The organism is Streptomyces virginiae, assembly GCF_040638905.1.
GTDB classification, from domain to species: Bacteria; Actinomycetota; Actinomycetes; order Streptomycetales; family Streptomycetaceae; genus Streptomyces; species Streptomyces virginiae_B.
Genome location: NZ_JBEZYV010000006.1, coordinates 224627 through 281838, shown reverse-complemented (window position 1 = coordinate 281838; position 57212 = coordinate 224627). Strand labels below are relative to the sequence as shown.

Here is a 57212-nt window from a genome sequence, read left to right as displayed (position 1 = left end):
GATGGATCACCCTTCCGCCCCCCGATATCGCCCCCATCAGCCCCAGCTGAGGGCGAGACGCCGTCGTCGGGGAGCGCGTAGCGATCGATGGCGGCCTATGCCCAGCCCAAGGGGCTCGCAGGCGCCGTCTGTCAGGAGCGCGTAGCAATTGGTGGCGGCTTATGCCCAGCCCACGGGCTCGCAGGCGCCGTCGTCGAGGAGCGCGTAGCGATTTGACGCGCACCGGGCTCCGCCCGCGCATCGCTGGCCGCCCCGTCTCTTGCTCGATCCCCCGGCCCATTCCTTTGGGGGCTTCCCGGCAGTCTTTCGGATTTCCGTGGCGGGACGGTCGGTCAAGGGTGGCCGAAGGCCATCACGAAGTGACGCGACCGCAGGGAGCGCCCTTGACGGGCCGGCCCGACACGGAGAGACGATTGGGACTGCCGGGAAACCCCCAGCACAACCCTGACACCGCCCAAGCGACTCCCGACCTCCCGAAGCCCCCGCCGCGCCCTTCCAGTCCCGGCCCCGGCCCACCCGGCCCCACCCCGCCCCGCCCCGCTAGCCGCGGGCATCAGCATGACCAGCAATCCCAGCCATCCCCCACGTCGTCACCCCGGCGGCATCGGCTGCTGCGAAGCGCCATTGAACAGATGGGCATACATGGCGCGAAGGTAGACCTTCAGGCTTTCCCTGTCAGGGAATTCGATATCAGTCAGTCGTTCATATTCGGCCGGACCGAAGGAATCATCGGCAATAATCTGCTCGAATCCCGCACGGGCCAGCTCCACATAGGAGTCGCTGAAGCTCAGCAAAGTGGGCCGCAGGCAGCCACCCACGTAGTAGCCCTGCTCAAGGTTCAAATGGCTCTGAAGAAGTTCCTGTACGAGGGTCCACTGCAATCTTTCGCTATGGACGGAAGCCGGGGCATGCCCGCACCGGCCTCCGTCGTCGGTCAGGCGGGCGGCGCGCCGCGCAGGTGGCGCAGGAGGCGCTCCAGGGCGGCCCAACTCTCGGCGGTCTCGGCGTCGCCGAGTGCGTAGTAGAAGCCCGGCCGGGTCTTCGGGCCCAGTTGCACCGGGCGTTGCTTGAGCGGCGTCCTGCTCGCGGTGTCGCGCCCCGCCTCCTGGACCTCCGCCGGACCGAGTACGAACGCGTACGGCAGCGGCGGGTGCTCGTAGTGGGGTGGGGCGCTCAGGTCCCGGCGGGCTTCGCGCAGCTGGCACAGCATGGTCTTGAGCCCGTACCGGGTCACCAGCTCCTCGGCCAGCTCCGGCAGCGCGCCCAGCGGTATCTCCTCGCCCGGCCCGAAGCCGACGGTGAGGGTGACGTCCTCCTCCACCCCCTCCGGGGTGCGGATGACGCGCAGGGTGGCGACGGCGGGCCGGTCCGGCGTGCCGACGACAACGGTCCAGGTGGAGCGCGGGGCCCGCTCGTACGCCAGCTCGGTCAGCTGGCGCCGCGACCAGCTCAGGCCGGCCGGCTCCGAGGTCCCCCAGCCGGCCGGCAGCCCGCCGGTGAGCGCCTGCCAGGCGGCCTCGAGCGCGCCGCCGAGAACGAGGTCCGCCGTGGGGCGGTGCAGGGTGCGGAAGGAGACGGTGAGCTGACGCTCACCGGTGGGCCCGGCCTCCGTGAAGGCGTCGGCCACCGGCGTCTCGCCGTTCTCGTCGCGGGCCGGAGCGAAGGTGTCGTCCTGCCATGTGAGGACGGCGCCCGTGAGGCCGTCGTAGTAGCCGCAGCGCTCGTCCTGCACCACCCACCGGGAGGGCATGGACTGCAGCAGCAGGCGGGTGGGCGTGGAGAGGCGGCAGTGCGGCGGGGTGACGATCTGCAGGGACCGGTCGCTCTCCACGGTGGCCCGCAGCGCCTCCGAGAGCCAGCTCGTCATGGGGATGACCGGGCGGTCCTGGAGCACCACGGCGGCCTTGTCGGTGAGCATGTCGACGGCCGGCTGGGCGGCGGCGGGGGCCGGTACGGCGGTGATTCCCGAGACGTCGACGGGGCGGGCCGCGCCGACGGTGCCCGGGGCGTCCGGCGGCCACACCTTGCCGCCCAGGAGCATCGTCAGACGGGCCGCGAAGGCTCCGGCGAGCTGCTCGGCCTGCGGTACGCCCGCGGCGGCGCGGGCCTCGACCCACCACGCCGGGCCGTCGCCCGACAGCTCAGCGCCGGACCCCAGCAGCCGGGCCGCCTCGCCCGGCACCTGGAGCATCAGCGGGACCTCGATCGAGACGAGCGGCCGGCCGTCGGCGTCGCACAGCTGGACCACGGCGCCCTCTCCGGCGGACTCGACCACCAGGTCCGGGCCGCCCGCGAGCAGGCCCGCCAGGACGCTGAGCGCGTCCGGCATGCGCTCGGTGAGCGCGATCACGTCCTTGGTCATGCCGTGTTCCTTGTCGTCATGTCTTTCAGTGCGTTTCTGTCGGTGCTTCGCGGACCTCCGCACGCACGCGTTCGTTTCCGAAGGCCGACAGGTACTCGCCGAACCGTCGACCCTCCGGTCCCTGCTCGTGGAAGACGATGGGGACGCCATCGATCAGCGCACGCGGGGAACAGCTGATGTCGAGCACGCTCATGGCCGACTCCACGTCGCACGAACTCTTCTCACCCGTCGCCAGTGACCGCACGCCCCGGCCGACGGCGTCCCTGACGTCGTTCAGCAGCACCGGGAGCGTGTCCGTGTCGAACAGCTCGCCCAGCTCGCCCTCGAAGTACTCGCTGTCGGCGGGCCGCACCCTGCAATTGACGACGGACCTACAGGGACCGGCCCCTGATCCACCCCTTGTCCAACTGAGTTCGTCGCCTCGCCCATCAGCCGAACGTCGCATTGGTGAGGTCCGGTCCCAGCCCGTCGATGATGTCGGGAGCCGCGAGTCCGTAGCCCTCGGCCCGGCCGTAGTACGTCGCCTCGCCGGGTTCCGCCTCGGCGCCGAGCACCTGCTCGAGCTCCTGCAGGGCGGCGGCGAGCCGCGGTGCGTTGTTGGCGTGGATGAGCGGCTGCGGCACACCCCGGAAATCACATTGAGCCCAGACATCGTGGTGCACGGACAGTTCGACCCAGATATCCGTCTCGTCGAGCGCCACATAGAGATCCACCAGCCGGTGCTCTCGATGCCGTTCACCGGCCGCGTCGAACCAGGCGCCGTCTCCCAGCAGCGTGATCGAGCTGATTCGCGCCTGCGGATGGCGGGCGCGCAGCCATCCGGGACATGCCGGACTGGCGAGCGACTTCGCGCTGACGCTCAGGCGGCTGGAGCCCGCGAGGCCGCCTCTGCCGGCGTGAGACCAATCCCACTCGACTGAATGCAGCTCCAACAGATCGTGCTTCGTGAGGACGGCGCTCATACGTGCTGCGGTCGCAAGCCCGAACCCCGGACCGGAACCCGTCGGGTCGTCCAGGATCCAGGTCCACGAGCCGCTCTCCTTGGGCGCGCGCATCAGCATGGTGGGCAAACTCTCCTGCGCAGGTGCAGCATCGCTGCGGAAATGTGGCGACGGGTTCACCGCGGGTGTCGTGCGGCCGGTTCAAGCGGCGAGCAGCGCCTTGGCGCGACGGAGGCGCCACGCTCGGCCAGCAGCGAGACGTGCCTCTACTCCGGGGGCAGCGGCTGCTTGGGCGCACCCTTGAAAAGGTAGTCGTACACGCCCTGAAGATAGGTCCGGAGGGTCTCCCTGTCGGGGAACTCAATATCCGTCAGCCGCTCATATTCAACCGGCCCGAATGAATCATCTGCCAGCGCCTGCTCAAATCCTTCACGGACCGCCTTGACAAACGACTCGTTGAATCCCAGCAACGTGGGCCTGAGGTAGCCAGTGGTGTCATAGCCTTCCACGTGGTTCAAGTACCCCGTGACAAACCGCTCGAATCGCTCGTCCATTTAGTCCTTCTTTTACGGGTGCCGGCCGGGTGCCGGGTTGGCGAACATAGTATGCAGGGTCAGTTTGCCATCGTGGATTCGGTAGCCGGGAACGATGGTTCCGCCCTCGAAGTCGACCGGCTTGAAGTCGGTCAGGTTGCTCGGGTCGCGATAGTAACCAGTGAATCTCTCATGAGCCTTCGCACCCAATACGTCCGCGATGGATGTGTCCTTCGGCATCTCTCCGGTTCGCGCATACTCGGCACGGAAATACTCGTCCGCCCGTACCATATCTTCCGCATTGCCGAAGCGGGTGGCGTAGGGGCCGACACGGTGCACCCCGCCGTGGACGCCGTCCACCCTGCTACCGGTCAACGGGTCGATGTTGTTCTCTGACTTCACGAGACCCGGATAGTGCGAGTTCGGCCCGTACAACTTCGGCGCGCCGTTGGCGTCGCGGAGTACCGTGCCGAGCCGGTCGATGAGCGCCTGGTCGGCAGGGTAGAGGTGACGGCCTGGTGCATGGCCCTCGCCGCCCTGCCGGTCGTCCAGTTCCTTGATGCGCTCGTCGACCACCTTGGGGTCCAGCGGCGGGTCGCCGGCCCCGCCGGGCGAAGCGTCGGGGGCATCGCCCTGGCCGCCTCCGTCACCGGAGTTGCCCGAGGCGTCGTGGCCGCTGCCGTCACCCTGGTGGGGAACGCCGGAGCCATCGCCGTGGTGCGTACCGCCCGAGCTGCCGCCGGAACCGTCGCCACCGGTCGTGGCCGTGTCGCCATGCGCGGCCGTGCCGCCGCCCGTTGTGTGGGGGGCGGTGCCGCCGTGTGTTCCCGCTCCCCCGCCGCCAGACGTGGTGTGGCTGTTGTGGGCCGTGTTGTGGCCGGGGCCTCCCGAGGTGTGGGAGGCCGCGCCGCCGACGGAGTGGTTGGTCGCACCGCCCGGGGCGTGGGATCCGCCCGCGGGGTGCGCCGGGCCCGTCGGGTGGCCCGTGGAGTTCTCCGCGTGGCTGGGGCCGCCCGCGCCTTCGAGGACGCGTTCCCTGACCGGGGCCGGCTCGTGGGTGTTGGGCAGGTCGTCCTTGTGCGGCTCCCGGACCGGCTCGGTGTCGGGGACGACGTTGCCGTGCTCGTCGCGGATGATGCCGTCGTGGCCGATGACGCGCTTCTTGCCGTTCGGGTCGGTGTACTCGTGGCCGGCCGGGGGCGGGGTCGCTTCCACCGGGTGCGGGGAGGTTCCGCCGGGCATGCTGTGGGCCATGTCGTCCACGCCCGCACGGCTGGCCTTGAAGCCCTCCATGAAGTCGCCGACCTTGATCTTCGTGACGTTGGCCGCCTTGCCCAGGTAGCTCATCGGGTCGACGAGCACGCCCGCCTTGCCCACGGCGGTCGCGATCTCCGAGCCCACGCCCAGCTTTCCGGCCCTGCCGAGCTTGAGGAACGAACCAGCGCCGATGGTCAGGATGTTGAACACCACCGTCCCGCCGGCCCGCGCCGGGTCCTTGCCCCACTCGTCCCACGCGACCAGCGACTTGCCGAAGTTGCGCAGGGCGGCCTTGCTCTTCTCCCGGTCGCTGTGGTCGACCGGGCCGAACATCTTGTCCATCGCCCAGTCGTAGGGCGTGATGATGTAGCCGCTGACACCGGCGAAGACGTCGCCGATGCCCGACCAGGTCTTCTTGAAGGTGTCCATGTCGAACACGTTGACCATGTTGCCGAGGCCCTTGAGGGTGCCCCAGACGCCGTCGACGAAGAAGCCCTTGAGGCCGCCGCCGACGTTGTCCTTCGTCCACTCCCACGCGGCCCGAAGGCCCGTGTACTCGCGCTCGTCGGCCGTCCCCCAAGGCGTCTCCTTGGCGTCCTTGACGTCGCTCTCCTTGAAGCCGTACATGCCGGCCTTGTGCGAGCCGTCGTCGACGACGAAGTGCGTGCCGCCCACCAGGGTGGTGATCTTGTTGGCCGCGTCGCGCTCGACGCCCTGGAACGCCACCCACGTCACGCCGACCTCGCGGACGAGGCGCGCGTTCTCGTCGATCTTGCCCTGGTCCTGCTGCCAGTCCTCGTCGTCCTTGTTGTCCGCGACGAACTTCTCCGCATCACTGCGGAGTTGCTTCATCTTCGCCACCAGCGGCCGGGCGGTCGACGCGAAAGTCGTCAGCGCACCGCTGACCGACTCCAGCTTCGTCGCGAACGCGTCCGCCTTGTCCCGGACGGGAATCGTCGAGTTGAGCAACTCCTCCTGTTCGGGAGCGTCATAGACCGGGTCCAGTGCCTGGAAGGCGTTGTGCACGTCTCTGCCGGTGCCGCGGATGCTGGAGGCGGTCGTCTTGAGCGCGGCCGCGTGCGTCTCCAGGGTCTCCAGGTTGCCGGTGAAGGTCGGTATCTTCCCGACGTCGATCACTTCTTGGGACCCTTCAGCTCTTCCGCGGTCGGAGCCTTGGAGTACTCCTCCTGCTTGTTCTTCGCCATCTGCAGGTCGCCCTTGACGTACTCCTCAGTGGCCAGGCGTGCCCCGGTGATGGACTTTCCCGTCCGGACGGGAAGGAACTTCAGGTCGTTTTCCGTTCGCTGCTGAAACTCGAGCAAGGCCTGGGCCACAGGGCCGAACGCGCCCTCCTTGGGCAGCTCGGTCCCGCCCAGCACCATCGTGCCCGCCCACGTCGCGGCGCCGACCAGGCCGTCGCTGTACGACGTGAACTCTTCCTCGAACTTACTGCCCGCTTCGGCGGTTTTGTTCAGGACGCCTTGGACGCCGGCCGGCTTGATGTCCCACGTAGACACGTTGTCCCCCGTTCCTCACAACGCTTCTCTCCAGTGCCCCGACGCCGGCCGACGGCACCGCCGCCCACCCGCACAGGTGATCCATTTCTATCAACCTTGCGTTGCTGTCTGCAAAGTGAATGCGGGTCATTCCGGCCCGGCGGCCGTCCCTGTCACGGAGTTGTGACACAGCGCGGAACTACCCCTCGCCGGTTCACGACCCTCCGGTTCAGGAGTCGGCCGGCAGGAGCTGGACCAGGCCGGGCCAGTTCTCCTCGTCCGCCTCGACGTGGACGGCGCGGACCCTCCAGCGGCCGGCGGGCAGTGGGACCGGAGCCTGGGAAGGTATCCCGCCACCGGGATACTCGACGTTGAGGTCGGATCCCGCTTCGGCGGAATCCATGAGTACGGCCGGGCCGTCCGAGACCCATGTCCCGCACTCCTCCCACGCCGTGGCGGGGTCCGCGAGCACAGCCTCGGCGGCGGCCCTCAGCCCGGCCTCGGAGTCGGCGGCCAGCCACCGCAGGAAGGCCCGGTGCTCGGGCAGATAGCAGGTGGTGGCCGGCTCGTCCGCCAGTACGAGCGCCTCGGCGCCGACCCCGCCGACGGCGATCACGCCGGCCAGACCCGCCACCGCACAGGCCCGGTCGTAGTCGTCGGCAGCGGTGGCGTCCCCCACCATGACCCCGGACTCCGTGCAGCCGTGCCACGCGGCCGACGCGGACACGGGGACGACGATCAGAGGGCCGCCCATCGAATCCACCCAGGCGGTGGGGGTGGGGGTGTGGGAAGCGTTGCCCGCGGCGGGCGCAGAGAGGTTCATGGCTTCAGTGTGCCGCCGACCACTGACAGGCCCGCCCGACCGCCGAAGTACTGCTTACGCCGTGCGGCGCAGGAGGGCCAGGTACATCGCGTCCGTGCCGTGCAGGTGGGGCCACAGCTGGACGTCCGGGCCGTCGCCCAGGGCCGGGACGCCCGCCATGAAGGGCCGGGCGTCGATGAGTTCGGCGGACACCGGCGCGTGGCCGGCGCCGCGGCCCTTGAGGACGTCGTCCACCACGACCCGGGTCTCCGCCAGGTGCGGTGAGCACGTCGCGTAGCCGACGACCCCGCCGACCCGCACCGCCGACAGGGCCTGCCGCAGCAGGCCGCGCTGCAGTGGCGCGAAGCCCTCCAGGTCCTCCGGGCGGCGGCGCCAGCGGGCCTCCGGGCGGCGGCGCAGCGCGCCCAGGCCGGAGCACGGCACGTCCATCAGGACGCGGTCGAAGGAGCCGGGCAGCCACGCCGGGCGGGTGCCGTCCGCCGCGATGACCTGGTACGGGCCCGGGTTGCCCGCGAGGGCCCGACCCACCAGCCGCGCCCGGTGCGGCTGCTTCTCCGACGCCAGCAGGAACGCCCCGCGCTCGGCAGCGAGCGCGGCGAGCAGCGCCGCCTTGCCGCCCGGGCCCGCACAGCCGTCGAGCCAGCGCTCGTCACGGCCCTCGACCGGCGCGGCCGCCAGGGCCATCGCCACCAGCTGGCTGCCCTCGTCCTGCACGCCGGCGCGGCCCTCGCGCACCGCCTCCAGCGCGCCCGGCTCGCCGCCCTCGGCCATCCGGACCGCGTAAGGCGACCAGCGCCCGGGGAGTGCCGACTCCTCGCCGACCGCTTCCAGCAGCTCCTGGGGCGTGGACCGGCCGGGCCGTGCGACCAGGGTCACCTCGGGCCGCTCGTTGTCGGCCTCCAGCAGGTCCTCGATCCCGGCGCGCCCGCCGCCCAGGGCGTCCCACAGGGCGCTGACGACCCACCGGGGGTGCGAGTGGTAGACGGCGAGGTGTTCCTCGGCGTCGTCCTCGTAGGGCGGCGCGACCCGCTCCAGCCAGCCGTCCAGGTCGTGCGCGGCGATCTTGCGCAGCACGGCGTTGACGAACTTGGCGCGTCCGTCGCCGAGCACCACCCGGGCCAGTTCCACGCTTGCCGAGACGGCGGCGTGGGTGGGGATCCGGGTGCCCAGCAGCTGGTGCGCGCCGAGGGAGAGGACGTCGAGAACCGGCGGGTCGACCTCGCGCAGCGGCCGGTCGATGCAGGCCTTGATGACCGCGTCGTACGTGCCCTGCCGGCGCAGCGTTCCGTAGACCAGTTCGGTGGCCAGCGCCGCGTCGCGCGCCTGGAAGCTCTCGTCCTGGCGCGCCTTCTTGAGCAGCGGCGGCAGAACGAGGTTGGCGTAGGCGTCACGTTCGTCCACTGCCCGCAGCACCTCGAAGGCCAGCATCCGGACGGGGTCCTTCTTGGGCCGACGGTGCGGCTTGGCCTGCTTGCCGCCCGCTCCCGCGGGGGCGGGCTTGCGACGGGGCTGACGGGGCTGTTCGCTCACGTGAAAGGTGCTCCGGATGTACGAGTGGTACGGCTGCTGGGAGTGCTACGCCTGCTACGAGTTGGTACGGGCCCTGCGCGTGCTGGAATCCGCCGGGTCCCGCCGGGACTGCGGGAAAGTCCGCACCGATCAGCCTACGTCGGCTGCGCCGAGCCGCTCGCCGGGGGCGATCCGTACCCCGCGCGCCCAGTCGGCGGCGCGCATCGGCTTCTTGCCCTGCGGCTGGACCCAGAGCAGCTCGACGGCGTGCGAGCCGGTGCCGACGTAGACGTTGTTCTTGGCCGCGGACAGCATGCCCGGCGCCAGGTCCGTACGGTCGGCGACCATGCCGAGCGAGATCAGCTTGAGGCGTTCCCCACGGAAGACGGTCCACGCGCCCGGCGCCGGCGTGCAGCCGCGCACGACGCGGTCGGCGCGCATCGCGGGCGCCGTCCAGTCGATCCGGGCGTCGTCCACCGTGATCTTGGGTGCGAGGGAGATCCCTTCGAGGGGCTGGGCGACGGCGCGCAGGGTGCCGTCCTCGATGCCGTCCATGGTGGCGGCGAGCAGTCCGGCGCCGGCGAAGGCGAGGCGCGTGAGCAGGTCGCCGCTGTTGTCGGTCGGACGGATCTCCTCGGTGAGGACGCCGTAGACCGGACCCGAGTCCAGGCCTTCCTCGATCTGGAAGGTGGAGGCGCCGGTGAGCTGGTCCCCCGCCATGATCGAGTGCTGGACGGGGGCGGCTCCGCGCCAGGAGGGCAGCAGCGAGAAGTGCAGGTTGACCCAGCCGTGGCGGGGAATGTCGAGGGCGCTCTTGGGGAGGATGGCGCCGTAGGCGACGACGGGGCAGCAGTCGGGGTCGATCTCGCGCAGCCGGGCCTGGAAGTCGGGGTCGCGCGGCCGGGTGGGCTTGAGGACCTCGATGCCGGCCTCTTCGGCGCGTTCGGCGACCGGGCTGGCGACGAGCCGGCGGCCGCGGCCGGCCGGGGCGTCGGGCCGGGTGACGACGGCCGCGACCTCGTGCCGCCCGGAGGCGATCAGGGCGTCCAGGGCGGGTACGGCGACCTCGGGGGTGCCTGCGAAGACGAGCTTCACTGGGGGTCCTACCTCGCTATGTCGGCTGTCAGCAGCGCACCAGTCTATGGGGCGTCCGCCGGGCGGCCCACCTGTGGTGCCACGGGTGGCGAGGGGGCGTGCGTACACGCGCGCGCCACTCGCATATGCCGACACGCCCCCCTAGCGTGACCTGCGCGACGGGTGGCGCGTTGGTCAAGAGAGATTGACCGAAACGGGCCGCGTGTGAACGATGTCTGCGGCCCGATCCGCCCTTCAGCACCGGTTCGAGAGGCTTCTTCATGGCCGACCACGCCACCCACGACGCCCAAGCCCGGGCCAGCCTGCACCTCCTGGTACGGGACATCGAGCGGGTTCGCCGGCAGGTGGATGCCCTGCGTACGCTCACGGCCCAGCTCGGCAACGTGTACCGCCCGCGTCGTTCGGGCCCCTCCACTGGCTTCGTCGTCTACGGCCGGGCGCCCGCGCCCACCGTCCGCCTCGCCCAGGAGCTGCGCGACAGCGTGGAGACGCTGGTGACCGCCGCGGTGGACTTCGACCGCTCGCTCGGCTTCTCGTGGGACGCGGTCGGCTCGGCGCTCGGCGTCACCAAGCAGGCGGTGCACCGCCGCTACGGTGCCCGGCGGGCACAGTCCGCGGAGGCGGCGGAGCCGCTGGCCGAGGGGACGACCACCCGGACCATGGGGCCGCTGCCCACCGTCCCGGCCGCCCGTTCGGTGCCGCCGCAGCCGGTGCGCGAGGAGGCCCAGGCAGCCGCCGGCGGTGCCCCCGCGCGCAGCCTCGTGGAGGCTCCGCGCTCCCCCGCCTTCCCCGGTCCGCGCAACGGCTGACCCTGTCCCGCCGCCGGGACGCCGACCCCCGACGGCCGGCCCAGGGCCGCCGCGCAGAAAACCGCCCCGGCGGGGAGGACCGTACGGTCCTCCCCGCCGGGGCTTCGGCGTTCGGCACGGTCTCGGTGGCGGCCGATGCCCATGCCGGCCGATGCCGGCCGATGCCATGCAGCCGGTGCCGGCCCGTGCCGGCCGATGTCAGCCGATGTCCAACGGGTCGATCCGGACCCGCACCGCCTCCGCCGCGGGAACACCGCGGGCCAGGCGCGCCGCCTGCGCGGACTTCAGCGCGGCAGCCAGGGCGGCTCCGCTGCCCGGCGGGACCCGGACCAGGGCCCGCTCCCCGGGGGACGGCTCCCCCCGACGTCCGGGCAGCGGCACCGGGCCGAGGATCTCGGCGTCGGGCGGCAGCCCGGCTCCGGCCAGGAAGGTCTCCACGGCTTCGCCCCGCCCGGCGACCGCGGCCATCCGGGAGACGGGCGGGAAGCCGAGCTGGGCCCGCTCCGCGAGCTCCCGCACGGCGTGGCCCACCGGGTCCCAGCGGACGAGGGCCTGGACGGGGCGCAGCGTCGGCTCGGCGACCACCACGACCTGGCCGTCGGCCCGTACGAGGGAGGCGGCGGCGATCCAGCGGCGCAGGGCGTCCTCGCCGGCGCGCAGGTCGGGGCGGGTCAGCATGGCCCAGCCGTCGAGGAGCAGCGCGGCGGCGTACCCGGTGCCCGCCGCCACCGGTTCGGCGCCGGGGGTGCTCACGACGAGTGCCGGCCGGTCGGGGACTTCGTCCAGGACGTGGTCGCGGCCGGAGGTGCGTACGGGCACGGCAGGGAAGGCCCGCCCGAGTTCCTCGGCGGTGCGCCGGGCGCCCACGACCTGGGCTCGCAGCCGGAAGGACCCGCATTCCTCGCAGTGCCAGGACGCCTCGTCGCGGCCGCACCAACCGCACGTGAGGTCCCGCTCGTCGGGGGCTTCCAGGGGTCCGGCGCAGACGGTGCAGCGGGCGGGGGTCCGGCACCGCTCGCACGACAGCCGGGGTACGTAGCCCCTTCGGGGCACCTGTACGAGGACGGGCCCGGTCTTGAGTCCCTCCCGTACGGTCTCCCACGCGAGGCTGGGCAGTCGGGCGGCCCGGGCCGCCTCGTCGCGGGCGAGCAGTTCGTCGCCGACGGTGCGGATCCGGGGCGCGTGGGCCCGTACCGTCTCGCGGGCCGCCACCAGCGGGCGGGCCCAGCCGGACTCGACGAGTTGGGCGGCCTCCACGGTGCAGCTGGTGCTGCCGGCGAGGAAGCCGCAGCCGTCGCTGACGGCGCGCAGTTCCAGCACCTCGCGGACGTGCGGGAAGGGGGCGCGGTCCTCGCTGTGGCTGGAGTCGCCGTCGTCCCAGATCGCGACGAGTCCGAGGTCGCGTACGGGGGCGAACATCGCGGCCCGGGTGCCGATGACGGCGCGGACGGAGCCGCGGTGGACGGCGAGCCACTGCCGGTAGCGCTTCTCGGGCCCGGACTCGGCGGTCAGCAGGGCGTGCCGTCCTTGGCCGAGGAGGGCGGTCAGGGCGGCGTCCACCCGTGCGGCGGTCCGGCCGTCGGGGAGCACGGCGAGGGCGCCGCGGCCGGAGGCCAGGGTGGCGGCCACGGCCCGGGCGAGTTCGTCGGCCCAGCCGGGGCCGGGCAGCGCGGTCCACACCGCGCGGGGGGTGGCTCCGGCGGCGAGGGCGCGCAGGAAGCCGGGGCCGGCTCCGTACCGTTCCCAGCCTGCGGGCTCGGGCGCGGGGGGCGCGGGCAGCGGCTCCGGGGAGGGCTTGGCCTCGGCGCGGGCGTTGCGCGGGGGCAGGGCGAGCTGGAGCACGTCGGCGAGGCTGCCGGCGTACCGGTCGGCGACGGCGCGGGCGAGCGCGAGCATGCGCGGGCTGAGCACGACCTCCGGCGAGACGACTTGGGCGAGGGCGGCGAGGGCTCCGTTGTAGTCGGATTCGGCGCGGCGCTCCACGATGAAGCCGTCGATGAGGCCGCCGCCCTCGCGGCGGCCTCCGTGGACCTGGTGGGAGCCTGCGCCGAAGCGGACGCGGACGCGGACGCCGGGCTGGGCGGCGTCGGAGAGCTCGGCCGGCACGGCGTAGTCGAAGGTCCGGTCGAGGTGGAGCACGCCCTTGTTCACGAGGACCCTGGCGACGGGCAGTTCTTCGGCCAGGGCGGCTCCCCGCCAGGTACGCGGCTTCGCCTTGGGCGCCTTGGCCTTCGCCTCGGCGACCATCTCCCGGAGCAGCGCGAGCTGCTCCGGCGGGGAATCGTTCGCGCTGCTCACATCAGCATTCTTACCAAACCGCTCTGACAGGCGGGCGTACGCGAAAGGCCCCGGACCGTGGGTCCGGGGCCTTTCGGCGGGTGGTCCTTACAGACCGGCGGCGGCGCGCAGGGCGTCCACGCGGTCGGTGCGCTCCCAGGTGAAGTCCGGCAGCTCGCGGCCGAAGTGGCCGTAGGCGGCGGTCTGGGCGTAGATCGGGCGCAGCAGGTCGAGGTCGCGGATGATCGCGGCCGGGCGCAGGTCGAAGACCTCTCCGATCGCGTCCTCGATCTTCTGCGTCTCGACCTTGGCGGTGCCGAAGGTCTCGACGAAGAGGCCGACGGGCTCGGCCTTGCCGATGGCGTACGCGACCTGGACCTCGCAGCGCGAGGCGAGGCCGGCGGCGACCACGTTCTTGGCGACCCAGCGCATGGCGTAGGCCGCGGAGCGGTCGACCTTGGACGGGTCCTTGCCGGAGAAGGCACCGCCGCCGTGGCGGGCCATGCCGCCGTAGGTGTCGATGATGATCTTGCGGCCGGTCAGGCCGGCATCGCCCATGGGGCCGCCGATCTCGAAGCGGCCGGTCGGGTTCACGAGCAGGCGGTAGCCCTCGGTGTCGAGCTTGATGCCGTCCTCGACGAGCTGGGCCAGGACGTGCTCGACGACGAACTCGCGGATGTCGGGCGCGAGCAGCGAGTCGAGGTCGATGTCGGAGGCGTGCTGCGAGGAGACCACGACGGTGTCGAGGCGGACGGCCTTGTCGCCGTCGTACTCGATGGTGACCTGGGTCTTGCCGTCGGGGCGCAGGTACGGGATGGTCCCGTTCTTGCGGACCTCGGACAGGCGGCGCGAGAGCCGGTGCGCGATGTGGATCGGCAGCGGCATGAGCTCGGGGGTCTCGTCGCAGGCGTAGCCGAACATCAGGCCCTGGTCGCCGGCGCCCTGCTTGTCCAGCTCGTCCTCGTCGCCCTCGACGCGCTTCTCGTAGGCGGTGTCGACGCCCTGCGCGATGTCCGGGGACTGGGCGCCGATGGACACCGACACGCCGCAGGAGGCGCCGTCGAAGCCCTTCTTCGAGGAGTCGTAGCCGATCTCCAGGATCTTCTCGCGCACGAGCTGCGCGATCGGCGCGTAGGCCTTCGTCGTCACCTCTCCCGCGATGTGCACGAGACCCGTGGTGATGAGGGTCTCCACGGCGACGCGCGAGGTCGGGTCCTCGGTGAGGAGCGCATCGAGGATCGTGTCGCTGATCTGGTCAGCGATCTTGTCGGGGTGGCCCTCGGTGACGGACTCCGAGGTGAAGAGACGACGGGACACAACGCTCCCTGGGGTTGCAGCGGCTGCTGGCTGATCATTTGGCGGAACCACATCGGGGGCTGCGCCCGATCACGTTCCGGGTGCAGTTTATCGGTCGCCACCGTTGCCCGGACCATCCGTCTCGCCTTGTGGGAGCCGTGTGACCTGCGGCACTCCATTCTTACGTACGGAAGTGACCGAGTGAAGGGGAATCCGCTCAGGCGCGTCGCGACGTATACCGCCGCGTAACCTCGTCCCAGATCGCTTCGGCGAGGACTTCCTTCGGACCGTAGGGCACCGGAATTTCCAACCCGTCAGAGACCAGGATGATCGCCTCGTTCTCCTCGGATCCGAAGGTGCGACTCTCTCCCACCTCGTTCACGACGAGAAGATCACATCCCTTGCGACGGAGCTTGGCCCGGCCGTTGTCCAGGACGTCGTCGGTCTCCGCGGCGAAGCCCACGATCACCTGGCCCTCGCGGGCCCGGTCGGCGGAGATCTCGGCGAGGACGTCGGGGTTGCGCACGAGCGCGACCGGAGCGGGGTCCTCCCCGTCCTTCTTCTTGATCTTGCCGCCGGCGTACTCGGCGGGCCGGAAGTCGGCCACGGCCGCGGCCATGACCACGACGTCGGCGTCCGCCGCCGCCTTGAGGACCGCTTCGCGCAGCTGCACCGCCGTGCCCACGCGTACGACGTCCACCCCGGCGGGATCGGCCAGCGCGGTGTTGGCCGCGATCAGGGTGACCCGCGCCCCGCGGGCGACGGCCGTACGGGCGAGCGCGTAGCCCTGCTTGCCGGAGGAGCGGTTGCCGAGGAAGCGCACCGGGTCCAGCGGTTCGCGGGTGCCGCCCGCGCTGATCACGACGTGGCGACCGGTGAGGTCCGCCTCGGCCACCCCGCGGCGCAGGACCTGTCGGCACACCTCGAAGATCTCCTCGGGGTCGGGCAGCCGCCCCTTGCCGGTGTCCTTGCCGGTGAGCCGGCCCACGGCGGGCTCGATGACGACGGCGCCGCGGCGGCGCAGCGTGGCCACGTTCTCCTGGGTGGCGGGGTGCTCCCACATCTCGGTGTGCATGGCCGGGGCGAAGACCACCGGGCAGCGGGCGGTGAGCAGGGTGTTCGTGAGCAGGTCGTCGGCGAGCCCGTGGGCGGCCTTGGCCAGCATGTCGGCGGTGGCCGGGGCGACGACGACGAGGTCCGCGCCCTGGCCGATGCGTACGTGGGGCACCTCGTGGACGGTCTCCCACACCTCGGTGGAGGCGGGGTTCCCGGACAGGGCGGCCCAGGTGGCCTCGCCGACGAAGTTCAGGGAGGCGGCCGTGGGAACCACCCGTACGTCGTGTCCGGACTCGGTCAGCCGGCGGAGCAGTTCGCACGCCTTGTAGGCGGCGATCCCGCCGCTGACGCCCAGCACGACCTTCGGCTTACCCATCCGAGCACACCCCTTTTGACACTCTCGACTCGTCCGACGCGTTCGGCTCTGACCGTCGTACCCACCCATGACACACCACAGGCCCGGCAGATGTTCTGCCGGGCCTGTGGTGAAGGAATTTCTCGGTGCCTTACTGGGCCGGGGCCTCGATGGCCTCGGAGGTCAGCAGACCCGCGTTGATCTCGCGCAGCGCGATCGAAAGCGGCTTCTCGTGGACGTGGGTGTCCACCAGCGGGCCGACGTACTCGAGCAGGCCCTCACCGAGCTGCGAGTAGTACGCGTTGATCTGACGCGCGCGCTTGGCCGCGTAGATCACGAGGCTGTACTTCGAGTCAGTGGCCTCGAGCAGCTCGTCGATCGGCGGGTTGATGATGCCCTCGGGCGCAGTGATGGAAGAGGACACGCTCTACCTTCCGAAGATGGATGAAAGATTGGGCCGTCTGGAGTCGGGCGAATCCGTGAAGACCGATCGACGATTCAGACAACTTCCATCAAGGCTAGCAGCTCACGGGCCACGTCCTCGACGGAGGTGTTGACCAGGGTGACGTCGAACTCCGACTCGGCAGCGAGTTCGATCTTGGCAGCGGCGAGCCGGCGCTCGATCACCTCGACCGATTCGGTGCCCCGGCCGGTCAGCCGGCGGACCAGCTCCTCCCAGCTCGGCGGGGCCAGGAAGACCAGCTGGGCTTCGGGCATCGACTCGCGGACGAGTCGTGCGCCCTGGAGGTCGATCTCCAGCAGTACGGGCTCGCCGTTTTCCAGGCGCTCCAGCACCGCGCCGCGCGGTGTGCCGTAGCGGTTGCCCGCGAACTCGGCCCACTCCAGCAGCTCGCCGTTGGCGATCAGCTTGTCGAACTCGTCGTCGTTGACGAAGAAGTACTGGACTCCGTGTCGCTCACCGGGCCGCGGCTTGCGGGTGGTGGCCGACACCGAGAGCCATACCTCGGGGTGAACCTTGCGCATATGCGCGACGACCGTGCTCTTGCCGACCCCTGAGGGGCCGGAGAGCACGGTCAGCCGCGGACGAACCTCTGCTGCCATAGAGCGATTATCCAGGTTCTCGGGACTGCCTGAGAACACCGGGAGAACGCCAGGCGACGCCTCAGGCGCCGGTGCTGCCGAACTCGCGCTCCAGAGAGGCGATCTGGTTGGAGCCGAGACCTCGGACACGCCGGGACTCGGAGATGCCGAGACGCTCCATGATCTGCTTGGCGCGCACCTTGCCCACGCCAGGCAGGGACTCCAGCAGGGCGGAGACCTTCATCTTGCCGATGACGTCGTTCTCCTGGCCCGTCTTGATGACCTCTTGGAGCGAGGCGCCGGAGTGCTTGAGTCGATTCTTCACCTCGGCCCGCTCCCGGCGAGCCGCGGCGGCCTTTTCGAGCGCGGCTGCGCGCTGTTCAGGGGTAAGGGGCGGAAGAGCCACGCCTACGTCACCTCGGATGTCGAACTGTCGGATACGGACCGGTGGGGAACCCAAGGGCACCACACCAGGCGAGCTCCCGAACAGCGATGGAACTCGTTCGCTGCGCGTTCACTCTGCTCGGAGACTAGCGGCCAACACCGCTCCAGTCAGCGAGAACGAACGAAAAGTCCTGGTCAGCCTCCACTGAACCGTACATCACGGACAAAATACCCGTGTTTTGTCCGGTGAAGAGCGTTCGAATTTCGTCAGAAAGTGCGAGACCCCGCTCCGCGCGGCTGCGGAGCGGGGTCTCGGGGAGGTCCCGGCGGGTGCCGGTTACCCGGAAACGGCCTCGCGGATCTCGTCGGCGAAGCGCCGCGCCGAGTCGCGCAGCGCGTTCACGTCCGGGCCGTGCTTCAGGACGCCGCGCGAGACGTTCGGGACGACGTTGCGCACGGCCTTGCCGAAGACCGCGGGCAGGTCCGCCGCGGTCGCACCCTGTGCGCCGATGCCGGGCGCCAGCAGCGGGCCGTTGATGTCCAGGTCGAAGGAGGACAGATCACCCAGGGTGGCGCCGACCACCGCGCCGAAGGATCCCATCGGGGAGGCGCCGGCGTTCTCCTCGGCCAAGTGCGCCAGCATGGTGGCTCCGATGGTCCGGCCGTCCTCGCGGACGGCCCGCTGGACCTCGGCGCCCTCCGGGTTCGACGTCAGGGCCAGGACGAACAGACCCGCGCCCGACTCGCGCGCCAGCTCCACCGCCGGCGCCAGCGAGCCGTAGCCCAGGTACGGGGACACCGTCAGCGCGTCGGAGAACAGCGGCGAGGCCGGGTCCAGGAAGGCCGAGGCGTACGCGGCCATGGTCGAGCCGATGTCACCGCGCTTGGCGTCCATGACGACCAGGGTCCCGGCCGCCCGGGCGTCCGCGACGGTCCGCTCAAGGACGGCGACGCCCTGGGAGCCGAACCGCTCGAAGAAGGCGGCCTGCGGCTTGAAGACCGCCACCGACTCCGCGAGGGCCTCGACGACCGTGCGGGAGAAGCGCTCCAGGCCCGCGATGTCGTCCTGCAGGCCCCACTGCGCCAGCAGGGCGGCGTGCGGGTCGATGCCCACGCACAACGGGCCACGGGAGTCCATCGCGGCGCGCAGTCGGGTGCCGAACGGGGTCAGGGTCACTGTGCGGCCTTTCGGGTCTCGGCGCCCACCGCGTCGGCGAGCGTCGCGTACGGGCTGGCGGCCAGGCGCGCGGCCAGGCCCTTGTGGATGGCGCGGGCGTAGCACGGGCCCTCGTAGATGAAGGCGCTGTAGCCCTGGATCAGCGTGGCGCCGGCCAGGATCCGCTGCCAGGCGTCCTCGGCGTTCTCGATGCCGCCGACCCCGATGAGGACCATGCGGTCGCCCACGCGGGCGTACAGGCGGCGCAGGACCTCCAGGGAGCGCTCCTTGACGGGCGCGCCGGAGAGCCCGCCGGTCTCCTTGACCAGGGCGGGGTCGGACTTCAGGCCCAGCCCCTCGCGGGCGATGGTGGTGTTGGTGGCGATGATGCCGTCGAGGCCCAGCTCCAGGGCCAGGTCGGCGACGGCGTCGACGTCCTCGTCCGCGAGGTCGGGTGCGATCTTGACGAGGAGCGGCACCCGGCGGTCGGTCACGGTGCGGTCCGCGGCCTCGCGCACGGCCGTCAGCAGCGGGCGCAGCGACTCGGTGGCCTGGAGGTTGCGCAGGCCGGGGGTGTTGGGAGAGGAGACGTTGACGACGAGGTAGTCGGCGTGGCGGGCGAGGCGCTCGGTGGAGGTGACGTAGTCCCCCACGGCCTCTTCCTCGGGTACGACCTTCGTCTTGCCGATGTTGACGCCGACGACCGTGCGGAAGACGGCCTCGCGGGCCGCCAGGCGGGCCGCCACGGCCGCCGAGCCCTCGTTGTTGAAGCCCATCCGGTTGATCAGGGCGCGGTCCGGCACGAGGCGGAACAGCCGCTTCTTCGGGTTGCCGGGCTGCGGCTCGGCCGTGACCGTGCCGATCTCGACGTGGTCGAAGCCGAGCATCGACATGCCGTCGATGGCGACGGCGTTCTTGTCGAAGCCGGCGGCCAGGCCGAAGGGGCCGTGGAAGCGCAGGCCCAGGGCCTCGGTGCGCAGCTCCTGGTGGCGGGGGGCGAGGTAGGCGGCGACGAAGGTGCGCAGCACCGGGGTGCGCGCTGCCGTGCGGATCCAGCGGAAGGCCGTGTAGTGGGCCCGCTCGGGGTCCATCCGCTTGAAGACCAGGTTGAAGAACAGCTTGTACATCGTCCGATTTTTCCCTTGAATCCCTTGTGCGCTCGGATGGACCTCATGAAAGGGGGGACACCGGTCGTTGTCGCCGGTGCCCCCCTTTCGAACGGGCTGCTAGTCGCGGGCCGCGGTCAGGTGCTCCGCGTGCTCCTGGAGGGAGCGGACGCCCACGTCGCCGCGGTTGAGCGCGTCGATGCCCTGGACGGCGGCGGCGAGCGCCTGGACCGTGGTCAGGCAGGGGACGCTGCGGGCCACGGCCGCCGTGCGGATCTCGTAGCCGTCGAGGCGGCCGCCGGTGCCGTACGGGGTGTTGACGATCAGGTCGACCTGGCCGTCGTGGATCAGCTGGACGATGGTCTTCTCGCCGTTCGGGCCCTCGCCCTCGCTGAGCTTGCGCACCACGGTGGCGTTGATGCCGTTGCGGCGCAGGACCTCGGCGGTGCCGGAAGTGGCCATCAGCTCGAAGCCGTGCGCGACGAGCTCGCGGGCAGGGAAGATCATCGAGCGCTTGTCGCGGTTGGCGACGGAGATGAAGGCGCGGCCCTTGGTCGGCAGCGGGCCGTAGGCGCCGGCCTGCGACTTGGCGTAGGCGGTGCCGAAGACGGCGTCGATGCCCATGACCTCGCCGGTGGAGCGCATCTCCGGGCCGAGGACGGTGTCCACGCCGCGGCCGTGGATGTCGCGGAAGCGCGACCACGGCATGACGGCCTCCTTGACGGAGATCGGCGCGTCGATCGGCAGGGTGCCGCCGTCGCCGGTCTTCGGCAGCAGGCCCTCTTCGCGCAGCTCGGCGATGGTGGCGCCGAGCGAGATGCGGGCGGCGGCCTTCGCGAGCGGGACGGCGGTGGCCTTCGAGGTGAAGGGCACCGTCCGGGAGGCGCGCGGGTTGGCCTCCAGGACGTAGAGGATGTCGCCGGCCATCGCGAACTGGATGTTGATCAGGCCGCGGACGCCGACGCCCTTGGCGATGGCTTCGGTGGAGGCGCGCAGGCGCTTGATGTCGTAGCCGCCGAGGGTGATCGGGGGCAGGGCGCAGGCCGAGTCGCCGGAGTGGATGCCGGCTTCCTCGATGTGCTCCATGACGCCGCCGAGGTAGAGCTCGTTGCCGTCGTAGAGGGCGTCGACGTCGATCTCGATGGCGTCGTCGAGGAAGCGGTCGACCAGCACCGGGCGGGTCGGGGAGATCTCGGTGGACTCCGCGATGTACGACTCCAGGCGGGCCTCGTCGTAGACGATCTCCATGCCGCGGCCGCCGAGCACGTACGAGGGGCGCACCAGGACCGGGTAGCCGATCTCGTCGGCGATGGCCTTCGCGCCGGTGAAGGTGGTGGCCGTGCCGTGCTTGGGGGCGGGCAGGCCGGCCTCGGCGAGGACGCGGCCGAAGGCGCCGCGGTCCTCGGCGGCGTGGATGGCCTCCGGGGAGGTGCCCACGACGGGGACGCCGTTGTCCTTGAGGGCCTGGGCGAGGCCCAGGGGGGTCTGGCCGCCGAGCTGGACGACGACGCCGGCGATGGGGCCGGCGAGGGACTCGGCGTGGACGATCTCCAGCACGTCCTCGAGCGTCAGCGGCTCGAAGTACAGGCGGTCGGAGGTGTCGTAGTCGGTGGAGACGGTCTCCGGGTTGCAGTTGACCATCACGGTCTCGTAGCCGGCGTCGCTGAGGGCGAAGGAGGCGTGGACGCAGGAGTAGTCGAACTCGATGCCCTGGCCGATGCGGTTCGGGCCGGAGCCCAGGATGATGACGGCGGGCTTGGTGCGGGGGGCGACCTCGGACTCCTCGTCGTACGAGGAGTAGAAGTACGGGGTCTTCGCGGCGAACTCGGCGGCGCAGGTGTCGACCGTCTTGTAGACCGGGCGGACGCCGAGGGCGTGGCGGACCTCGCGGACGACGTCCTCGCGCAGGCCCCGGATCTCGGCGATCTGGGAGTCGGAGAAGCCGTGGCGCTTGGCCTCGGCGAGCAGCTCCGGTTCGAGCTTCTCGGCGCCGGCGAGCTCGTCGGCGATCTCCTTGATCAGGAAGAGCTGGTCGACGAACCAGGGGTCGATCTTCGTGGACTCGAAGACCTCTTCCTGGGTGGCGCCGGCGCGGATGGCCTGCATGACGGTGTTGATGCGGCCGTCGGTGGGGCGGACGGCGGTGGCGAGGAGCTCGTCCTTGTCGCCGGGCTCGCCGACGAAGGTGAACTGCGAGCCCTTCTTCTCCAGGGAGCGCAGGGCCTTCTGGAGGGCCTCGGTGAAGTTGCGGCCGATGGCCATGGCCTCGCCGACCGACTTCATGGTGGTGGTGAGGGTGGCGTCGGCGGCCGGGAACTTCTCGAAGGCGAAGCGCGGGGCCTTGACGACGACGTAGTCGAGGGTCGGCTCGAAGGAGGCCGGCGTCTTCTCGGTGATGTCGTTGGGGACCTCGTCGAGCGTGTAGCCGATGGCCAGCTTGGCGGCGATCTTGGCGATCGGGAAGCCGGTGGCCTTCGACGCGAGCGCCGAGGAGCGCGAGACGCGAGGGTTCATCTCGATGACGATGACGCGGCCGTCGACCGGGTCGATCGCGAACTGGATGTTGCAGCCGCCGGTGTCGACGCCGACCTCGCGGATGATCGCGATGCCGATGTCGCGCAGCCGCTGGTACTCGCGGTCGGTGAGCGTCATGGCGGGGGCGACGGTGATGGAGTCGCCGGTGTGGACGCCCATCGGGTCGAAGTTCTCGATGGAGCAGACGACGACCACGTTGTCCTTGGTGTCGCGCATCAGCTCCAGCTCGTACTCCTTCCAGCCGAGGATGGACTCCTCCAGGAGCACCTCGGTGGTCGGGGAGAGCGTGAGGCCCTGGCCGGCGATGCGGCGCAGCTCGTCCTCGTCGTGGGCGAAGCCGGAGCCGGCGCCGCCCATCGTGAAGGAGGGACGGACGACGACGGGGTAGCCGCCGAGGGTCTCGACGCCCTTGAGGACGTCGTCCATCGAGTGGCAGATGACCGAGCGGGCGGACTCGCCGTAACCGATCTTGGCCTTGACGGCCTCGACGACGCCCTTGAAGAGGTCGCGGTCCTCCCCCTTGTTGATGGCCTCGACGTTGGCGCCGATGAGCTCGACGCCGTACTTCTCCAGCACGCCCTGCTCGTGCATGGAGATGGCGGTGTTCAGCGCGGTCTGGCCGCCGAGGGTCGGGAGCAGCGCGTCGGGGCGCTCCTTCGCGATGATCTTCTCGACGAACTCGGGGGTGATCGGCTCGACGTACGTGGCGTCGGCGATCTCCGGGTCGGTCATGATCGTCGCCGGGTTGGAGTTGACCAGGATGACGCGCAGGCCTTCGGCCTTGAGGACGCGGCAGGCCTGGGTGCCGGAGTAGTCGAACTCGGCGGCCTGTCCGATGACGATCGGGCCGGAGCCGATGACCAGGACGGACTGGATATCGGAGCGCTTAGGCACGATCGGCCTCCATCTGGGCGGTGCTCATCAAAGACGTGAAGCGGTCGAAGAGGTACGCGGCGTCGTGCGGGCCCGCGGCCGCTTCGGGGTGGTACTGGACGGAGAAGGCCGGCTGGTCGAGCAGCTGGAGGCCTTCGACCACGTTGTCGTTCAGGCAGACGTGCGAGACCTCGGCGCGGCCGTAGGGGGTCTCGGACACCTTGTCGAGGGGCGCGTCCACGGCGAAGCCGTGGTTGTGCGCGGTGACCTCGACCTTGCCGGTGGTGCGGTCCTGGACCGGCTGGTTGATGCCGCGGTGGCCGTACTTCAGCTTGTAGGTGCCGAAGCCGAGCGCGCGGCCGAGGATCTGGTTGCCGAAGCAGATGCCGAAGAGCGGGGTCTTGCGCTCCAGGACGCCCTGCATGACGGCGACGGGGCCGTCGGCGGTGGCCGGGTCGCCCGGGCCGTTGGAGAAGAACACGCCGTCCGGGTTGACCGCGTACACGTCCTCGACGGTGGCGGTGGCGGGCAGCACGTGGACCTCGATGCCGCGCTCGGCCATGCGGTGCGGGGTCATGCCCTTGATGCCGAGGTCGACGGCGGCGACGGTGAAGCGCTTCTCGCCGATCGCGGGGACGACGTACGCCTCCTTGGTGGCGACCTCGGCGGCGAGGTTCGCGCCCTTCATCTCGGGCTGGGAGCGGACCTTGGCCAGGAGGGCCTCGTCGCGGATGCCGACCCAGGACTCGCCGGAGAAGATGCCGACGCGCATGGCGCCGCGCTCGCGCAGGTGGCGGGTCAGGGCGCGGGTGTCGATGCCGGAGATGCCGACGACGCCCTGCGCGACGAGTTCCTCGTCCAGCGTGCGCCGGGAGCGCCAGTTGGAGGGGACGCGGGCGGGGTCGCGCACGACGTAGCCGGAGACCCAGATGCGGGAGGACTCGGGGTCCTCGTCGTTGACGCCGGTGTTGCCCACGTGGGGGGCGGTCATCACGACGACCTGCCGGTGGTACGACGGGTCGGTGAGGGTCTCCTGGTAGCCGGTCATGCCGGTGGAGAACACGGCCTCGCCGAAGGTCTCCCCCACTGCGCCGTAGGCGCGGCCGCGGAAGATGCGGCCGTCCTCCAGGACGAGTACGGCGGGAGCTTTGGCTGCTCCCCTGGTGGAGGTCGTCATCGTTCGGCGCCTTCCGTCGTGATGGATGGGTTCATGAGGTTGATGGCTTCGACCCATGCGGCGTGTTCGGCCGCGCGGTCGGAGCGGAATCCGGAGTCGATCAGCTTGCCGCCGTGCGCCCAGGTGACGACGAGCAGACCGCCCTCGGTGAGTACCTTGCCCGCGATCCCCTTGTCGAGGCGGGCGCCGCGCAGCTGCGCGGCCGGTACGAAGAAGTCGCCTGCACCCGGTCGGACCACGTCGAGGCCCGCGTCGGTGAGCGTGAGCTCGACCCGGCTGCGCAGGCCCAGGCCGTGGGCGACGATCCGGTCGAGCCACTGCCCGGCGGTGGTGGAGCCGTGGTACCGGCCGGTCAGGGCCAGCCGGTGCGCGGGGAGGCCGTCGGGGGCGGCGGGGAGCTCGGGCAGATCGTTCTGCAGAGCCCCTCGCCATTTCCAGCCCTGCCGCATCAGCCAGTACACGAACGCGATGAAGACGACCAGGCCGACCACCCACGCGATGCGGGCGCCGACTTCGGTCACCTCCGCCGACTGTCGTTCGGCGGCCTCGGCGGCCAGTTGGATTACTGCAGGTGTCACGCCAGTGTCCCGTCCACGACCGTTGCCCGGCCCCGCAGGAAGGTGTGAGTGACGCGTCCCGGGAGCTCACGGCCCTCGTAAGGCGTGTTGCGGCTCCGGGAGGCGAAGTGTGCGGGGTCCACGACACCACGGTACGAGGTATCGACCAAGGTCAGGTTCGCGGGTTCACCTGCCGAGACGGGACGGCCGTGGTTCTCCAGGCTGCCGATGCGCGCCGGGGCGAAGGACATCCGCTCGGCGACGCCCGCCCAGTCGAGCAGTCCGGTCTCCACCATCGTCTGCTGGACGACGGAGAGCGCGGTCTCCAGGCCGACCATGCCCATGGCGGCGGAGGCCCACTCGCAGTCCTTGTCCTCGTGGGGGTGCGGGGCGTGGTCGGTGGCGACGATGTCGATCGTGCCGTCGGCGAGGGCCTCGCGCAGGGCCATGACGTCGCGCTCGGTGCGCAGCGGCGGGTTGACCTTGTAGACCGCGTTGTACGAGCGGACCAGCTCGTCGGTGAGGAGCAGGTGGTGCGGGGTGACCTCGGCGGTGACGTCGATGCCGCGGGACTTGGCCCAGCGGACGATCTCGACGGAGCCGGCGGTGGAGAGGTGGCAGATGTGGACGCGGGAGCCGACGTGCTCGGCGAGGAGCACGTCGCGGGCGATGATCGACTCCTCGGCGACGGCGGGCCAGCCGCCGAGGCCCAGCTCGGCGGAGACGACGCCCTCGTTCATCTGGGCGCCCTCGGTGAGGCGGGGCTCCTGGGCGTGCTGGGCGACGACGCCGCCGAAGGCCTTCACGTACTCCAGGGCCCGGCGCATGATCACGGCGTCGTCGACGCACTTGCCGTCGTCGGAGAAGACGGTGACGCGGGCGGCGGAGTCGTGCATGGCGCCCAGCTCGGAGAGCTGCTTGCCCTCCAGGCCGACGGTGACGGCGCCGATGGGCTGCACGTCGCAGTAGCCGGACTCCTTGCCCAGGCGCCAGACCTGCTCGACGACGCCGGCGGTGTCGGCGACGGGGAAGGTGTTCGCCATGGCGAAGACGGCGGTGTAGCCGCCGGAGGCGGCGGCGCGGGTGCCCGTCAGGACGGTCTCGGAGTCCTCGCGGCCGGGCTCGCGCAGGTGGGTGTGCAGGTCGACGAGGCCGGGGAGGAGGACCTGGCCCTCGGCCTCGATGACGGTCGCGCCCTCGGCGGACAGGCCGGTGCCACTCCAGTCGATTTCGCCGGTCCTGGCGGTGGCCTCGATGGTCTCGCCGTCGATCAGGACGTCCTGCGCCTCGCCGCCGAGTACCTTCGCACCACGGATAAGGATCTTGCTCATGGTTACTTGCTCTCCTCGGTACGGGCGGTGGTGACGGCGGGCTCGGAGCCTCCGAGCAGCAGGTAGAGGACGGCCATGCGGGTGGAGACGCCGTTGGCGACCTGCTCGACGGCCGTGCAGCGGTCGGAGTCGGCGACCTGGGCGGTGATCTCCATGCCGCGGTTCATCGGGCCGGGGTGCATCACGATGGCGTGCTCGGGCATCTTGGCCATGCGGTCGCCGTCGAGGCCGTACCGGCGGGAGTACTCGCGCTCGGTCGGGAAGAAGGCGGCGTTCATGCGTTCGCGCTGCACACGGAGCATCATCACCGCATCCGACTTCGGCAGCACGTCGTCGAGGCTGTACGAGACCTCGCACGGCCAGGTCTCGACGCCGATCGGGACCAGGGTTGGCGGGGCCACCAGGGTGACCTCGGCGCCGAGGGTGTGCAGCAGGTGGACGTTGGAGCGGGCCACGCGGCTGTGCAGGACGTCGCCGACGATGGTGATGCGGCGGCCGCTGAGGTCCTTGCCGAGGCCGGCGTCGCGGCCGACGAGGCGGCGGCGCATGGTGAAGGCGTCCAGCAGGGCCTGGGTGGGGTGCTCGTGGGTGCCGTCGCCGGCGTTGACCACGGCGGAGTCGATCCAGCCGGAGGTCGCGAGCCGGTAGGGGGCGCCGGAGGCGTGGTGGCGGATGACGACGGCGTCGGCGCCCATCGCCTCCAGGGTCAGCGCGGTGTCCTTCAGGGATTCGCCCTTGGAAACCGATGAGCCCTTGGCGGAGAAGTTGATGACGTCGGCGGAGAGCCGCTTGGCGGCCGCTTCGAAGGAGATCCGGGTGCGGGTCGAGTCCTCGAAGAAGAGGTTGACGACGGTGAGGCCGCGCAGGGTGGGCAGCTTCTTGATCGGCCGGTCCGCGACGCGGGCCATCTCCTCGGCGGTGTCGAGGATCAGGACGGCGTCGTCGCGCGTGAGATCGGCGGCCGAGATGAGGTGGCGCTTCATCTGGATGGCTCCGTAGGTCGGGAGGGCATGCAGGCGGACGGACGTGCAGGGGTGCGGGCGGGCAGGGCAGGGCTCGGCGCGGACCCCGCCGGGGTCCGTCGTCGTGGTGGGCTACTGCCCTGCTGCCTGGGCGGTCCGCTGGCCGAGCAGCACGGCGTCACGGCCGTCCTCCTCCTGGAGCTGGACCTTGACGGTCTCCCGCAGCGACGTGGGGAGGTTCTTGCCGACGTAGTCGGCGCGGATCGGCAGTTCGCGGTGGCCGCGGTCGACCAGGACCGCGAGCTGTACGGCGCGGGGGCGGCCGAGGTCGCCGAGGGCGTCGAGCGCGGCGCGGATGGTGCGGCCGGAGAAGAGGACGTCGTCGACGAGGACGACGAGGCGGCCGTCGAGGTCGTCACCGGGGATCTCGGTGCGGCCGATCGCGCGGGCGGGCTTCATCCGCAGGTCGTCGCGGTACATGGTGATGTCGAGGGAGCCGACGGGGATCTTCGTGCCGGTGATCTCTTCGAGCTTGGCCGCCAGCCGGCGGGCCAGGTACACACCGCGGGTGGGGATGCCGAGGAGCACCACGTCGTCGGCGCCCTTGGCGCGTTCGACGATCTCGTGGGCGATACGGGTCAGGACCCGTGCGATGTCCTGCGCCTCCAGTACGGGGCGCGCGGAATCGGAGTTCTGCTGGGCGTCCATGAAAAGGACCTCCTTCTCCGCCTCACGGGACGGACCTTAAAGGACGTCTGATGTACGTGTCCCACGGTACCAGGGCGGCGGTGGTGGCCCGGCACCCGGGGTCCGCGCAGGGGCGCCCACGGGGCTGCTGGCGCCGCCCTGGCGGGGGGATGGAGACCATTCGGCTTGACGCGCCCAAGTAACGCTGCGTAACCTCACAGTGAGTTACCAGCCGCGCGGCGGAGCCGCACGTAGTTATGTAGTCGCAGTGTCCATGCAGTCACAGCGTCACAGCGTCCGGGAGCGTTATGTCCAGCGAATACGCCAAACAGCTCGGGGCCAAGCTCCGCGCCATCCGCACCCAGCAGGGCCTTTCCCTCCACGGTGTCGAGGAGAAGTCGCAGGGCCGGTGGAAGGCCGTGGTGGTCGGGTCGTACGAGCGCGGGGACCGCGCCGTGACCGTCCAGCGCCTGGCCGAGCTGGCGGACTTCTACGGGGTGCCGGTGCAGGAACTCCTGCCGGGCACGACTCCCGGCGGAGCGGCCGAGCCGCCGCCGAAGCTGCGCCTCGACCTGGAGCGGCTGGCGGGCGTCCCCGCCGAGAAGGCCGGCCCGCTGCAGCGTTACGCGGCGACGATCCAGAGCCAGCGCGGTGACTACAACGGCAAGGTGCTGTCGATCCGCCAGGACGACCTGCGCACCTTGGCCGTCATCTACGACCAGTCGCCCTCGGTCCTGACCGAGCAGCTCATCAGCTGGGGCGTGCTCGACGCGGATGCCCGTCGCGCGGTGGCGCACGAGGACGTCTGACCCTCACGCTCCACACCAGCAGAAACGTTTACCGGTGGGTGCCGGGCCCTTGCGGGGGCCCGGCACCCACCGGTTTTTCCGCCCCCCGCGCGCCCCGAGGCCGTAGGGGCGACAACGGAAGGGCCCGCAGCGCGTGCGCTGCGGGCCCTTCCGAATGGCGGTGCCGGTGCCGCCATGGGCGGCGTCCGGTCAGCTCTCGCTGCGCCGCAGGCTCGGCTTCAGGTCCTTGAAGCGGGCCAGCAGCCCGTTCACGAACGAGGGGGACTCGTCCGTGGAGAACTCCTTGGCGAGCTGGACGGCCTCGTCGATGGCCACGGCGTCCGGGGTGTCGTCCACCCAGATGAGCTCGTAGGCACCGAGCCGCACGATGTTCCGGTCCACGACCGGCATGCGGTCGAGTTCCCAGTCCACGGCGTAGGTGACGATCAGGTCGTCGATGCGGTTCACCTTGTCGGCGTAACCCTCGACAAGATCCATCGTGAAGGCGCTGACCGGCGGCTGCCGGTCGTCCGACCGCGCGTGGCGGATCCAGTCCGCGAGGACCTCGCGGACGGACACCCCGCGCTGGTCGGCCTCGAAGAGGATCTGGAAGGCGCGCTTGCGCGCGTTGCTCCGGGCAGCCACGGTTAGCTGTTCACCCGGCCGAGGTAGGCGCTGGTGCGGGTGTCGACCTTGATCTTCTCGCCGGTGGTGACGAAGAGCGGGACCTGGATCTCGTGACCGGTCTCCAGCTTGGCGGGCTTGGTGCCGCCGGTGGAGCGGTCGCCCTGGACACCCGGGTCGGTGTGCTCGATGGTCAGCTCGACGGCGGCCGGGAGCTCGACGTAGAGCACCTCGCCCTCGTGCTGGGCCACGGAGGCGGTGAAGCCCTCGATGAGGAAGTTGGCGGTGTCGCCGACTGCCTTCTTGTCGACCATCAGCTGGTCGTAGGTCTGCATGTCCATGAAGACGAAGTACTCGCCGTCCATGTAAGAGAACTGCATGTCACGGCGGTCGATGGTGGCCGTCTCGACCTTCGTGCCGGCGTTGAAGGTCTTGTCGACGACCTTGCCGGAGAGCACGTGCTTGAGCTTGGTGCGCACGAAGGCCGGGCCCTTGCCGGGCTTGACGTGCTGGAACTCGACGACGGACCAGAGCTGGTCACCGTCGAGCTTGAGCACCATGCCGTTCTTGAGGTCGTTCGTGGAAGCCACGGTTGCGGAATCTCCTGCACTGGAAGACCACGGGTGCGCGCACTACCCGGCAGTGCGGGCTAGAGCGCGAGCAGCTCCTTGGTCGTAATGGTGAGTAGCTCGGGACCGCCGTCCGCCTCGGGGCGTACGACGAGCGTGTCATCGATCCGGACACCTCCCCGGCCGGGGAGGTGAACCCCCGGTTCGACGGTGACCGGCACGCAAGCGTCCAGTTTACCCATTGCCGTAGGTGCAAGCTGCGGGTCCTCGTCGATTTCGAGGCCGACACCGTGTCCCGTCGATGGAGCGAGGGCTTCCGCGTGCCCCGCGGAGTCCAGGACGGACCGGGCCGCGTGGTCCACTTCCCGGTAGGCGGCCCCCGGCAGGAGCGCCTCCCGGCCAGCCCGCTGGGCGGTGAAGACGCAGTCGTAGAGCTCGATCTGCCAGTCGGCCGGGGTGGTGCCGATGACGAAGGTCCGGCCGATCTCGCACCGGTAGCCGCGGTAGTTGGCGCCCAGGCAGACGGAGAGGAAGTCCCCCTCCTCCACCCTGCGGTCGGAGGGCCGGTGCCGGGAGTGGCCGGAGTGCGGGCCGGTGCCGACGGAGGTCGGGAAGGCCGGGCCGTCCGCGCCGTGGTCGACGAGCCGGCGCTCCAGCTCCAGCGCGAGGTGGCGTTCGGTGCGCCCGACGAGGATGGACTCCAGCAGCTCGCCCAGTGCCTGGTCGGCGATCTCGGCGGCGATCCGCAGACAGGCGATCTCGCCCTCGTCCTTGACGAGGCGCTGCTGCTCCACCGCGTTGCCGAGGTCGGCGAGGCGCAGCTTGGGCGCGACGGACCGCAGGGCCCGGTGCCGGGCGACAGTGAGGTGGTGCTCCTCCACGGCGAGCGAGTCGGCACGTACGGAGGAGGCGGCGTCGGCCGCCGCGACGGCGGGATCCCCGCCGCGGCCGGCCAGCACGGTGACTCGGAGGTGTTCGTCGAGGCGGCCCTCGTCGGCCTCGCCGGTGGGCGCGCCGGCGCAGAACATCGCGTCCTCGGTCGGTCCGACGAGCAGTACGGCGCCGAGCGGTGACGCCCCGGAGAGGTAGCGGACGTTCGCCGGACGCGTGATCAGCGCTGCGGCGTTCCCCGCGGCGGCGCATCGGTCGCGAAGCAGGCCCCGACGGGCGGCGTACACGTCTGACATGTCTTCGAGCGTACGAGCGCCGTGCGGATCCGGCCCGGCGAGCGCGTCCGGACGAGGCGCGGCACGGGCCCGCCGCGACGGGCCGACTCCCCTGGCCCCTCCTGCGACCCCGGCGGGAGCGCTACCAGCCGCCGGGTGCCGGGAGGGCTCTGGCCAGGGCCTCGTCGAGAGCGCGGGCGGTGCCTTCGACGTCGAGCTGGGAGTTGTCGATGATCGGCAGTCCGGAGCCGTACCAGCCGGCCATCCGGCCGTGGATGCGGGCGACCTCCTCGTCGGAGAGCCGGCGGTTGCCGGAGCGCTCGGCGTTGCGCTCCAGGACGATCTCCAGGCCGGGCAGGAGCACGACCGGCAGCAGCGTCGGCCCCACGTGCCGCTTCCAGCCGCCCAGTCCCACCACGGGCCGGTCGGGGAAGACGGCGTCGTCGAGGATGCAGGAGATGCCGTTGGCCAGGTAGTTGCGGGCCGCGAAACCGCAGGTGCGGCGGGCGAGCCGGTACTGGGCCTCGGAGTGCTCGTTCCAGCCGGCCTGCGGGTCGGCGAAGCCGGAGCAGACCCATTCGCGCACGTCGTCCAGGCTGACGTGCGCGGTGGGCACGGGACGGGTGCTGGCCCAGTGCCGGGCCACGGTGGTCTTGCCCGCGCCGGCGGGCCCGATCAGCAGTACGGCGAGCACCGCGCCGCCGGTCCCCGCCACCGCGGGCGGCAGCGGGATGTGCCCGGTGGCCTCCGGTACGGGCGCCACCTGGGGCGGCGGCGCCGGCGCCTGGTGCGGGGACGGGGCCTGCTGCTGGGACGGCGGCGGGGGCGGGTGCGAACCCGGCCAGCCCTGCGCCGGGGGTATGGGCGGCTGCGGGGGCGCCGCAGGACGCTGCCCCGGCTGCCCCCAGCCCCCGCCACCCACTCCTTGGTGCATCCGCTGCCACTCCGTCTCGTTCCTGCGACTGATGCGAGAACGTTATATGACCGCGGAGGCCCGACCGTCCACCAGGCCCCGGGCGGGGTGTGTCAGGAGTCGATCTCGTCCGCCAGCGCACGCAGCGCCAGCCGGTAGGAGCCGATACCGAAGCCCGCCACGGTCCCGGTCGCCACGGCCGCGATGACCGAGGTGTGCCGGAACTCCTCACGGGCGTACGGGTTGGAGATGTGCACCTCGATCAGCGGCGCCGTGCGCTGCGCGGCCGCGTCCCGCATGCCGTACGAGTAGTGGGTGAAGGCCCCCGGGTTGATGACCACGGGGATCTTCCCGTCCGCCGCCTCGTGCAGCCAGCGGATGATCTCACCCTCGTCGTTGGTCTCGCGGACCTCGACGTCGAAGCCGAGTTCCCCGCCCAGCGACCGGCAGCTCTCCACCAGGCCCGCGTACGAGGTGGCCCCGTACACGTCGGGCTCGCGCGAGCCGAGTCGGCCAAGGTTCGGGCCGTTCAGCACGAGGACGGGCCGGCTCACGCCGACACCTCGCCGTAGGCGGCGATCAGGTGTGCCGGGTCGGGGCCCTCCAGGACGGTCGGCTTGCCCAGGCCGTCGAGGACGATGAAGCGCAGCAGGTTGCCGCGGGACTTCTTGTCGACCTGCATGGTCTGGAGCAGCTTGGGCCACTGGTCGCCGCGGTAGGTCAGCGGCAGCCCGACGGAGGCGAGGACCTCCTTGTGCCGGTCGGCGGTCGCGTCGTCGAGGCGGCCGGCGAGCCGGCCGAGTTCGGCGGCGAAGACCATGCCGACCGACACGGCCGCGCCGTGCCGCCACTTGTAGCGCTCGTTCTTCTCGATGGCGTGCGCGAGGGTGTGGCCGTAGTTGAGGATCTCGCGGAGTCCCGACTCCTTGAGGTCGCTGGAGACGACGTCGGCCTTGACCTGGATGGAGCGCACGATCAGTTCGGCGGTGTGCGGACCGGCGGGCGTACGGGCCGCCTGCGGGTCCTCCTCGATCAGGTCGAGGATCACCGGGTCGGCGATGAATCCGGCCTTGATGATCTCGGCGAGGCCGCTGACGTAGTCGTTGACCGGCAGGGACTCCAGCGCCGCCAGGTCGCAGAGCACACCGGCCGGCGGGTGGAAGGCGCCCACGAGGTTCTTGCCCTCGGCGGTGTTGATGCCGGTCTTGCCGCCGACGGCCGCGTCCACCATCGCCAGGACGGTGGTCGGTACGGCGACCCAGCGCACGCCGCGCAGCCAGCTGGCCGCGACGAAGCCCGCGAGGTCGGTGGTGGCTCCCCCGCCGACGCCGACGATGACGTCGGTACGAGTGAAGCCGGACTGGCCCAGCGCCTTCCAGCAGTACGCGGCGACCTCGACCGTCTTGGCCTCTTCGGCGTTCGGCACCTGGATGGCGATCGCCTCGTAGCCCTGGTCGGCGAGGTCGTCGCGCAGCGCCTCACCGGTCGAGGCGAGGGCCTCGGGGTGGATCACGGCGACCCGCTGGGCCTTCGTACCGATCAGGGAGCCGAGCTCGCCGAGCAGCTGCTGCCCGACCAACACGTCGTACGGGTCATGGCCGGCGCTTCCGCCGACGTGGATCCGCGTCACCTGGTCTGTCATACGTCCTTCAACTCCAGAGCGTCGAGGACCGCCTGGGCGACCTCTTCGGGGGTACGGTCGTCGGTGGCCACGACGACGCGCGCGACTTCGGTGTAGAGGGGGCGTCTGGCCTCCATCAGCTCGCGCCACTGGCGGCGCGGGTTGACGGCGAGCAGCGGGCGCGCGGCGCCGAGGCCCACGCGCCGTACGGCTTCCTCGACGTCCATCGAGAGATAGGCGACGGGCAGGCCGGTCAGCAGCTCGCGGGTGCCCTCGTCGAGGACGGCTCCGCCGCCGAGGGCGAGGACTCCGGTGTGCTCGGCGACGGCGGCCGCGACGGCCTGCCGTTCCAGCTCGCGGAAGTACGGCTCGCCCTCGTCGACGAAGATGTCGGAGATCGGCCGGCCCTGGGCCGTGACGATGTCCGCGTCGGTGTCCCGGTAGGGGACGCCGAGCCGCTCGGCGAGCAGCGCCCCCACCGTGGACTTGCCGGACCCCATGGGTCCGACGAGGACGACGAGCGGTCCGGCCGTCACCGGATCTGCAGGTTGTCGAGGTAGGCCCGGACGTTGCGGCGGGTCTCGGGCACCGAGTCGCCGCCGAACTTCTCGACGACGGCGTCGGCCAGCACGAGGGCGACCATCGCCTCGGCGACGATGCCGGCGGCCGGCACGGCGCAGACGTCGGAGCGCTGGTGGTGGGCCACGGTCGCCTCGCCGGTGGCGACGTCGATGGTGGCGAGGGCGCGCGGAACGGTCGCGATGGGCTTCATCGCGGCGCGGACGCGGAGCAGTTCGCCGGTGGTCAGGCCGCCTTCGGTCCCGCCGGAGCGGCCGGAGGTGCGCTTGATGCCCTCGGGGGTGGAGACGATCTCGTCGTGGGCCTTGGAGCCGGGCACGCGGGCGAGCTCGAAGCCGTCGCCGACCTCGACGCCCTTGATGGCCTGGATGCCCATGAGGGCTCCGGCGAGGCGGGCGTCGAGCCGGCGGTCCCAGTGGACGTGCGAGCCGAGGCCGACCGGGACGCCGTAGGCCAGCACCTCGACGACGCCGCCGAGGGTGTCGCCGTCCTTGTGGGCCTGGTCGATCTCCGCGACCATCGCCTTGCTGGCGTCGGCGTCGAGGCAGCGCACCGGGTCGGCGTCGAGCTTGTCGACGTCGGCGGGGGTGGGGAGGACTCCGTACGGGGCCTTGGCGGCGGCCAGCTCGACCACGTGGGAGACGATCTCGATGCCCGCGACCTCCTTGATGAAGGAGCGGGCGACGGCGCCGAGGGCGACGCGGGCGGCGGTCTCACGGGCGCTGGCGCGCTCCAGGATCGGCCGGGCCTCGTCGAAGCCGTACTTCTGCATGCCCGCGAGGTCGGCGTGGCCGGGGCGCGGACGGGTCAGCGGCGCGTTGCGGCCGGTGTCCTTGAGGAGCGAGGGGTCGACCGGGTCGGCCGACATGACGGTCTCCCACTTGGGCCACTCGGTGTTGCCGATCATGACCGCGATCGGGGAGCCCTGGGACAGGCCGTGGCGGACGCCGCCGAGGAAGGTGATCTCGTCCTGCTCGAACTTCATCCGGGCACCGCGGCCATAGCCGAGCCGGCGACGGGCCAGGTGATCGGCCACCAGCTCGGTGGTGACCGGGACGCCGGCGGGAAGACCCTCCAGCGTCGCGACCAGTGCCGGTCCGTGCGACTCTCCTGCGGTCAGCCAACGCAACCTGCTCAACGATGCTCCTCATGCTCGCGCCTGGTACTGCGACGGCGCGATCGGGTGCGCGGCCCGGACCCGCCTCACCCGAATCCTCCCACGTCCGGAGTGGTTTCTTGGGCCCCGGTCCAGCTGTCGGACGCCTTGGTGGTCAGCGGACGCGGCTGCGGCGGCCGCGGAGCCAGCTGATCGCCGTCCACACGCCGACGGAACCGAGGAGTCCGAAGACGACGGCCTTGGCCCATACCGGCAGGTCTCCGAAGGCCACCCTGATCAGGCTGAAGAGCGCCAAGGGGAGGTCCCACTTCGACGCGAGTACCTGCTCCGTGTCCGTTCCGTCCATCCCATCCCCCTGTAAAAGTGCAGGTGAACAGGGTAACGGGTGATATTACCGCCGAGTAGCCACAATCCCGCCAAGATCGCCCGCCGGCCCGACCGGCCGGCCGCGCCGGAGCCTCAGCGGGCTCCTGAGAGGGCCGCGAGGCCTGCGCGCCGCATCACTTGGAGCGGCGCCGGGGAGCGGCCCGTCATCTGCTCGACCTGGAGGACCGCCTGGTGCACCAGCAGGTCCAGGCCGCCCAGGAGCTTGCCCCCGCGCTGCGACCAGGCGGCGGCGAGGGCCGTCGGCCAGGGGTCGTACAGGACGTCGAAGAGGGTGCCCGGGGCGGCCGGGACCGCCGCGGCCAGTTCGTCGGTGGCTCCGGCCGGGGTGGTCGCGATGACCAGGGGCGCCTCCAGCGCCGCTGCGGCCTCGGACCAGTCGGCCGTGCGGACGGGGACGCCGAGCCGCTCGCCCCACCGGCGCATCTCGCCGGCGCGCGCCGACGAGCGGACGTACGCCGTGACCTCGCCGGTGCAGATCCGCGAGAGCGCGGCCAGCGCCGAGGAGGCGGTGGCCCCGGCCCCGAGGACGGCGGCCGAGGGGACCTTCTCGACGCCGCGCTCGTGGAGCGCGGCGACGATGCCGGGGATGTCGGTGTTGTCGCCCAGGCGTCGGCCGTCCCGCGTGAGGACGACCGTGTTGACGGCCTCGACGCAGGCCGCCGTGTCGCTGACGCCGTCCAGCAGCGGGATGACAGCCCGCTTGAGCGGCATGGTCAGCGACAGCCCGGCCCACTCGGGGCCGAGCCCGGCGACGAACCCGGGGAGCGCGGCCTCGTCGATCTCGAAGCGGTCGTACGACCAGTCGTCGAGGCCGAGCTCCCGGTAGGCGGCACGGTGGAGCACCGGTGAGAGCGAGTGCTCGATGGGCGAACCCAGCACCGCGGCCCGTATCCGTGTCATGTCCTGCTACCCGCCGTTCTTCTGCTTCTGCCGTTCCTGGAACTCGGCGACGAGCTTGAGGTGCTCGTCGTAGGTCTTGGTGAAGGTCGTCGTGTTGCCGTCGACCGACACGAAGAACATCCAGCCGCCGTGGTCCGGGTTGAGCGTAGCGGTAAGGGCGTCCATGCCCGGGTTCCCGATGGGGCCGACGGGCAGCCCCTTGATGAAGTGGGTGTTGTACGGGTTGTTGAACGCCTGGGCTTCCTTGAGGTTGAAGTTGATCTCGCTCTGGTTCTTGGCGTAGTTGTACGTCGAGTCGAACTCGATCTTCTGGTTCGTGACGTCGTTGGTCTTCTTCATGCGGTTGTAGACGACCTCGGACATCTTGCGGAAGTCGTCGTGGTTCTTGCCCTCGGCGTTGACGAGGCTGGCGACCGTGACGACCTGGAGCGGGTTCTCCAGCCCCAGCTCCTTGGCCTTGGCCTCGATGCCCAGCTCCGCGTACTTGTCGGTGGCGTTCTTGACCATCTGCTTGAGCAGCGACTCGGGGGTGCTGTCCTTGCTGAGGTCGTAGCGCGTCGGGAACAGGAAGCCCTCGAGCGGGTCCATGAGCTTGGGGTTGTTCCCGGCCCAGGCCGGCAGCCCCAGGTTCTTGGCGTCGCGCAGGGCGATCTCCCGGGTGGTGCCCTCCGGCTTGCTCAGCTTCTTGTCGATCGCCTCGTACACCTTGGAGTTGCGCATGCCCTCGGTGACGGTGATGACGTTCAGCTTGGTGGGGTCGATCATCAGCGCGACGGCGGCCGCACCCGACATCTTCTTGTTCATCGGGTAGACACCGGGCTGGATGGACTTGCCCTTGGGGTTGGCGTTCGCCGCGTCGACGAAGGCCTGGGCGCTGGCGACGACGCCGGCCTCCTTGAGGATGCGGCCCATCTGCCCCAGGCCCGCGCCCTTGGGGATCTCCACGTCGACGACCTCGCCGGCGCCCTCGCCCGCGAAGTCCTCGGCAGGGGCGAACCTGGCCTTGATGTAGGTGTAGCCGTAGTAGCCGCCACCACCGACCACGCCGAGGATGACCACGGCGGCGAGCAGGCAGGCCGTGCCGCTGCGCTGCTTCTTGCCGCCCTTCGGCGAACGGCCGCCGCGACGGCCCGCGGGCTCGTCTCCGTCACCGTCGTCCTCGCCGTCGCGACCCGCGCCGCCGACGGGGAGGTCGCTCTCGGGCTCCTCCTGCTCGACCGGTTCCGGCTCCAGGTGGCGCCGGCCCGGGGGCTGCGGCGGCGGGTAGGCCTCGGCCGTGCCGTAGAGGTCGGGGGTCTCGCCCGGGTAGCCGGCCGACGGGTGCTGGGCGTAGTCCGCCCCCGCGTACGGGTCGGTCTGCACCGCGGCCGTGTACTGGCTCTGGCCGGTGTCCCAGCCCTGGCTGTCGTACACCGGCTGCTGGGGCTGCCCCTGCTGCGGGGTGTACTGGTGCGGCGGCTGAGCCTGTTGCGGGTGCTGAGCCTGCTGGGGGTGCTGAGCCTGCTGCGGGGCGTACCCCTGCTGCGGCTGGGCGTACTGCTGCTGCGCGTACTGCTGCTGCTGGTACTCGGGGTACTGCTGGTACTCCTGGTACTGCGGCTGCTGGGGGTACTGCTGCTGGTACTGGGGCTCCTGCTGGTACTCCTGCTGCGGGGCACCGGCGTACGGCACCTGGCCCTGCTGGGTCTGGTGCCCGGTCCACCCCTGGTCCCCGTACAGGGGGTCCTCAGGGTGCCAGGGTTCGGGGCCACGGCCCCGGCCATACTCAGTCATCGGTCCCCTAGAGCCGCGAGACGCGGGGCCATGGACTCCGTCGTCCGTGGCACCCGGTTCCGCCTCTTTGACGGTGGGCGACGGCTGTTCGAATGCCGTCTCATCGCGCGGAACGTTACCGTATCGCGATCAGACAACCACTTCGACGCACTCGCCAGGCGGATTACCTGATACCCGTTCGGTCTCAAGAGCGTTCTGAAGGATCACCACAGCGGCGGCCTGGTCGATGACCGACCGGCCCTTCTTCGCGTTCCTGCCGGAGGCGCGCAGCCCCTGGGCGGCGGTGACCGTGGTCATCCGCTCGTCCACCAGACGGACCGTCACCGGCTTGATGCCCTTGGCGAGTTCGTTCGCGAAGGCGCGCACCTTGGCCGCGGCCGGCCCTTCCCGCCCGCTGAGCGAGCGGGGGAGGCCGACCACGACTTCGAGGGGCTCGTACTCCTCGACGAGCTGCCGCAGCCGCCGGTGGGCGAAGGGGATGTCCCGGCCCGGAACGGTTTCCACCGGTGTGGCCAACACCCCATCGGGGTCGCAGGACGCGACCCCGATCCGGGCGTCCCCGACGTCGATGGCCAGTCGGCGGCCGCGGCGCAGTGTCATCGTCAGGCCGTCTCGACGACGAGGCGCTCGACGGCGCTGATGGCCTCCGGGACGGCAGCCGGGTTCTGGCCGCCGCCCTGGGCGACGTCCGGCTTGCCGCCACCGCCGCCGCCGAGGGTCTTGGCGGCCGTACGGACCAGGTCACCGGCCTTGAGACCGCGCTCGCGGGCCGCCTCGTTGGTCGCGATGACGGTCAGCGGGCGGCCGCCCGCGACGGTGAACAGGGCCACGACCGCCGGACGGTCGCCGGGGATCCGCACGCGGACGTCGAGGACCAGCTTGCGCAGGTCGTCGGCGCCGATGCCGTCCGCCACCTGGCCGACGACCAGGGCGACGCCGTGGATGTCCTGGGCGTTGGCGGCGAGACCGGCGGCGGCCTGGAGGACCTTCTCCGCGCGGAACTTCTCGATCTCCTTCTCGGCGTCCTTCAGCTTGCCGAGCATCGAGGCGATCTTCTCCGGCAGCTCCTCCGGACGGCCCTTGACCAGCTCCTGCAGCTGGGCGACGACCGTGTGCTCCTTGGCGAGGAAGTTGTACGCGTCCACGCCCACCAGGGCCTCGACGCGGCGCACGCCGGAGCCGATGGAGGACTCGCCGAGCAGCTTCACCAGACCCAGCTGGGAGGTGTTGCCGACGTGCGTGCCGCCGCACAGCTCCTTGGAGAAGTCGCCGATGGTGACGACGCGCACGCGCTCGCCGTACTTCTCGCCGAACTCGGCGATGGCGCCCTGCTTCTTCGCCTCGTCGATGCTCATGATCTCGGCGGTGACGTCGAGCTCCCGCGAGAGCACGTCGTTGATCTTCTGCTCGACGTCGGTGAGGACGGTGCCCGGGACGGCGTTCGGCGAACCGAAGTCGAAGCGGAAGCGGCCCGGCGAGTTCTCGGAACCGGCCTGGGCGGCCGTCGGGCCCAGGGCGTCGCGCAGCGCCTGGTGCGTCAGGTGCGTGGCGGAGTGGGCGCGGGCGATGGCCCGGCGGCGGTGGACGTCGATGGCGGCGTACGCGGAGGCGCCCACCGTCACCTCGCCGACCTGGACGGAGCCCTTGTGCACGGAGACGCCCGGGACGGGCTGCTGCACGTCGCGGACGACGATGACGGCGCCCGAGTCGAGCTTGATCCGGCCCTGGTCGGCGAGCTGGCCGCCGCCCTCGGCGTAGAAGGGGGTGCGGTCGAGGACGACCTCGACCTCGTCGCCCTCGGAGGCGGCGGGCGCGGAGACGCCGTTGACCAGCAGGCCGACGACGGTGGACTCGCCCTGGTTGGTGGCGTAGCCGGTGAACTCGGTGGCGCCGGCGCCGTCGGCGATCTCCCGGTAGGCGGACATGTCCGCGTGGCCGGTCTTCTTGGCCTTGGCGTCGGCCTTGGCGCGGTCGCGCTGCTCCTGCATCAGGCGGCGGAAGCCGGACTCGTCCACGGAGAGGCCCTGCTCGGCGGCCATCTCCAGGGTGAGGTCGATCGGGAAGCCCCAGGTGTCGTGGAGCAGGAACGCCTTGTCGCCGGAGAGGACCGTGCCGCCGGCGGCCTTGGTATCGGTCACGGCGGTGTCGAGGATGTTGGTGCCACCCTTGATGGCCTTGAGGAAGGCGGCTTCCTCGGCGAGCGCGACGGTCTCGATGCGCTTGCGGTCGGTGATGAGCTCCGGGTACTGCTGCCCCATCGTGTCGATCACGACGTCGACGAGGTCCTGGACGACAGGTCCCGTGGCGCCCATGAGGCGCATGTTGCGGATGGCGCGGCGCATGATGCGGCGCAGCACGTAGCCGCGGCCCTCGTTGCCGGGGGTGACGCCGTCGCCGATGAGCATGACGGAGGTGCGGATGTGGTCGGCGACGACGCGCATGGACACGTCGGTGTCCCGGGCGGCCCCGTACCGGACGCCGGTCAGCTCGGTGGCCTTGTCCATGACCACGCGCAGGGTGTCGGTCTCGTACATGTTCTGCACGCCCTGCAGGATCATGGCGAGGCGCTCGAGGCCGAGACCGGTGTCGATGTTCTTCGACGGCAGGTCGCCGAGGATCGGGAAGTCTTCCTTCCCGTCGCCGGCGCCGCGCTCGTACTGCATGAAGACCAGGTTCCAGATCTCCACGTAGCGCTCGTCGTTGACGGCCGGGCCGCCCTCGACGCCGAACTCCGGGCCGCGGTCGTAGTTGATCTCCGAGCACGGGCCGCAGGGGCCGGGGACGCCCATGGACCAGAAGTTGTCCTTCTTGCCCAGGCGCTGGATGCGCTCGGCGGGGACGCCGATGACGTCGCGCCAGATCGTCTCGGCCTCGTCGTCGTCGAGGTAGACGGTGATCCAGAGCTTCTCGGGCTCGAGGCCGTAGCCGCCGTCCGCCACGGAGCTGGTGAGCAGCTCCCAGGCGTACTTGATGGCGCCTTCCTTGAAGTAGTCGCCGAAGGAGAAGTTGCCGCACATCTGGAAGAACGTGCCGTGGCGGGTGGTCTTGCCGACCTCTTCGATGTCCGGCGTACGGACGCACTTCTGCACGCTGGTGGCGCGGGGGGCCGGGGGCTTGGTCTCACCGAGGAAGTACGGCTTGAAGGGGACCATGCCCGCGTTGACCAGCAGCAGAGTCGGGTCGTCCGCGATGAGCGACGCCGAAGGGACAACGGCGTGACCGCGCTCCTCGAAGAAGCTCAGCCAGCGGCGGCGGATTTCAGCCGACTCCATCAGTGGTCCTCATTCCGGTTGTACGAAAGCTTTGGTCGGGGGTTGCTCTGGTCGTTCTCGATGGCCCGCAGCCGTCGCGGCCCGGGGAGGGCGGTGACGTTGTCGGGCCGGTCGGGGTCCTGGTGGAGCCCCAGTGCGTCGTTCAGCTCGTCCTCGCGCTGCGTCATTCCCGCTTTGACGTCGAGGGCGAAGTCCTTGAGGCGGTGCCCCGCCTCGACGGCCTTGTCGGCGGCCTGGGCCGCGAGGCTCTCCGGCGTCAGCTTCTTGAGCTGACGGTTGACCTTGGTGGTGGCCCACACGCCGGCGGCTGCGCCTGCGGTGAACCAGAAGGCTCGGCGGAACATCGGCGTCTCAGTCCTTCTGCTTCCGGCGCCGGGCGGCCGGCACCGTTCGGCCAACGATCACAGTACGGCGGGATGCCTTCGGCGGCACGCCGCCCGGGGCGGCGTCCCCCTTGCCCAGCGCCTTGCGGACGCCGTAGCCGAAGGCCGCGACCTTCACCAGCGGTCCCCCGAAGGCGGTGGCCACGGTGGAGGACAGCGCGGAGGCGTTGGAGGTGACCTCCTGGACGTCGCTCGCGATGGCGTCGACCCGGTCGAGCTGGGTGCGCGCGGAGCGGACGGTGCTGGAGGCGTCGGCCAGGAGCGGTACGGCCTGGTCGGTCACTTCGGACACCAGCTTGGTCGTCGCCCTGAGCACCTGCGCCAGCCGCACCAGGGCGACGGCGAGGAAGGAGATCAGGATGGCCCAGAAGACGGCCACGATGATCCCGGCCACCTCTACACCGGACACGTCACACCGCTCTCTGTCTGTACCCGAACCGCCGGCGGCAGCGATTCCCACAAATGGTCCTCCGACCCTATCGCGCCGGGGATACCCGGCCGTACCCGAATTCGGGGTCGGGACGACGCATCTTGGACGCAGTGCATCCGGACCAGTACGCTCCGTGTCCCATGCGACAGAGACCCCTTCGACATACCGCCCGGGGCAATCTTCCCTCGGAGCTGAGCGGGTTCATCGGGCGGGGTGCCGAACTCGCCGAGGTGGGGCGGCTCCTGGAGGCCTCGCGGCTGGTGACCGTGACCGGTGTGGGCGGGGTGGGCAAGTCCCGGCTGGTGCTCGCGGCGGCCCGGTCGGCCGCCGAGGGGGCGCGGGAGGCCCAGGACCCGCGGGAGGTCCGAGGGGCACAGGAGGCCGAAGAGGCGCATGCGCCGGGGCAGGAACGCTACTGCGACGGCGTCTGGCTGGCCGAGCTGGCCTGCGTACGGGATCCGGCGCTGCTGGAGCTCGCGCTCTCCGAGGCGCTCGGGCTGACCGACCACACCACCCGGCCGCCCCGGACCGTACTGGCCGAGCACCTGGCCGGGAAGCGGCTGCTGCTGGTCCTGGACGGCTTCGAGCAGCTGGTGGACGAGACCGCGGGGCTGGTACGGGAGCTGCTGCTGCGCTCCCCCGGCCTGCGGGTGCTCGCGGCGGGCCGGCGCCCGCTGGACCTGGACGGGGAGCGGACGTTCCCGCTCGCCCCGCCGGTCCCCGAAGAGGCGCTGGCTCTGCTGGCGGCGCGGGCGTCCGCCGCGGACCCGGGCTTCGCGGTGACCGGGGCCGACCGGGCCGAGCTCATGGAGCTGTGCGCGCGCCTCGACGGGATTCCGCTCGCTCTGGAGCTGGCGGCGGGCCGGCTGCGGACGCTGTCCCCGGCGCAGGTGCTGGCCCGGCTGGAGGACCGCTTCGGACTGCTGACGGGCGGTGTGCGCGGGGGCCTGCCGAGGCACCGGACGCTGCGGACGGCCATCGGCTGGAGCCATGAGCTGTGCACTCCGGCGGAGCGGCTGCTGTGGGCGCGGCTGTCGGTGTTCGCGGGGCAGTTCGATCTCGACGCCGCCGAATACGTGTGCGCCGGGCCCGACATGCCGGTGGAGGGCGTCCTCGACCTGGTGGGCGAGCTCCTCGCCCAGTCGCTGCTGGTCCGGGAGGAGACGGCCGCGGGGGTGCGCTTCCGCATGCTGGAGACCGTACGGCTGTACGGGGCGGGCTGGCTGGAGTCGCTGGGCGACGCGGTGCGGCTGCGGCGGCGGCACCGGGACTGGTACATGGGGCTGGCGACCTGGTGCGAGCTGGACTGGTTCAGTCCGCGCCAGCACGAGGTGGCCGCGCTGGTGGAGGCGGAGCTGCCGAACCTCCGGCTCGCCCTGGAGTGCTGTCTGGACGAGCCGGACGAGCTGCACCTGGGCCAGTACCTGGCGGGCACCCTGTGGTTCTACTGGGCGGGCTGCGGGCGCCTGACCGAGGGCCGGCACTGGCTGGACCGGACCCTGGATCCTCCGGGCGGGGCGGTGACGGAGTACGAGAGTTCGCGGCTGAAGGCCCTGTGGGTGCTGGGTTACGTCGCGGCACTGCAGGGCGACGCGACGGCCTCGATGTGCGCGCTGTACGAGTGCCGGGACGGGGCGGCGCGCAGCGGGAACCGGGTGGCGGCGGCGTACGCGGTGCACCGGCTGGGCTGCCTGGCCCTGGTCTCGGACGACATGTCCCGGGCCCGGGAGCTGCTCGGTGAGGCGCTGGAGCAGTACCGGGCGGCCGGGGAGCTGAACAGCAACGTGCTGATGTGCCAGGTGGAGCTGGGGATGGCGCTGGCCTTCCTCGGGGACCTGCCGGGCTCGCTCGCACTGTGCGGGGAGGTCCGGGAGATCTGCGAGGAGCGCGGGGAGCACTGGACGAAGGCCTACGCGCTCTACGTGCTGGCGTACGCGGCCCTGGACGGGGGCGCGACGCAGGAGGCCCGGGGGCTGCTGAGCGAGTGCGTGGAGATCAATCACGCGTTCCACGACCTGGTCGGGCTGGTGCTAGCGCTGGAGCTGCTCGCGCTGGTCACGGTCGCGGAGGGGGAGCCGGCCGAGGCCGCGGTGCTCCAGGGCGCGGCGGAGCCGATGTGGGGCGGGGTGGGGCTGCAGCTGTTCGGCTCGGGGTACTTCAACGCCCCGCGGCTGATGTGCCGGGCGCGGGCGGGCGAGCTGCTGGGCGCCGAGCGGTACGCGGCGTACGCGGCCGAGGGCCGGGAGCTGGGTAGGGAGGCGCTGGTGGTGCGGGCGCTGCGGGGGGCGGCGCCGGTGCCGCGGCCGGCCGAGCGGGGCGGGGTGCCCGGCCCGCGGGTCGCGCGCAGCACGGCGCCGGCGGACCAGCCGTAGGCGGTGTCGTACACCCGGAACGCGGAAAACCCGCCGCCCCATGGAGGGAGCGGCGGGTTTCCACCAGCCTGTGAGGGCTACGCCTGCCGGAAGATCAGCGGGCGTAGTACTCGACGACGAGCTGCTCGTCGCAGATGACCGGGATTTCCTTGCGGTTCGGGTCGCGGTCCAGGCGGAAGGCCAGGGCCTTCAGGTTGACCTGCAGGTAGCGCGGGGTCTCGCCCTCGCCTGCGTAGCCACCCTCACGGGCGACCTGGAACGGAACCTTCTCGCGGCTGCGCTCGCGCACGGTGATGACGTCGTCCGGGCGGACACGGAACGACGGCTTGTCGACCTTGGCGCCGTTGACCTCGATGTGGCCGTGAACGACCATCTGGCGGGCCTGGTAGATCGTGCGGGCGATGCCCGAACGCAGGACCAGGGCGTCGAGACGACGCTCGAGCTCGACGACGAGCGCCTCGCCCGTCTTGCCCTCGGCCTTCTTGGCGCGGTCGTACGCGCGGGCCATCTGGCGCTCGGAGATGTCGTACTGAGCGCGCAGACGCTGCTTCTCCAGCAGACGGACCTTGTAGTCCGAGTTCTGCTTGCGGCCACGGCCGTGCTCGCCCGGCGGGTAGGGGCGGGCCTCGAAGTACTTGACGGCCTTCGGCGTCAGGGCGATGCCGAGGGCGCGAGACTTCTTGACCTTGGGTCGCTTCTGGTTCACGGGGAACCTACCTCCATGTAAGTTAGGTGAGGCTTACCTTAGCGAGGAGGACGTAATGTCTCGACCACATGGGATCCCCCTGCCCAGTGCGCAACGCAGTTCGGATTCAGACGAAACAGAATCCGCTTGCGCCGACGATAAGCAAGGTCAGCCGCGTCCCAGGGAAGGCGTTCGGCAGCTCACCGGAGCCGAACGCGTACGAACCCTCGTAGAGTCCAACGCCTCAGTATCCCTCACACTGATCGGTGCTCGTGACAGTCACGGGTCCGAGGAGTTCGGGACAGGGATGCCGGTCGCGCGGACCGTCACCCCGGACGGGGACGTGATTCTCCTTGTCTCAGGGGAATCCACGGCTGCCAGGGCAGCCGCTCACGCCCAGGACGACGACCTCACCGCCGTGATCGAGATCACGGATGTGGCGCCGGTGTCCGTTCCACATCGTATCCGAGGCCGTGCGTGGCTGGCCGGGTGGCTGACGCCGGTGCGCGGGGACGACCGCGGGGCGTGCGCCGCGCTGCTCGCAGAGCGGCACCCCGTGGGCGAGCTGCTGGGCCTGGGCGAGTCCCTCGACGCCCCTCACGCCGGGCGGCCGGCCTGGATGATGCTGCGCCTGGAGGTCGGCGAGATCACCGTGGACGACCTGTGGGGCGCCGAGCACGTGGACCCCGACGACCTGGCCGCGGCGGAGCCCGACCCGGTGTCCCCGCACGAGGCGGAGCTGCTCCAGCACCTGCACTCCGCCCACGGCGACCGGATCGGCGAGCTGTGCGGGCTGCTCGGCGACCGAGGGGCGCGGGGCATGAGCGCCGTCCCGCTCGCCCTCGACCGCGCCGGCCTGCGCGTCCGCTTCACCGGCGGCGCCTCCACCGGCTCCTTCGACGCCCGCTTCGACTTCCCGGAGCCGGTGAAGGACATCTGCGGCCTGCGCCGGGCGATGGGCACCCTCTTCTCGGCCGCCGCTCACTGAGGGCAGGCGGCCGGAACGTCCTGCAGCGCCGCTTCTCCCGCGCGGTCACGGACAGCCCACCGGACAGCTCGGACAGCCCGGCTCGCCACGCCCTAGCCGCGGTCGGTGCCGCGGAGGCGTTCGCGGACCTTTTCCACCACGTCCGCGTAGCGGGCCTCGGCGCCGTAGCGGGTCGGCTCGTAGTACCGCTTGCCGTGGATCTCGTCCGGGGCGTACTGCTGGGCGGCGATGGCGCCCGGCACGTCGTGCGGGTACACGTACCCCACGGCGTGCCCCAGCTTGGCCGCGCCCTTGTAGTGCCCGTCCCGCAGGTGCGTCGGGACGGAGCCGGCGAGGCCCGCCCGTACGTCGGCCAGCGCCGCGCCGATCGCGGTCGTGGCGGTGTTCGACTTGGGGGCCAGGGCAAGGGCGATGGTGGCGTGCGAGAGGGTCAGCGCGGCCTCCGGGAAGCCGATCATCGCCACGGCCTGGGCCGCGGCCACCGCGAGCGGCAGCGCCGTCGGGTCCGCGAGGCCGATGTCCTCGCTCGCGGAGATCATCAGGCGGCGCGCGATGAACCGGGGGTCCTCGCCGGCCTCGATCATCCGCGCCAGGTAGTGCAGCGCTGCGTCCACGTCGGAACCGCGGATCGACTTGATCAGGGCGCTCGCCACGTCGTAGTGCTGGTCGCCGTCCTTGTCGTAGCGGACCGCCGCCCGGTCGACCGCCTCCTCCAGGGTCCGGAGGGTGATCTCGTCCTCGCCCTTGGCGATGGCCGAGCCGGCCCCCGCCTCCAGTGCGGTCAGCGCGCGCCGGGCGTCGCCGCCTGCGATCCGCAGCAGGTGCGCCTCGGCGTCCTGCGGCAGGGTCACCGCCCCTGCCAGGCCCCGCTCCTCCGTGAGCGCGCGCCGCATCAGGCCGCTCAGGTCGGCGTCGGTCAGCGGCTCCAGCGTGAGCAGCAGCGATCGCGACAGCAGCGGGGAGATGATCGAGAAGTACGGGTTCTCCGTGGTGGCCGCGATCAGCGTCACCCAGCGGTTCTCGACGGCCGGCAGCAGGGAGTCCTGCTGGGCCTTGCTGAAGCGGTGGATCTCGTCGAGGAAGAGGACGGTCTCCTTGCCGTACCCTCCGGCCGCGCGGCGCGCGCCCTCGATGACGGCCCGTACCTCCTTGACGCCCGCGGTGATGGCGGAGAGCTCCACGAAGCGCTTCTGCGTGGCCTGGCTGACCACGTAGGCGAGGGTCGTCTTCCCGATGCCGGGCGGGCCCCAGAGGATCACCGAGGAGGCACCGGCCGGGCCTCCGGCCCCTTCCCCGACCAGTCGCCGCAGCGGTGATCCGGGCTTCAGCAGGTGCTGCTGGCCGACGACCTCGTCCAGGGTGCGCGGGCGCATCCGGACGGCGAGCGGCGAGCTCGCGGGGTCCTTCTCCTGGCGCTCTTCGGCGGCGGCGGTGAACAGGTCTGGTTCCACATGGGAAGCCTAAGCGAGCCCACCGACAACGCCGGCCGCCGTCAGGAGGTCCAGAAGTCCCACCAGCGGGTCAGGACCAGCATGCCGATGATCCCGATGTGCAGGACCGGCAGCACCCAGGTGAACTCCTCGAAGAAGCCCTTCAGCCAGCCCGGGGCCGGCAGCAGCCCGGCGCGGACGTTGTGGGAGGTGACGTACCAGAACATCAGGATCGTGGCGACCCACGCCAGGGAGCACCACAGGCACAGCGCGTTGATGTTGTAGAGCGACTGGTAGGTGAGCCAGGCGCAGAAGACGACCCCGAAGAGCGTGCCGGCGTTGAAGGTGAGCCAGTACCAGGCGCGGAACCGGGCGCCGGCCAGGATGCTCATGCCGACGCAGATCACGATGCCGTAGGCGACCAGGCCCAGCATGGGGTTCGGGAAGCCGAAGACGGCCGCCTGGTCGCTCTTCATGATGTTGCCGCAGGAGACGACCGGGTTGAGGCTGCAGCCCGGTGTGAAGTTCGGGTCCTCCAGCAGCTTGAACTTGTCGATCGTGATCACCCAGGCGGCGAGCAGGCCCGCGGCCCCCGTGATCACCAGCAGCAGGGCCAGCGCCCGGCTCGCCCCGAAGGCCGGCCCCCGGGCGGTCTCCGCGTCCGTATCCCGTGTCGTCATACCGCCCGCTCCACATCTGCCAGGTGATCAAGCACGGGCCATTGTGCCGTACGAGCCTGTGAACGGACGGGGCCGGGGAAAGATCCCCGGCCCCGTCCTCAGGCGTTCGCTGCCGCCGCCGTCAGGCGAGGCGCGCCTGGACCGTGTCGATCAGCTCGCCGACGGGCACGGCCGTCTGGTCCCCGGACTCCATGTCCTTGAGCTGGACGACCCCCTCGGCGAGGTCGCGGTCGCCCGCGACGATCGCGAAGCGGGCACCGCTGCGGTTCGCGTCCTTCATGGCGCCCTTGAGGCCCTTGCCGCCGTACGACATGTCCGCCGCGACGCCCGCCTTGCGCAGCTGCGTCACGAGCCCGAACACGGTCGCCTTGGCCTCGCCCAGTGCCACGGCGAACACGGAGGTCGACGCGGGGATGTCGAGTTCGACGCCCTCCTTCTCCAGCGCGAGGACCGTGCGGTCCACGCCGAGCGCCCAGCCGACCGACGGCAGGGCCGGTCCGCCGATCATCTCGGACAGGCCGTCGTAGCGGCCGCCGCCGCCGACCGCGATGCCCAGGCCGTCGTGGACGAACTCGAAGGTGGTGCGGGTGTAGTAGTCCAGGCCGCGCACCAGCTTGTCGTCGTCCTCGAAGGCGACGCCGGCCGCGGTCACCAGGACCCGGACCTGCTCGTGGTACGCCTTGCAGGCGTCGCACAGGTAGTCGCGCAGCACCGGGGCGCCGACGAGCTGCTTCTGGACGTCGGCCCGCTTGTCGTCGAGCACGCGCAGCGGGTTGATCTCGGCGCGGCGCATGGTCTCCGCGTCGAGGTCGAGGCCTCGCAGGAAGGACTGCAAGGCCTCCCGGTACACGGGGCGGCACTCCTTGTCGCCGAGCGAGTTCAGCAGGATCCGGAAGTCGCGCAGGCCGAGCGAGCGGTACGCCTGGTCGGCCAGGATGATCAGCTCGGCGTCCAGCGCGGGGTCCTCGGCGCCGATCGCCTCGGCACCGACCTGCGAGAAGTGGCGGTAGCGGCCCGCCTGCGGCTTCTCGTAGCGGTAGTACGAGCCGGAGTACCAGAGCTTGACCGGCAGGTTGCCCTTCTTGTGCAGGCTCGCCTCCAGGGCGGCGCGCAGCACGGAGGCGGTTCCCTCGGGGCGCAGGGCGAGCTGGTCGCCGCCCTTGGTCTCGAAGGCGTACATCTCCTTGGAGACGATGTCGGTGGACTCGCCTACGCCGCGGGCGAAGAGGCCCACGTCCTCGAAGCCGGGGGTCTCGATGTAGCCGTAGCCGGAGTTGCGGAGCGGGGCCGCGATGGCCTCGCGTACCGCCAGGTACTTCACGGAGACCGGCGGGATCAGGTCGTACGTGCCCTTGGGGGCCTGAAAAGTAGCCACGAAGCTTTCGTCACATTCCTCGTCGTGGAGCGGCTGTCGGGTCCGCTGCCAGGCCGGCGGCGACCTCCCGCAGGTACGGGTTGGTCGCGCGCTCGCGGCCGATGGTGGTCTGGGGACCGTGGCCGGACAGCACCACGGTCGTGTCGTCGAGCGGCAGGCACACGCGGGCCAGCGAATCGAGCATTTCGGCGTGGGAGCCGCCCGGCAGGTCGGTTCGTCCGATGGAGCCGGCGAAGAGCAGATCGCCCGAGAAGAAGACCGGCGGGACGTCGGCCAGCTCGGGCATCCGGAAGGTCACCGACCCCTTGGTATGGCCCGGCGCGTGCGCCACGGAGAAGTCCATTCCGGCCAATCTCAGGGCGGCGCCGTCGGCCAGCTCGCGGACGTCGTCGGGCTCCCCCACGGTCAGCTCGCCCATGAGGGGCATCCCGATGGACCGGCCGAGGGCCTTCTCCGGGTCGCTCATCATGTAGCGGTCCTCGGGGTGGATCCAGGCCGGTACGTCGTGTGCTCCGCACACCGGGACCACCGAGGCCACATGATCGATGTGGCCGTGGGTCAGGACGACCGCGACGGGCTTGAGCCGATGCTTCCTCAGCGTCTCCTCGACACCCTGGGCGGCCTGGTGGCCCGGGTCGATGATGACGCACTCCTCGCCGGCGGCGGGGGCGACCACGTAGCAGTTGGTGCCCCAGGCGCCTGCGGGGAACCCGGCAATCAGCACGTTCGTCCTCAATCGTCGTCGGCGGGAGGGTGCAGGTCGTCAATCCTGCTGCTCAGAGCCTACCGGCGCCGCTCATTACACAGCGAACCCATATACGGTACGGCCTATCCCAGCCCGGACAGCAGTATCAGACACGTACAAGGAGACGACCCGGTGGTCACGAGCGATCAGCGGCGGCGACAGCTCGCCAGGGAGAAGTACGAGCGCCAGCAGAAGCGCCGCGCCGAGGCCCGGAAGAAGACGCGCCAGCGGGCGGCGGTGATCGGCGCGGTGGTCGCCGTGGTGATCGCGACGCTGGTGGGCCTGATCGTGGGCGGTGTCTTCGACAAGGACAAGAAGGACCAGGCCGCGGACCCGGCGGCGAACCCGTCGGCCTCGGCGACCGCGCCCGAGCCGAAGCAGTCCCCTTCGCCGGAGATGGCGATCGACCAGAAGGGGAAGTACACCTTCGCGCTGAAGACCAGCGCGGGTGACATCAACTTCGCGATGGACGCGGCGAAGACCCCGCAGACGGTGAACTCGTTCAAGTCGCTCGCCGACAAGGGCTACTTCGACAACACCAAGTGCCACCGGCTGACGGCCGGGGGGATCTTCGTGCTCCAGTGCGGCGACCCCGAGGGCACCGGCCGCGGCGGCCCGGGCTACAACATCCCGGACGAGAACCTGGACTCGCTGGGCAAGGCCAACGAGCAGGGCCAGGTGATCTACCCGGCCGGCACGGTGGCCATGGCCAACACCGGCCGGCCCGGCTCGGGCGGCAGCCAGTTCTTCCTGGTCTACAAGGACAGCCCGCTGGCGCCGACGTACACGCCGTTCGGCAAGATCGACGCGGCAGGCCTGAAGGTCCTGGAGGAGATCGCCAAGGCCGGCACGGTCGACGGCGGCCAGGACGGTGCGCCGAAGAACGATGTCAAGATCGAGAAGGGCACGGTCACCCAGAACTGACGGGGTGAGCGACCCACGGGCCGGCCGGCCCGCCCTCTGCGCCGATATTCCGTCGTGCGGGATGCGGACAGCCGGCCCGGCGGTCGCCTATGTTGGCGTTGTGCAGGGCGGGCGCTGCCCGCCCCAGGAAACTGTGGACGATGCCCAGGGGGTGAACCCCTCGCAGGCATCAGGTGGAGGAGGCGCTGTGAGCAGCGACCCGTGGGGCCGAGTCGACGAGACGGGCACCGTGTACGTGCGTACTTCCGATGGCGAGCAGGTCGTCGGTTCGTGGCAGGCGGGCACCCCTGAGGAGGCTCTGGCCTACTTCGAGCGCAAGTACGAGGGCCTGGTGGTCGAGATCGGCCTCCTCGAAAAGCGGGTGCGGACCACTGATCTGTCCGCCAAGGACGCCCAGACGGCGATCGACCACCTGCGCACGCAGGTCGACGAGCACCACGCCGTGGGCGACCTGGACGCCCTGCGCGTGCGTCTGGACAAGCTGGTCGAGACCGTGGAGTCCCGGCGCGAGGAGCGCAAGGCCCAGAAGGCCAAGCAGGCGGACGAGGCCCGGGCGGCCAAGGACGCGCTGGTCGCCGAGGCCGAGCAGCTGGCGCAGAGCGATCAGTGGCGCAGTGCCGGCGAGCGCCTGCGCGCCCTGGTGGACATCTGGAAGGGCCTGCCGCGCCTGGACCGCAAGTCGGACGACGAGCTGTGGCACCGGTTCTCGCACGCCCGTTCCGCCTTCTCCAAGCGCCGCAAGGCGCACTTCGCCTCGCTGGACGCGCAGCGTGAGGACGCCCGCAAGGTCAAGGAGAAGCTGGTCTCGGAGGCCGAGTCGCTGTCGAAGTCGACCGACTGGGGTCCGACGGCCGCCCGCTACCGCGAGCTGATGGCGGACTGGAAGGCGGCGGGCCGGGCGCAGCGCGAGGCCGAGGACGATCTGTGGAACCGTTTCCGCGGTGCGCAGGACGTGTTCTTCGCGGCCCGCAGCGAGGTGTTCGCGGAGCGTGACGCCGAGCAGACCGAGAACCTGAAGCTCAAGGAGGAGCTGGCCGACGAGGCCGAGAAGCTCGTACCCGTGACGGACCTGAAGGCGGCCCGTGCCGCGTTCCGCTCGCTCAACGAGCGCTGGGAGGCCGTCGGCCACGTGCCGCGCGACGCCCGGCCCAAGGTAGAAGGCCGGATGCACGCGGTGGAGCGCGCCATCCAGGAGGCCGAGGAGGGCGAGTGGCGCCGTACGAACCCGGAGGCGCGGGCCCGTGCGGCCGGTCTGACCGGTCAGCTCCAGGCGGCGGTCGACAAGCTGCGCGGGCAGATCGACGCGGCGCGCGCGGCGGGCAACAACGCCAAGGCCGACAAGCTGTCGCGTGAGCTGGAGGGCCGCCAGGCCCTGCTGGACCAGGCGCTGAAGGGCCTGGAGGAGTTCGGCGGCTGATATCCCGCCACCGACGAGGGCCCCGGTACGCGTTCCGTGTACCGGGGCCCTTCGTCATGCGGGCTGCGGCCCGGGGAGGGTGCCCCTACGGCCGGCGGGCCGAGGTCACGCGGTAGACGTCGTAGACGCCCTCCACGCCCCGGACGGCCTTCAGGACGTGGCCCAGGTGCTTGGGGTCGCCCATCTCGAAGGTGAACCGGGAGGTGGCCACCCGGTCGCGGGAGGTCTGCACCGCCGCCGACAGGATGTTGACGTGCTGGTCGGAGAGGACCCGGGTGACGTCCGACAGCAGCCGGGACCGGTCCAGCGCCTCGACCTGGATGGCGACCAGGAAGACCGAGGACTGGGTGGGCGCCCACTCGACCTCCAGCATCCTTTCGGGCTGCTGGGAGAGGGAGTCGACGTTGACGCAGTCCGCGCGGTGAACCGATACGCCACTGCCGCGCGTGACGAACCCGATGATCGGGTCGCCGGGCACCGGGGTGCAGCAGCGGGCGAGCTTGACCCACACGTCGTCGACGCCCTTGACGACCACACCCGGGTCGGCGTTGCTGCGCCGCTTGCCGCGGGTCCGCGCGGGCATCGATTCCTCGATGTCCTCGTTGGCGGCCTCCTCGCCGCCGAGGGCCGCGACCAGCTTCTGTACGACGCCCTGCGCGGCCACGTGGCCCTCGCCGATCGCCGCGTACAGGGAGGAGATGTCCGGGTAGCGCATCTCGTGCGCGAGGGTCACGAGCGAGTCGCCGGTCAGGATCCGCTGGATCGGCAGGTTCTGCTTGCGCATGGCCCGCGCGATGGCGTCCTTGCCGTGCTCGATGGCCTCGTCGCGGCGTTCCTTGGAGAACCAGGCGCGGATCTTGTTCCGGGCCCGCGGGGACTTGACGAAGCCCAGCCAGTCGCGGGACGGTCCCGCCCCCTCGGCCTTCGAGGTGAAGACCTCGACCAGGTCGCCGTTGTCTAGGGTCGACTCCAGCGGGACGAGGCGGCCGTTGACGCGGGCCCCTATCGTCCGGTGGCCGACCTCGGTGTGGACGGCGTACGCGAAGTCCACCGGGGTGGCACCGGCGGGCAGCGCGATGACATCGCCCTTGGGGGTGAAGACGAAGACCTCGTTGCGCGAGAGGTCGAAGCGCAGCGAGTCGAGGAACTCGCCCGGGTCCTCGGTCTCCTTCTGCCAGTCCAGCAGCTGGCGCAGCCACGCCATGTCGTTGACGGTGTCCTGGCCGGCGCTGCCCTTGGCGGCCTGGGGGACGTCGGTGCGGACCTTGGAGGTGCCCGCGACGGTCTGCTGCTTGTACTTCCAGTGCGCGGCGATGCCGTACTCGGCGCGGCGGTGCATGTCGAAGGTGCGGATCTGCAGTTCGACGGGCTTGCCGCTGGGCCCGATGACCGTCGTGTGGAGCGACTGGTACATGTTGAACTTGGGCATCGCGATGTAGTCCTTGAACCGGCCCGGGACCGGGTTCCACCGCGCGTGCACCGTGCCGAGGGCCGCGTAGCAGTCGCGGACGGTGTCGACGAGGACGCGGATGCCCACCAGGTCGTAGATCTCCGCGAAGTCACGGCCGCGGACGATCATCTTCTGGTAGACGCTGTAGTAGTGCTTGGGGCGGCCCGTCACGGTGGCCTTGATCCGGGCGGCTCTGAGGTCCACCTGGACCTCGTCCGTGACGAGGGCGAGGTACTCGTCGCGCTTGGGTGCGCGCTCGGCGACCAGGCGCACGATCTCGTCGTACATCTTGGGGTAGAGGATCGCGAAGGAGAGGTCCTCCAGCTCCCACTTGATCGTGTTCATGCCCAGCCGATGCGCCAGCGGGGCGTAGATCTCAAGGGTCTCGCGGGCCTTCTTCTCCTGCTTCTCCCGCTTGAGGTAGCGCATCGTGCGCATGTTGTGCAGCCGGTCGGCGAGCTTGATGACCAGGACGCGCGGGTCCTTCGCCATGGCCACGACCATCTTGCGGACGGTCTCCGCCTGGGCCGCCTCGCCGAACTTCACCCGGTCGAGCTTGGTGACGCCGTCGACGAGCAGCGCCACGGCGTCGCCGAAGTCGCGGCGCAGGTCCTCCAGGCCGTACTCGGTGTCCTCGACGGTGTCGTGCAGCAGGCCGGCCATGAGGGTGGCCGGGTCCATGCCGAGCTCGGCGAGGATGGTCGTGACCGCGAGCGGGTGGGTGATGTACGGGTCGCCGCTCTTGCGCTTCTGGCCGCGGTGCCAGCGCTCGGCCACCTGGTAGGCCTGTTCGAGCTGGCGCAGCGTCGACGTCTCGATCTTCGGGTCGTTGCTGCGGACTATGCGGAGCAGTGGCTCCAGTACCGGGTTGTACGGGTTCGAACGCTGCACGCCGAGGCGGGCCAGGCGGGCGCGCACCCGGTTGGAGGACGCGGCCGACTTCGCTGGCGCGGGCTTGACCGGCGCCGGCTTCGGGGCGGGCTCGGCCGGCGGGGCCGGCGGGGGCGTGGCAGCGGCCGCCGTGGCCTGCTCGGCCTGCGGGTCGGGCTGCGCGGCGGAGATTGGCTGGACCTCGTCTGGCAAGAGCGCTCCTCACGGGGGTCCCCCCGGACGGAGTCAGGGGGTGGGTCCGGTGCCCGTGTCCGGTCCGGATAACCCATCGTAGCGAGGGTTGGGTCACCCCGTTCGCCGAGCCTGCCGCAACGGCCCGCGCACGCGAACGGCGGGCACCCGGGAGATTTCCGGATGCCCGCCGTCACGTACGCGTGGGCGCGGTCAGACCACGATCAGCGCGTCCAGCGGAGCCCCTGCCAGGGCCGCGGCCAGCTTGGCCCGGCCCGGGAGGAAGGACAGCTCCATCAGGACCGCCACGCCGGCGACCTCGGCCCCGGCCCGCCGGATCAGCGAGAGGGAGGCCTGCGCCGTGCCGCCGGTGGCGAGCACGTCGTCGATGACCATGACCCGGTCGCCGGCCGCCAGGTCCTCGGCGTGGACCTCGATCTCCGCCGTGCCGTACTCCAGCTCGTACGACTGCGCGAGCGTCGCGCCCGGCAGCTTGCCGGCCTTGCGCACCGGCACGAAGCCGATCCCGGCCTGCACCGCCACCGGGGCCGCGAGGATGAACCCGCGCGCCTCCAGCCCGACGATCTTCGTCGCGCCGTACTGCCCGGCCAGCTCCACGAGCGCGCCGGTCAGCGCGCCGAACGCCTCGGGGTCCGCCAGCAGCGGGGTGATGTCCTTGAACATCACGCCCGGCTTCGGGTAGTCCGCCACGTCCTTGATGCGGCTGAGCAGGAGGGTCCGTACGTCGTCGGACAGCTGAGCGGTCAACGCCGCCGCCCCGGCTGCTGCCGGCCCTGCGAGACGACCTGCGGCTCGTCGTCGGAGCCGTGGGTGTCGTCCGCGGACTCGCCCTTGGCCGCGGCGGACGCGCGCTTGGCGAGCACCCGCTTCCTCAGCGCCTTCATCGCCGGCTCGCGCTCCTTGAGGTCCACGACCAGCGGGGTCGCGATGAAGATCGAGGAGTACGCACCGGCCGCGAGGCCGACGAACAGCGACAGCGAGATGTCGTTCAGCATGCCGGCGCCCAGGAAGCCGCCGCCGATGAACAGCAGGGCCGCGACCGGCAGCAGCGCCACGACCGTGGTGTTGATCGAACGGACCAGGGTGCCGTTGATGCTGCGGTTGGCGATCTCGCTGAAGGTGTAGCGGGTCTGCTTGGTGATGTCCTTCGAGCCCTCCTTCAGACCGTCGAAGACGACGACGGTGTCGTAGAGGGAGTAACCGAGGATGGTCAGCAGACCGATGACGGTGCCCGGGGTGACCTCGAAGCCGACGAGCGCGTACACGCCGACGGTGATGGTGAGGTCGTGGATCAGGGCGATCAGCGCGGCGACGGCCATGCGCCATTCGAAGGCGATGGCGAGGTAGATCACCACGAGGACCATGAAGACGCCGAGGCCGGTCCAGGCCTTGTTCGCGATCTGCTCGCCCCAGCTGGGGCCGACCAGGTCGGCGTTGATGTCGGCCTCGGTGACCTTGAGGTCGGTGGCCAGTTCCTTCTTCACGTCGGCGGCGGCGGCGGTGTCCAGACCGGAGATCTGGATGCGCATGCCGCCGGTGCCGAGCTCCTGGACGATCGCGTCGTGGCCGGAGGCCTCCTCCGCGGCCTCCGTCGCCTTGGCGACCGAGACGGCCGTCTTCGGGGTGGTGAAGACCGCTCCGCCCTTGAACTCGATGCCCATGTTCAGGCCCTGTACGGCCAGGGCCACGATCGCCGTGATGGTGATCAGGATGGAAACGCCGTACCAGAGAAAGCGCTTGCCGACGAAGTCGTAGCCGACCTCACCGCGGTACAGCTTGGCGCCGAGATCTCCCAGCTTCGACATCTCTCACGCCTCCTTTGCTTCGACGGGGGCGGGGGCGCCGGCGGTACGGCGGGAGCTGCGCAGCGGGGGCTTGGCGCCCAGCCGCTTCGGGTCCAGCCCGGACCACGGGTGACCGCTG

At 71.0% G+C, this 57212-nt stretch carries 54 protein-coding genes (1 of these 54 cut by a window edge); 6 read left to right on the top strand and 48 right to left on the bottom strand.

Annotation, left to right across the window (positions count from 1 at the left end; genetic code table 11):
* Window positions 1-590: 590 nt before the first annotated feature.
* The 10 genes from AB0F82_RS12160 to fmt all read right to left on the bottom strand — a co-directional run bounded on the left by AB0F82_RS12160 (window position 591) and on the right by fmt (window position 10016).
* Window positions 591-881, bottom strand: a complete 291-nt coding sequence (locus AB0F82_RS12160) for a hypothetical protein (RefSeq protein ID WP_362626103.1) — start codon at window positions 879-881, stop codon at window positions 591-593.
* Window positions 882-934: 53 nt separating this feature from the next.
* A complete protein-coding gene (locus tag AB0F82_RS12155; protein WP_362626100.1) occupies window positions 935-2362 on the bottom strand; it encodes a DUF6177 family protein in 1428 nt (475 codons plus the stop codon).
* A gap of 25 nt (window positions 2363-2387) precedes the next feature.
* Window positions 2388-2714 carry a hypothetical protein gene (locus tag AB0F82_RS12150; protein ID WP_362626098.1) on the bottom strand — a complete coding sequence of 109 codons (327 nt, stop codon included), beginning with the start codon at window positions 2712-2714 and terminating at the stop codon, window positions 2388-2390.
* A 76-nt stretch (window positions 2715-2790) separates the two neighbouring features.
* The gene (locus AB0F82_RS12145; RefSeq protein WP_362626096.1) at window positions 2791-3423 is read right to left on the bottom strand and encodes a hypothetical protein; all 633 of its coding nucleotides are present in this window, start codon (window positions 3421-3423) and stop codon (window positions 2791-2793) included.
* 146 nt (window positions 3424-3569) lie between these two features.
* A complete protein-coding gene (locus AB0F82_RS12140) occupies window positions 3570-3857 on the bottom strand; it encodes a hypothetical protein (RefSeq protein WP_362626094.1) in 288 nt (95 codons plus the stop codon).
* Window positions 3858-3869: 12 nt separating this feature from the next.
* Window positions 3870-6230: a hypothetical protein gene (locus tag AB0F82_RS12135; RefSeq protein ID WP_362626091.1), complete on the bottom strand. Its 2361-nt coding sequence runs from the start codon at window positions 6228-6230 to the stop codon at window positions 3870-3872.
* The gene (locus AB0F82_RS12130; protein WP_356812741.1) at window positions 6227-6610 is read right to left on the bottom strand and encodes a DUF6507 family protein; all 384 of its coding nucleotides are present in this window, start codon (window positions 6608-6610) and stop codon (window positions 6227-6229) included. The genes AB0F82_RS12135 and AB0F82_RS12130 overlap by 4 nt, the downstream gene beginning before the upstream one ends.
* Before the next feature lie 208 nt (window positions 6611-6818).
* Window positions 6819-7412: an Imm21 family immunity protein gene (locus AB0F82_RS12125; protein ID WP_362626088.1), complete on the bottom strand. Its 594-nt coding sequence runs from the start codon at window positions 7410-7412 to the stop codon at window positions 6819-6821.
* Window positions 7413-7466: 54 nt separating this feature from the next.
* Window positions 7467-8942, bottom strand: a complete 1476-nt coding sequence (locus tag AB0F82_RS12120; protein ID WP_362626085.1) for an RsmB/NOP family class I SAM-dependent RNA methyltransferase — start codon at window positions 8940-8942, stop codon at window positions 7467-7469.
* 129 nt (window positions 8943-9071) lie between these two features.
* Window positions 9072-10016 (bottom strand): methionyl-tRNA formyltransferase, encoded by a 945-nt coding sequence (fmt, locus tag AB0F82_RS12115; protein ID WP_356812737.1) that lies wholly within the window; start codon window positions 10014-10016, stop codon window positions 9072-9074.
* A 260-nt stretch (window positions 10017-10276) separates the two neighbouring features.
* Here fmt and AB0F82_RS12110 point away from each other — a divergent pair, with 260 nt between their 5' ends.
* Complete coding sequence (locus AB0F82_RS12110) at window positions 10277-10825, top strand: hypothetical protein (RefSeq protein WP_362626081.1); 549 nt, start codon at window positions 10277-10279, stop codon at window positions 10823-10825.
* Window positions 10826-11023: 198 nt separating this feature from the next.
* Here AB0F82_RS12110 and AB0F82_RS12105 read toward each other — a convergent pair whose 3' ends face one another.
* From AB0F82_RS12105 to pyrR, 14 genes are all read right to left on the bottom strand, one after another.
* On the bottom strand, window positions 11024-13123 hold the full coding sequence (locus tag AB0F82_RS12105) for a primosomal protein N' (protein ID WP_362626078.1): 2100 nt from the start codon (window positions 13121-13123) through the stop codon (window positions 11024-11026).
* Between the two features lie 87 nt (window positions 13124-13210).
* Entirely contained in the window at window positions 13211-14419 is a 1209-nt protein-coding gene (gene metK, locus AB0F82_RS12100; protein WP_350996735.1) for a methionine adenosyltransferase, read from the bottom strand.
* A 196-nt stretch (window positions 14420-14615) separates the two neighbouring features.
* On the bottom strand, window positions 14616-15830 hold the full coding sequence (coaBC, locus tag AB0F82_RS12095) for a bifunctional phosphopantothenoylcysteine decarboxylase/phosphopantothenate--cysteine ligase CoaBC (RefSeq protein ID WP_362626075.1): 1215 nt from the start codon (window positions 15828-15830) through the stop codon (window positions 14616-14618).
* A gap of 130 nt (window positions 15831-15960) precedes the next feature.
* Complete coding sequence (rpoZ, locus tag AB0F82_RS12090; RefSeq protein WP_004948662.1) at window positions 15961-16233, bottom strand: DNA-directed RNA polymerase subunit omega; 273 nt, start codon at window positions 16231-16233, stop codon at window positions 15961-15963.
* A gap of 74 nt (window positions 16234-16307) precedes the next feature.
* Window positions 16308-16871 (bottom strand): guanylate kinase, encoded by a 564-nt coding sequence (gmk, locus tag AB0F82_RS12085; RefSeq protein ID WP_356812733.1) that lies wholly within the window; start codon window positions 16869-16871, stop codon window positions 16308-16310.
* Between the two features lie 61 nt (window positions 16872-16932).
* Window positions 16933-17256, bottom strand: coding sequence for an integration host factor (locus AB0F82_RS12080; protein WP_030008746.1), 324 nt, complete (start codon window positions 17254-17256; stop codon window positions 16933-16935).
* A 315-nt stretch (window positions 17257-17571) separates the two neighbouring features.
* Window positions 17572-18411 (bottom strand): orotidine-5'-phosphate decarboxylase, encoded by an 840-nt coding sequence (gene pyrF / locus AB0F82_RS12075; protein WP_356812732.1) that lies wholly within the window; start codon window positions 18409-18411, stop codon window positions 17572-17574.
* A complete protein-coding gene (locus AB0F82_RS12070; protein ID WP_362626070.1) occupies window positions 18408-19517 on the bottom strand; it encodes a quinone-dependent dihydroorotate dehydrogenase in 1110 nt (369 codons plus the stop codon). The genes pyrF and AB0F82_RS12070 overlap by 4 nt, the downstream gene beginning before the upstream one ends.
* 99 nt (window positions 19518-19616) lie before the next feature.
* Entirely contained in the window at window positions 19617-22925 is a 3309-nt protein-coding gene (gene carB, locus AB0F82_RS12065) for a carbamoyl-phosphate synthase large subunit (protein ID WP_356812730.1), read from the bottom strand.
* Complete coding sequence (gene carA / locus AB0F82_RS12060) at window positions 22918-24081, bottom strand: glutamine-hydrolyzing carbamoyl-phosphate synthase small subunit (protein WP_356812729.1); 1164 nt, start codon at window positions 24079-24081, stop codon at window positions 22918-22920. Before carA ends, carB begins: the two co-directional genes overlap by 8 nt.
* Window positions 24078-24659: a PH-like domain-containing protein gene (locus tag AB0F82_RS12055; RefSeq protein WP_356812728.1), complete on the bottom strand. Its 582-nt coding sequence runs from the start codon at window positions 24657-24659 to the stop codon at window positions 24078-24080. Before AB0F82_RS12055 ends, carA begins: the two co-directional genes overlap by 4 nt.
* Entirely contained in the window at window positions 24656-25969 is a 1314-nt protein-coding gene (locus AB0F82_RS12050; protein ID WP_362626065.1) for a dihydroorotase, read from the bottom strand. Before AB0F82_RS12050 ends, AB0F82_RS12055 begins: the two co-directional genes overlap by 4 nt.
* 2 nt (window positions 25970-25971) lie before the next feature.
* Window positions 25972-26952: an aspartate carbamoyltransferase catalytic subunit gene (locus AB0F82_RS12045; protein ID WP_356812726.1), complete on the bottom strand. Its 981-nt coding sequence runs from the start codon at window positions 26950-26952 to the stop codon at window positions 25972-25974.
* A gap of 111 nt (window positions 26953-27063) precedes the next feature.
* Window positions 27064-27639 carry a bifunctional pyr operon transcriptional regulator/uracil phosphoribosyltransferase PyrR gene (gene pyrR, locus AB0F82_RS12040; RefSeq protein ID WP_030656222.1) on the bottom strand — a complete coding sequence of 192 codons (576 nt, stop codon included), beginning with the start codon at window positions 27637-27639 and terminating at the stop codon, window positions 27064-27066.
* 287 nt (window positions 27640-27926) lie between these two features.
* Here pyrR and bldD point away from each other — a divergent pair, with 287 nt between their 5' ends.
* On the top strand, window positions 27927-28427 hold the full coding sequence (gene bldD, locus AB0F82_RS12035) for a transcriptional regulator BldD (RefSeq protein WP_030026184.1): 501 nt from the start codon (window positions 27927-27929) through the stop codon (window positions 28425-28427).
* Between the two features lie 189 nt (window positions 28428-28616).
* Here bldD and nusB read toward each other — a convergent pair whose 3' ends face one another.
* From nusB to AB0F82_RS11960, 15 genes are all read right to left on the bottom strand, one after another.
* The gene (gene nusB / locus AB0F82_RS12030; protein ID WP_356813190.1) at window positions 28617-29051 is read right to left on the bottom strand and encodes a transcription antitermination factor NusB; all 435 of its coding nucleotides are present in this window, start codon (window positions 29049-29051) and stop codon (window positions 28617-28619) included.
* A gap of 2 nt (window positions 29052-29053) precedes the next feature.
* The gene (efp, locus tag AB0F82_RS12025; RefSeq protein WP_030656220.1) at window positions 29054-29620 is read right to left on the bottom strand and encodes an elongation factor P; all 567 of its coding nucleotides are present in this window, start codon (window positions 29618-29620) and stop codon (window positions 29054-29056) included.
* 59 nt (window positions 29621-29679) lie between these two features.
* Window positions 29680-30786: an aminopeptidase P family protein gene (locus AB0F82_RS12020; RefSeq protein WP_356813189.1), complete on the bottom strand. Its 1107-nt coding sequence runs from the start codon at window positions 30784-30786 to the stop codon at window positions 29680-29682.
* Window positions 30787-30907: 121 nt separating this feature from the next.
* Window positions 30908-31699, bottom strand: a complete 792-nt coding sequence (locus tag AB0F82_RS12015; protein ID WP_362626058.1) for an AAA family ATPase — start codon at window positions 31697-31699, stop codon at window positions 30908-30910.
* 92 nt (window positions 31700-31791) lie between these two features.
* Complete coding sequence (gene aroQ, locus AB0F82_RS12010; RefSeq protein WP_362626055.1) at window positions 31792-32232, bottom strand: type II 3-dehydroquinate dehydratase; 441 nt, start codon at window positions 32230-32232, stop codon at window positions 31792-31794.
* On the bottom strand, window positions 32229-33320 hold the full coding sequence (aroB, locus tag AB0F82_RS12005) for a 3-dehydroquinate synthase (protein WP_362626052.1): 1092 nt from the start codon (window positions 33318-33320) through the stop codon (window positions 32229-32231). The genes aroQ and aroB overlap by 4 nt, the downstream gene beginning before the upstream one ends.
* Entirely contained in the window at window positions 33317-33835 is a 519-nt protein-coding gene (locus AB0F82_RS12000) for a shikimate kinase (RefSeq protein WP_356813185.1), read from the bottom strand. The genes aroB and AB0F82_RS12000 overlap by 4 nt, the downstream gene beginning before the upstream one ends.
* A complete protein-coding gene (gene aroC, locus AB0F82_RS11995) occupies window positions 33832-35016 on the bottom strand; it encodes a chorismate synthase (protein ID WP_356813184.1) in 1185 nt (394 codons plus the stop codon). The genes AB0F82_RS12000 and aroC overlap by 4 nt, the downstream gene beginning before the upstream one ends.
* Before the next feature lie 133 nt (window positions 35017-35149).
* On the bottom strand, window positions 35150-35341 hold the full coding sequence (locus tag AB0F82_RS11990) for a hypothetical protein (RefSeq protein ID WP_362626049.1): 192 nt from the start codon (window positions 35339-35341) through the stop codon (window positions 35150-35152).
* Between the two features lie 113 nt (window positions 35342-35454).
* Window positions 35455-36282 (bottom strand): shikimate dehydrogenase, encoded by an 828-nt coding sequence (locus tag AB0F82_RS11985; protein WP_356813181.1) that lies wholly within the window; start codon window positions 36280-36282, stop codon window positions 35455-35457.
* Window positions 36283-36288: 6 nt separating this feature from the next.
* The gene (gene mltG, locus AB0F82_RS11980) at window positions 36289-38055 is read right to left on the bottom strand and encodes an endolytic transglycosylase MltG (protein ID WP_362626046.1); all 1767 of its coding nucleotides are present in this window, start codon (window positions 38053-38055) and stop codon (window positions 36289-36291) included.
* Between the two features lie 129 nt (window positions 38056-38184).
* Window positions 38185-38655 (bottom strand): Holliday junction resolvase RuvX, encoded by a 471-nt coding sequence (gene ruvX, locus AB0F82_RS11975; protein WP_030028999.1) that lies wholly within the window; start codon window positions 38653-38655, stop codon window positions 38185-38187.
* 2 nt (window positions 38656-38657) lie between these two features.
* Window positions 38658-41327: an alanine--tRNA ligase gene (gene alaS / locus AB0F82_RS11970; RefSeq protein WP_362626043.1), complete on the bottom strand. Its 2670-nt coding sequence runs from the start codon at window positions 41325-41327 to the stop codon at window positions 38658-38660.
* Window positions 41327-41671, bottom strand: a complete 345-nt coding sequence (locus AB0F82_RS11965; protein WP_356813178.1) for a DUF6167 family protein — start codon at window positions 41669-41671, stop codon at window positions 41327-41329. The genes alaS and AB0F82_RS11965 overlap by 1 nt, the downstream gene beginning before the upstream one ends.
* A gap of 7 nt (window positions 41672-41678) precedes the next feature.
* Window positions 41679-42119 carry a DUF948 domain-containing protein gene (locus AB0F82_RS11960; RefSeq protein ID WP_356813177.1) on the bottom strand — a complete coding sequence of 147 codons (441 nt, stop codon included), beginning with the start codon at window positions 42117-42119 and terminating at the stop codon, window positions 41679-41681.
* Window positions 42120-42280: 161 nt separating this feature from the next.
* On the opposite strand from AB0F82_RS11960, the gene AB0F82_RS11955 reads away from it, so the two are divergent.
* On the top strand, window positions 42281-44512 hold the full coding sequence (locus AB0F82_RS11955) for an ATP-binding protein (RefSeq protein ID WP_362626039.1): 2232 nt from the start codon (window positions 42281-42283) through the stop codon (window positions 44510-44512).
* A gap of 94 nt (window positions 44513-44606) precedes the next feature.
* On the opposite strand, the gene rpsD is transcribed toward AB0F82_RS11955, so the two are convergent.
* Window positions 44607-45218 carry a 30S ribosomal protein S4 gene (rpsD, locus tag AB0F82_RS11950; protein ID WP_030026606.1) on the bottom strand — a complete coding sequence of 204 codons (612 nt, stop codon included), beginning with the start codon at window positions 45216-45218 and terminating at the stop codon, window positions 44607-44609.
* A 286-nt stretch (window positions 45219-45504) separates the two neighbouring features.
* Between rpsD and AB0F82_RS11945 the strand changes: the two genes are divergently transcribed.
* On the top strand, window positions 45505-46185 hold the full coding sequence (locus AB0F82_RS11945) for a DUF2470 domain-containing protein (RefSeq protein WP_362626035.1): 681 nt from the start codon (window positions 45505-45507) through the stop codon (window positions 46183-46185).
* Between the two features lie 92 nt (window positions 46186-46277).
* Here the strand turns inward: AB0F82_RS11945 and AB0F82_RS11940 are convergent, their stop codons facing one another.
* The 4 genes from AB0F82_RS11940 to AB0F82_RS11925 form a co-directional block, all read right to left on the bottom strand.
* Window positions 46278-47636 carry a replication-associated recombination protein A gene (locus AB0F82_RS11940; RefSeq protein WP_362626032.1) on the bottom strand — a complete coding sequence of 453 codons (1359 nt, stop codon included), beginning with the start codon at window positions 47634-47636 and terminating at the stop codon, window positions 46278-46280.
* Window positions 47637-47677: 41 nt separating this feature from the next.
* Window positions 47678-48295 (bottom strand): vitamin K epoxide reductase family protein, encoded by a 618-nt coding sequence (locus tag AB0F82_RS11935; protein ID WP_356813171.1) that lies wholly within the window; start codon window positions 48293-48295, stop codon window positions 47678-47680.
* Between the two features lie 121 nt (window positions 48296-48416).
* Entirely contained in the window at window positions 48417-49670 is a 1254-nt protein-coding gene (gene hisS, locus AB0F82_RS11930; RefSeq protein ID WP_356813170.1) for a histidine--tRNA ligase, read from the bottom strand.
* Between the two features lie 10 nt (window positions 49671-49680).
* On the bottom strand, window positions 49681-50394 hold the full coding sequence (locus tag AB0F82_RS11925) for an MBL fold metallo-hydrolase (protein WP_362626028.1): 714 nt from the start codon (window positions 50392-50394) through the stop codon (window positions 49681-49683).
* A 153-nt stretch (window positions 50395-50547) separates the two neighbouring features.
* Here AB0F82_RS11925 and AB0F82_RS11920 point away from each other — a divergent pair, with 153 nt between their 5' ends.
* A complete protein-coding gene (locus tag AB0F82_RS11920; RefSeq protein ID WP_356813168.1) occupies window positions 50548-51339 on the top strand; it encodes a peptidylprolyl isomerase in 792 nt (263 codons plus the stop codon).
* 187 nt (window positions 51340-51526) lie between these two features.
* The gene (locus AB0F82_RS11915; protein WP_356813167.1) at window positions 51527-52756 is read left to right on the top strand and encodes a DUF349 domain-containing protein; all 1230 of its coding nucleotides are present in this window, start codon (window positions 51527-51529) and stop codon (window positions 52754-52756) included.
* 85 nt (window positions 52757-52841) lie between these two features.
* On the opposite strand, the gene AB0F82_RS11910 is transcribed toward AB0F82_RS11915, so the two are convergent.
* From AB0F82_RS11910 to secD, 4 genes are all read right to left on the bottom strand, one after another.
* On the bottom strand, window positions 52842-55289 hold the full coding sequence (locus AB0F82_RS11910; protein ID WP_362626024.1) for a RelA/SpoT family protein: 2448 nt from the start codon (window positions 55287-55289) through the stop codon (window positions 52842-52844).
* A 192-nt stretch (window positions 55290-55481) separates the two neighbouring features.
* Window positions 55482-56036 (bottom strand): adenine phosphoribosyltransferase, encoded by a 555-nt coding sequence (locus tag AB0F82_RS11905; RefSeq protein WP_356813165.1) that lies wholly within the window; start codon window positions 56034-56036, stop codon window positions 55482-55484.
* A complete protein-coding gene (secF, locus tag AB0F82_RS11900) occupies window positions 56033-57094 on the bottom strand; it encodes a protein translocase subunit SecF (protein WP_362626021.1) in 1062 nt (353 codons plus the stop codon). Before secF ends, AB0F82_RS11905 begins: the two co-directional genes overlap by 4 nt.
* 3 nt (window positions 57095-57097) lie before the next feature.
* Window positions 57098-57212 carry the final stretch of a protein translocase subunit SecD gene (secD, locus tag AB0F82_RS11895; protein WP_356813162.1) on the bottom strand. It continues 1667 nt past the right edge of the window, so 115 of the gene's 1782 nt are visible here — the last part of the coding sequence; the start codon falls outside the window, past its right edge; its stop codon occupies window positions 57098-57100.

What these genes read in the sequence shown, in the direction of transcription:
- AB0F82_RS12155 (WP_362626100.1), bottom strand. Translation starts at nt 2,362, where the DNA reads ATGACCAAGGACGTGATCGCGCTCACCGAGCGCATGCCGGACGCGCTC.
- AB0F82_RS12145 (WP_362626096.1), bottom strand. Translation starts at nt 3,423, where the DNA reads ATGCTGATGCGCGCGCCCAAGGAGAGCGGCTCGTGGACCTGGATCCTG.
- AB0F82_RS12140 (WP_362626094.1), bottom strand. Translation starts at nt 3,857, where the DNA reads ATGGACGAGCGATTCGAGCGGTTTGTCACGGGGTACTTGAACCACGTG.
- AB0F82_RS12125 (WP_362626088.1), bottom strand. Translation starts at nt 7,412, where the DNA reads ATGAACCTCTCTGCGCCCGCCGCGGGCAACGCTTCCCACACCCCCACC.
- AB0F82_RS12110 (WP_362626081.1), top strand. Translation starts at nt 10,277, where the DNA reads ATGGCCGACCACGCCACCCACGACGCCCAAGCCCGGGCCAGCCTGCAC.
- coaBC (WP_362626075.1), bottom strand. Translation starts at nt 15,830, where the DNA reads ATGGGTAAGCCGAAGGTCGTGCTGGGCGTCAGCGGCGGGATCGCCGCC.
- gmk (WP_356812733.1), bottom strand. Translation starts at nt 16,871, where the DNA reads ATGGCAGCAGAGGTTCGTCCGCGGCTGACCGTGCTCTCCGGCCCCTCA.
- AB0F82_RS12070 (WP_362626070.1), bottom strand. Translation starts at nt 19,517, where the DNA reads ATGTACAAGCTGTTCTTCAACCTGGTCTTCAAGCGGATGGACCCCGAG.
- carA (WP_356812729.1), bottom strand. Translation starts at nt 24,081, where the DNA reads ATGACGACCTCCACCAGGGGAGCAGCCAAAGCTCCCGCCGTACTCGTC.
- AB0F82_RS12050 (WP_362626065.1), bottom strand. Translation starts at nt 25,969, where the DNA reads ATGAGCAAGATCCTTATCCGTGGTGCGAAGGTACTCGGCGGCGAGGCG.
- AB0F82_RS12045 (WP_356812726.1), bottom strand. Translation starts at nt 26,952, where the DNA reads ATGAAGCGCCACCTCATCTCGGCCGCCGATCTCACGCGCGACGACGCC.
- pyrR (WP_030656222.1), bottom strand. Translation starts at nt 27,639, where the DNA reads ATGGACGCCCAGCAGAACTCCGATTCCGCGCGCCCCGTACTGGAGGCG.
- bldD (WP_030026184.1), top strand. Translation starts at nt 27,927, where the DNA reads ATGTCCAGCGAATACGCCAAACAGCTCGGGGCCAAGCTCCGCGCCATC.
- AB0F82_RS12020 (WP_356813189.1), bottom strand. Translation starts at nt 30,786, where the DNA reads ATGTCAGACGTGTACGCCGCCCGTCGGGGCCTGCTTCGCGACCGATGC.
- AB0F82_RS12015 (WP_362626058.1), bottom strand. Translation starts at nt 31,699, where the DNA reads ATGCACCAAGGAGTGGGTGGCGGGGGCTGGGGGCAGCCGGGGCAGCGT.
- aroB (WP_362626052.1), bottom strand. Translation starts at nt 33,320, where the DNA reads ATGACAGACCAGGTGACGCGGATCCACGTCGGCGGAAGCGCCGGCCAT.
- AB0F82_RS11990 (WP_362626049.1), bottom strand. Translation starts at nt 35,341, where the DNA reads ATGGACGGAACGGACACGGAGCAGGTACTCGCGTCGAAGTGGGACCTC.
- AB0F82_RS11985 (WP_356813181.1), bottom strand. Translation starts at nt 36,282, where the DNA reads ATGACACGGATACGGGCCGCGGTGCTGGGTTCGCCCATCGAGCACTCG.
- mltG (WP_362626046.1), bottom strand. Translation starts at nt 38,055, where the DNA reads ATGACTGAGTATGGCCGGGGCCGTGGCCCCGAACCCTGGCACCCTGAG.
- ruvX (WP_030028999.1), bottom strand. Translation starts at nt 38,655, where the DNA reads ATGACACTGCGCCGCGGCCGCCGACTGGCCATCGACGTCGGGGACGCC.
- alaS (WP_362626043.1), bottom strand. Translation starts at nt 41,327, where the DNA reads ATGGAGTCGGCTGAAATCCGCCGCCGCTGGCTGAGCTTCTTCGAGGAG.
- AB0F82_RS11965 (WP_356813178.1), bottom strand. Translation starts at nt 41,671, where the DNA reads ATGTTCCGCCGAGCCTTCTGGTTCACCGCAGGCGCAGCCGCCGGCGTG.
- AB0F82_RS11955 (WP_362626039.1), top strand. Translation starts at nt 42,281, where the DNA reads ATGCGACAGAGACCCCTTCGACATACCGCCCGGGGCAATCTTCCCTCG.
- AB0F82_RS11945 (WP_362626035.1), top strand. Translation starts at nt 45,505, where the DNA reads ATGCCGGTCGCGCGGACCGTCACCCCGGACGGGGACGTGATTCTCCTT.
- AB0F82_RS11935 (WP_356813171.1), bottom strand. Translation starts at nt 48,295, where the DNA reads ATGACGACACGGGATACGGACGCGGAGACCGCCCGGGGGCCGGCCTTC.
- secF (WP_362626021.1), bottom strand. Translation starts at nt 57,094, where the DNA reads ATGTCGAAGCTGGGAGATCTCGGCGCCAAGCTGTACCGCGGTGAGGTC.